The sequence below is a fragment of the Hydrogenovibrio sp. 3SP14C1 genome, assembly GCF_029625905.1.
Taxonomy (GTDB): Bacteria; Pseudomonadota; Gammaproteobacteria; order Thiomicrospirales; family Thiomicrospiraceae; genus Hydrogenovibrio.
This window is the reverse complement of sequence record NZ_JARTLM010000004.1, coordinates 115344-173014: the sequence shown is the minus strand read 5'-3', so window position 1 is coordinate 173014 and position 57671 is coordinate 115344. Positions and strand designations below refer to the sequence as shown.

Sequence of the window (57671 nt, the reverse complement as noted above, 5' to 3'; positions counted from 1 at the left end):
CGAAAGTTTTGCTAAAAAAATGCGTGGAGAGGCTTTACATAAAAATTTTTCAATTGGCTCCACGGATGATTTTTGGATGCGTGATGGTGAACGTTATATTCATGTTGGGCGAGTGATTTCAGACACGCAGTTTTATGATGTAACGATTTATACGCTGGATAAGGGACAATTGTCAGAACAAACACATGCTAATACCGCTCGATATTCAGAAAAAGAAGGTCATTGGGTTTTATATACTTTGAATCGAAAAGTTCTGGGGTGGGAAAAAATGCCAGCGTTTACGCCAGATAGGTCAAGCTGGAAAAAGCTACACTTTAACCAATATGATGAAATCCAAGATTCGGTTGATTTACCATTGTCCCCCTCTTTATTAAAGAGACTACATGTTGACACCCGCTATATGGGGATAACCGACCTTTTTAGTTATATTTCATTTTTAGAAGAAAACGGGTTGGATGCAGAACCCTATAAGCTTGCTTTTTGGCGAAAATTGGCGATGCCGTTTGTGATATTGGGGATGATTGCGCTGGTTTTTCCATTGATTTTTGGTTCACAACGGCAAGTCAGTATCGGTCAGAGAATTTTCGTGGGGATTATGATTGGAATGAGTTTCCACTTGCTCAACCAAATTTTTGGAAACTTAAGTGTCGTCTATCAGCTACCCGCGATTATGGGCGCTTTCTTGCCTTCCCTTGTATTGGTGTTTGCCGCCTTTTTACTAATGAGGCGGCTTCGTTAAAGACTTAAGCGCCAGTGATTTTGTTTAGTCTTTAAGTTCGATTTCAATCTGTTTTAATACTTGCTCGACAGTAATCGCATCCATGCAGGCGGGGTCTGTGCACGGCGTTTTACGATGGTTGGCTGCACTGACACAAGGGGAGCATGCTAAGCCAGCAAAAAGAGAGGTACTGTTGCCTAATGAACCATATAGTTTAGGGGTTTCAGGGCCAAATAAGACAAACGTTTTTAATGGCGTGATAGAAGAGAAATGGCCTGGCCCAGAGTCATTGGTGACCATTAAGCGTGAGATGGTATATAAAATTGGCATTTCCAGTAATTTCAATTGTCCTGCAAAGTTCACGCAACGATCATGCCCTACCTTGAGTCGAAGCGCTTCCGCTTCTTCCTTTTCATTGGGGGCGCCTGTAATTAGGATAATGGCATTTTCATAACGCTCTAACACGGATTGCATCAACGCAATAAAATTCTCTTTGGGCCAGCGACGTTGTGGCAATAAGTCACTTGCATTCGGGTTCATTAAAATCAATTGGTGTTGGTCTTGTTCAAATGCTGGAAAACACTTTTTGACTTTGTCAAAAACAAAAGCCTTTTCTTCTTTGTTGAAGTTGACTTGGTCAAGCTGCACATCCTGATCGGTAATCAAAATTTTTGAAAATGGAATTTCTGCTGTTTTAGCTTCTAAGGCGTGAATTAAAGCGATAAAGTTTTTGGCGATATGGATATGAGGGTTGTAGCTGACTTTATGGGTCAGCATTTCGCCACGATAGAGGCCTTCACCATGAAAGTTATGATAGCCAACGCGATTGTTTGCCCCGCTGAATCCAGTTAATAGTGCCGATACACGAGAAAAAAGCTCTAAATCGATTGCGGTATCGATTTTGTGTTTTCGGCACCAGAAAAGATAACGAACAGCATCGCGCATTAAAGTGAATAAGTTGTCTTCGCACAACGTGAAAATGTTTTCCTGAGGAATAGTATTCAATAGATCAAGGCTGGGTTTGTTTTTACTGAAGATGACGAAAAATAAGTTAGCATTGAATTGCTTCTGTGCTCTTTTCATGGCCGGGTCAGCGATGATGGTGCTTCCCATTTCTGAGAGCTCGACAAATAGAATGTTTTTGGGTGTCGTTGTTTTTTTGCGAGTGATCCAGTGAGACACTTTTAACAAATAAGTGCTCACAAAGGTCAAGGGAATGCCTAAGTGATGATCGATTTTTCGCATTAAATCAACGTTCATGAATGTGTCCTAAAAGTATATATTGACCAAACCATTATAGATATTTATGTTGGCTGGTGAGATAGAAGAATAATCCGGGTAAAGCACTTAGGATTAAAATAATGCCATATAATAAAGACATTGCCAATACGAGATGTTCATCAACGCCAATCATCATAAACAGTGCTATTAATGCGCCTTCTCGAACCCCCCAACCTGCAAATGAGATAGGAAGGATGGTTAATAGGATTGCGGGCGGAATAACGACAAGATAAGTAATTAACGGTTCGTTAATGCCTAAGCTGTGACCAATACCAAAGATGGCAACCATGGATAGTAAATGAATCAAGATAGATAGTCCAAGCTGTTGGCTGATACGTTTTGGGGTTTTATAAATAAAGCGGAAACGTTCTGAGAGTTCATAAAATAATCGAGTGAGCTTGTAGCGTTTAAAATAAGGAAACTTGTGAATCGCCATTAACACAAACAGGCCGAATAATGCGGTAACCAAAATAATGTTGATGGTCATAAACACTTCATAAGGCATAAGATTAAATTCAAACGAATTGGCAAATAAATTCAACAGCAGTAAGCCAACCAGTCCGACGATACGATCAATAAAAACACCATAAAAAGCTTCCTTAATCAGTCCGCCGTGTGCCGATACTTCAGCGATTCGGTAGGCATCCCCGCCAATACTGGTAGGCAGAACCTGATTGAATAGACTGCCTTTAAAGTAACTTCGGAAATAAAACCTGAACGGGTGTTTGAATTGGAGGGCGTCCATAATGAGAGACCAGCGATAAGCTGCAACGGTTTGGCTAAGAATCTGAACAATCAGTGCAGCGGCTAAAAGCCCTAAGCTGGCATTTAACATCGTATCCCAGACGGCGACAATATCAAATTTATATAGAATGAACCCAATAATAAAAACTGATAAAGCGAGTTTAATAAGGTTGCCCAAACGAAATCCTTTAAAGGTTGGTCAAAATAATTGGCTGCTATTATCGCAAAACTGGCAGCAAACTGCGAGTTAAGTTAATTGTGTTTAGGGGGTTAGTGGTTTTTGGGTGGGGTCAAGCGTTTTAACCCAGCCTTGATAAGAAACCGCTTGGAAGTTTTCACAAAAATAGAAGTGATACGTTACGATGGTTATTCCTCGCTTGATAATCGGCAGTTGCTTGAGGGCGGTACATGTTTCAAAGTGACCTGAAGAACCCGTTTTTGGTGGGATGTCTTCATAAGAAGGCACAATCATCAAGCCATTTGAACCTTTTGCGGGGTTCCCGAACCAAAGATCGAACTGATCGAAACGGTTATCTGTGATGTACACTGGCTGAGGGTATGCATACCAGCCAATACGACTGGCTTGTGACCAGTTTGATGCAAATAAAGGAGCGTTGTGATATTCGGGTTGTAAGTCCTTAGCTTGCTGAATCGCTTCAGGCCAACCATGCAGATCTCTCACGATATTTTCATTGTCAGGTAATGGCATCCAAGGGGTTGCCAGTTGACTATTTAGAATCAAAGAAGCAGAAAGCGTAATGATGCTACTGATATAGACAAAGGCTCTCACGGTTTTAAATTGCCAGTGTTTCCAACACCAGTAAACCACTGCTGGACTGATCAATAACCAGGCAAGCTGTGTCCAGTGTGGTAAGCTCATTTCATAGCCCGAATTCATGGCAAATAAAAGCACGATTGGCAATGCGAAAGCGGCTAATAGTCTAGCGACTTCGGCTTGTTTTTGGTGCCAAGTCGAGAGCATTAACCACCAGCCGAGACCAAATAATAATAAAGAATAGACGCCAGCTTGTGCCAGTTGAGTATTCAATACCCGGTGCCAGTCCCAATTGTCATTGTGGGTGCCGTGTTTAAGCTGATACAAGATAGATATCCAGTCATGTGTACTGTTCCAATACAAAATAGGCGAGATGATTACTGCCGCAATGACTATTGCCAGCCACAGCCCTTTGTCCTTTAACCAATAAAAACGTTTTTCGATCAGCATCACAATGAGCAAAGAAAGGACTAAGGTAATCGCGGTATATTTTGATAGCCCTGCAACCCCTAGCCAGAAACCAAGCCATATCCAAATTTTTAAAGAGTGTTTAGTATTGCTAGGCGATTCGCGTAAATTCAGAAAGGTCCAAAAAACCATTAAACTGGCCAGTATTAATGGGGTGTCCGGCAGCATGGAAATACTCAACAATTGAAACATGAGTGCGCTGTTAATGAGTGCGAGTGTCCAGAAACCTATCCAATGGAAACTTGGGTAAAGCCGAACGGATATATGATATAGCACCAAGTTGGATGCGGCGAAAAATAAAGCCGGAATAACGCGTAAAGCGGTATCAGAATGTGAGATCGGAACAATTAACGCGTTGAGCCAACCGACCATAGGGGGATGGTCAAAATAACTCCAGTCTAGCTTTAACCCATAAAGTGCATAATGCGCTTCATCTACACTCAAGTTGACCTGGCCAGCTAACATTAAATGCCATAACGCCAACGAGACTATTAAGATCAAGCTATAACGGTAAGGGGCGGGTTGTGGTTGCGTTAAAGTAGGTTGTCTCATCATGTTGTTGGCTTTATGCCTTGGCTGCTAGGGTCTGTTAAAAGGGTTTTATAAGGTTCGCCTGCAATTTCTTCGACGAAACGTGGTACCAGGTATCCGGGCAGTGTCTGGCGCATTTGTTCAAATATTGCCCAGGCCTGAGCATTTTTGATTTCAAAATGGCCTGCGCCAGAAACCTTATCCAATAAATGACAATAATAAGGCAAAATGCCTTGCGAGAATAATTTTTTGCTCAAAGCAATCAATGCATTTGCAGAGTCATTAATATCCTTGAGAAGGACGGTTTGGTTTAATAACAAAACGTCGGATTGACGAAATTGCTGCATCAACTCGGCGGACTCTGATGTAAGTTCATTGGCATGATTACAGTGCACCACCAATACTTTTTGTAAGCGTGATTGCTGCAGTGTTTTTAAAAGCTGCGGGCGATTTGCTTTGTGCGGTGCGACAATGGGGGTGCGGCTGTGAATTCGTAAAGTATCAACGTGAGGGATGGCTTCAATGTCATTAATTAACGCAATCAGAGCGTTTTCCGATAAGCTCATCGGATCGCCACCACTTAGAATGACTTCTTTAATTGAAGGGTCTTGCGCAATACTTTCCAAAGCGGCTTGCCAGTGTTGTTGTTTGGCTTGTTCATAAGGAAAGTGCCGACGAAAGCAGTAACGACAATGGATATCGCAGCGAGGGCTGGCAATCAACAGTGCGCGTCCGTGATACTTGTGAATTAAACTGGGGTGTGGGTTGGCGGCTAAATCGCCCACCGGGTCAGGAGAAAATCCGGGGTATATTTCATTTTCCGCCAGGCCTGGCAAAATTTGTTTTAACAAGGGATCGTTTGGGTTACCTTTTTCGATTTGGTTTGCAAAGTGTTTTGGCACTTTAAAAGGAAAATCAGTATCAAAAGCGATGGGCAAATCATCAGGCGAGAGCTCAACTAAGTCACACAGTTGTTCTATCGATTGGATCATTTTGCCTCACTTCATAGACGTCCAGCCTTGAGTTTTGCTTTGTTTAACAAGAAACTACCTTAGGCGACCGAGTTGCGTTAAAATATGCGGCTTATTTTACATGAAACACATTTGAAAAGAATTTTTAAAAGGTGAGGCGCTTAATTTCAAGCGTGAATCGTAAGGGCAGAATTTATGGCAACAGTCAGCACAAGTGAATTTAAAAACGGTTTGAAATTTTTAATGGATGGGCAACCTTGTACCATTGTTGATAATCAACTCGTACAACCGGGGAAAGGCCAAGCATTTAACCGAGTTAAGTTTCGTAACTTAATCACTGGGCGCGTTTTGGAAAACACATTCAAATCAGGTGAAAAAGTAGAAGCGGCTGATGTCATGGATACCGAGTTACAATATTTATATAGCGACGGTGACTTTTGGCACTTTATGGATCCAGCAACTTTTGAACAATATCAGGCTGGAGAAGCGGCAGTTGCTGATGTGCAAAAATGGTTGATCGAACAGGATATCTGCACAGTAACACTTTGGAACGGTGACCCTATTTCAGTTTTACCGCCAAAACAAGTGATACTGGAAGTGACTGAAACCGACCCAGGTCTAAAAGGGGATACCGCTGGAACCGGTGGTAAACCAGCGACCTTATCGACTGGTGCCGTCGTTCAAGTGCCTTTATTTATTCAAATTGGTGAGAAAGTGATTTGTAATACCCAGACTGGGGAATACGTTTCACGTGCTAAGTAAGTTGGCTTGTTGTTAACATGACTTGGCAGCCAACCGCATCCATAGAACAATTAAAAAAGCGCTCGCAGTGGTTAAAAGACCTGCGGGCGTTTTTTTATGCTCGCTCGGTGATGGAGGTGGATACCCCTATTCTGTCGAGTGCGGCGACGCCCGATCTTCATCTGCGTTCGCTCAAAACCTCGGTGCAAGTTCCAGGCATCAAAGACAAACAACCTTACTTTTTACATACCTCTCCTGAATACCCTATGAAACGTCTATTGTGTGCTGGCAGTGGCGATATCTTTTACTTAGGTAAAGTGTTCCGAGATGGTGATTTGAGCGCTCGACACCAAGTCGAATTCACGTTGTTGGAATGGTATCGTTTAGGGTTTGATTTAACAGAAATAATGGCTGAAACGGCGACTTTAATTCAACTCGTTATCGGGCCAAAACCAACGCAAATGTTGAGTTATGAACAAGCCTTTCGGCAGTACGCCGGGGTGTCATCTATTCACGTCGCGACCGCTGAAGAATGTCGACAATGCCTTGCCCGTCATCAAATCCCAGAAGTGATTGGGGTTGATAAGGATGACAAGGTTCTTTGGGAACAACTTATTTTAACGGAAGTTATAGAACCTTTATTAGGTCAGAATGCCATCACGTATTTGTTTCATTATCCAGCACGAGACGCAGCCTTGGCCGAGATTTCAAAAGAAAACCCACAGGTCGCATTACGTTTTGAAGTCTTTGTCGAGGGCATGGAATTGGCAAATGGATATCAAGAACTTCAAGATTCAGATGGTTATCGTGATCGGTTTGAAGCCAGTTTGTCGGATCGGATAGCGCATGGCGCTGAACCCGTTCCTGTAGACAATTATTTGTTGGATGCCTTAAAAGAAAAAGGACTGCCGGAATGCTCCGGAGTGGCATTAGGGGTTGATCGTTTGTTTATGTTGGCCGCCAAACATAAAAACATTGAGTCGGTGATCCCTTTTGGGTTAGGTAATGCCTAGCTTCAGGGTTATTGAGGGCTTGACATGGCGTGTATAATAATTTAGTAACCCCTTGTTTTTAAATTAACCAGGGTTGGCGTGAAAAACTTTGCTGGGTTGTTTGCTATAAAGTTTTTATGCGCCATGATTATCGTAAAACTTGATTAACCCAATAACAACAGTTTTGATGACTTAACGACCTCCAGGAGAACTCCATGTCAGATTTGCCTATTACGCAAAGATCCGTGATGACCTTATTTTCAGATTCAAAAAGCCCAAGTTCGCATCGAGTGAGATTGATGGCACAAGAAAAAGACATTCCTCTGGAAATTATTGAAGTTGATACCTCGGAAGGCATGCCAGAAGATTTACTGGAACTGAACCCTTATGGTACCTTACCAACACTGGTGGACCGTGATTTGGTACTTTACGATCCTCAAGTGATTGTTGAATATTTAGATGAGCGTTTTCCGCACCCGCCTTTATTATCGGTTGACCCTATCTCGAAAGCACGTTCGCGCCAGATGCTTCGTCAAATTGAACAAGAATGGTATGCTTTGGTGGATACTATTACACAGAGTGATGACGAAAAAGCAGTCAAAACAGCCCGTCGTGATTTGCAAGAACGTTTGATTCAAATGATTCCTGTTTTTGAGCATCAACCTTTCTTTATGAATGAAGAATATTCTTTGGTTGACGTGAGTTTGGCGGTATTGATGTGGCGTTTACCTTATTTGGGAATTGAATTACCTAAATCAGCTAAAGCGGTTAAAGATTATTCAGATAAGGTTTTATCACGAGAAGTGTTTGCTGAAAGTTTGTCTGATGATGAACTTGATATGCGAGAAGTCATCTAATTCTAAATTGTTTTATTAATACAATAAATGGTACTGGAGTAACGGACGTAATATGATCTCGAATCGCCCTTATATGATCAGAGCGCTATTTGATTGGATTGTGGATAATGAATGGACACCACATTTGCAAGTGGATGCCAACTATCCTGGGATTCAAGTTCCTATGGAATTTGCTCAAGATGGTGTGATTGTGTTAAATGTGCATCCTGATGCGGTCAGAGAGTTGCAGTTGGCAAACGACTGGTTCTTTTTTAAAGCGCGTTTTCAAGGAATTGAAAGAGAAATTGGATTTCCGCCTGAAGCTGTGTTGGCTATTTTTGCCCGTGAAAATGGGCAAGGTATGCCTTTTCCGCCGGAACCGTATCCAGAAGAAACCAGTTCAATGGAAGACAAACCTTCTTTATCAGCAGTCGATTCGACTGAGTCCTCTACACCTGAAAGCGATTCTGAAAGCGCTAAAACCGATAAGCCAAAAAAACGCTCACATCTGTCGGTTGTCAAATAACGCATAAGCCTTTGTGGTTTTGAGGTGAAAGGGGTTTTTAATGCTTTTGACTGATTGACGCCAAAGTATGAACCAGGTTTTTGATTAAGCCTGTTCATTCTATCCTTGGTTACAAGCATCGTTATTTTTAATTCAGTTTAGCCCTTTTATTTTTCACTCGTCAGAAAAGGGGTGAATCACTTTAACCGATGGAAAGTGATCTTGAATAGTCTGTGTGTCTTGTCGTAAGAAAAGCAGTTTCAAATTCGGCCCTGCATCCATTGTGAAATACACCTCACATCCTTCGCTACGAAGTTGCCATATTTGATGCATTGCTGCCACCGACTCAGGTTGCCAATATAGAATTGGAGGCCAGGTTGCGATCATGGTGGCATGCATGGCAAGCGCATTGTTTTCTGATGTTTGTCCAAGCTGTTGAAAATCTTTACGTTCAATAGCTTGGTGAATTTTCTGTAAATCTGCTTCGGCTTTATCAGGCCAAGCGGCATACAATTCACAATGATTTACTGTATTTTGCATCCCCTGGGTCGAGCTGATGGGTTTTTCTGAAACATCAATTTCCAGTAATCCAATACATAATTCTGGCCAGGCCTGGTCAATTTTTTCGGCGTAACTGTCCATTCCATTATCTAATTGCCCTTTATGCCACAAGGCAAATCCATTATATAAAGATCGGCTGGCACTGCCACTTCCAAGTCGAGCCAATAAAGAAAGGCGTTTTAAAGGCAAATCCCATTGAAAGCAGTCATTCAGGGCAAGCGCTAAAGCAGCATAGCCAGATGCAGAAGATGCTAGCCCAGCTGCCGTTGGTACGCTATTGATGGTGTTGACAACAAAGCCGCCTTGCGTGTTCGGTCGGAATAAATCTAAAAACAAGCTGGTTCTTTGGGCAAAAGCATTGTCTGATTTTAAGAGTGTTTTATTTAAGTAAATTTCATCCGATTGATTTTCCATCCATTCAAGGTGTGTTTCCGTCCCCAACCCAGGAAGGCTGACGGATAAGCTACTGTTAGTGGGTAGGTTTAAATCCACATTTCGTTTTCCCCAGTACTTACTGAGAGCAATATTGACAGGCGCTTGCCCAATTCCTTTTTGTTTAGGGGTTCGGTGAGGAATGATTTGGTCAACAAAATGGCGTTGTGTATTTTTCATAAAGAGGCTCTTTTGGGGATCAATTAGGCGTTACATTTAAACCGTGTGTTGAGATGTGAACTATAATTCTTTCATAATTGGGTAACGTTTGAGGTTGCATGATGCCAAAACCGATGACACAGTCACCAAGTCCGGAACCGGAAATTTTACTGGCATGGATTTCTCGATCATGGCGAAGTTGATAGACTAGATGAGATAAGGTGGCATCATTGACGCCTAGTGCATCCATTAGCCCTTGATATGTATTGGCAAGTCGATAAAACGCATTGATATCATAATGTCTCAAACTTTGGTAGGCGGCTTCGGTGGTTTGCCCCATCATTTGATAAAGGTGCTGTAATAATGCTGGTTGATCCTGCCAGTCGGTCGCGACCTTTTCAAGCACTTTTGCGGTTGGGGTTTTGTAGCCACAATACACTAATGAAATCGGAAAATCAGATGTCAGCTTTTGGATTGATTGGTTTTGAGGGTCAAATAGAATAATCCCGCCATGTAAGCTAGCGGCTAAGTCTGTGCCCGACCCGCGACCTTGGATGCTATGAATGAGGTTAAGCCCGATATCAAATAGCGTTTCCAGTGATGCATTTTGCTGGGTAAAGTGATTCAGGCCTCCGAGAGTGGCGGCAAGCACTGCAGCTGAACTGCCTAACCCAACCGTTGAGCTAAAATCGCTTTCAATTTGAATGTTGAGGCCGCTTGTTAACTGGGGTTGATAATGCTGTAAGCAGGCCATAACCCATTTTAAACTCGGGTGCTCCGCCAATGTCTCAGTGTCTGTGCAATGATTTCCTAACGTTGAATAAATACGGATTTGATTATCGTCTCGCGTTGACCAATCGATTGAAATACGATGGTTAAGAGAGCATGCGATGGCTTTGTGTCCATACACCACGCTGTGCTCTCCCATTAGCATTAAATTGGCTGGCGCGCTAGAGGTCCATTTCACATTGACTTCCTTTTTCGCTGAATTTAAGGGGGTAATACTCATAGCCATATTCTTGGCAAAGGGTTTCGGGGGGGTGTTGTGAAATGCACAACACGATGCCTGCCTTTTCCCCGGAGACACTTCCTGCGCCACAGAGTTTAGCTGCACTTTCAGAAGATTGATTCAAGGTGTGAATGAATCGTTGCACGGTGGGTGGCACCACGCCGATCGTTTCCAAAAGCTGCTGGTTGTGTTTGATGGCATCTCTTAACTGTTCGGCATCAGACGTTTGCCAAGCTTGCTCAATCAAATGAGCAACCTTTTTGAATTCTATCCAAATAGCGTGTTGATGATTAAACGCTCGGTGAACCTGATTGACCGCTTGGCCAGTTGTGCTTTCAGGCGCACCTGTATCAATAATCCAGCCATGAAAGTTCTGAGACTGCAGTTGTTGCAGTGGGCTGCCTTGTTGATAACGCAACAAGCCACCTTTTAGAACGGTTGTGGGGTCTAGCCCGCTGGAAGAGCCATGTTGGTGAGACTCAACTTGTTGAGCCATGCTAAGTAATTCAACTTCCGTCAGGGGAAGTTCATGCTGAAAGAATAAGCTTTGCAAAATACTGATGATGACGGATGCGGAGCTTCCGAGTCCTTTCCCAGAGAGAGGGTGAGATTGGATTTTAATCTGCCAATGTCCTGGTCTTAAACGATAGGTGTTATGAAACTGTTGCAGGGTTAATAAGATTAAATCAACCGGCTGTTGTAAAACTGACTGAATGGATAAAGCATGTTTTTCATAGAGTGCATATCGCGTTTCAATTTGAATGACTCGTTCTTGCCAGGCGGAGAGAGGGTACTTTAATTTTTGATTGAAATCGCTGAGCTCAATCTCTAAACAGGTCTGGTCTTGCGGAGAGGTGTGCGGCGTGAATGTCATGTGACACTGGGTCGGTAGGTCAATAGCCATGCTCAATGCTGGCGCGCCAAACAAGACGGCATGCTCTCCGGTCAGAATTAATTTTGCAGGCGTGTGACAAAGCGTTTTCATAGGCATTTCTTTAAGCTGTTTGTATGATTATACCGAATCCACTGAATGAACGTAAAACCCCAACCCAGTTTGTTTTAAAAAGTCGATAAAAATAAAAGAGAATCATTGTTTTCATATTCTTTTCACAATTAAAAATGGAAAAGGTTTTACCCTTGATGGGGTAATCAAAGGCTGTTGGGTGTTGAATTCAATCTCTATTTTTTAACGATTTTTTAGAGATTGATTCGTCACTGGATTTAAAGTTAAATAAACTTGAATCGTACAGCAATTAACATAGACGGATGGTTTTAATCAAGCACGAAGATTGAGATCAACCGGGTAGCAAAACAGTTTAACCCTTGTTATTAAGTTATGTAAAAGGATGGTGAGTATGAATAAGATAAAGCAAATTGCATTGGCTGCATTAATGGGGGCAACGGTAGCCGCTCCAGTACAAGCAGAGGATATGGCGGTGAATGTCAGTCGTATTACCATGGATGTCGCTAACCGAATTGCGGTCGCTTCAATTGAAGCCTGTCGTAAAGAAGGGATTCCAATCAGTGTCACCGTGGTCGACCGTAATGGCATTCCTCAAGCACAATTAAGAGATACAATGGCGCCGCCAGTGTCTTGGAACATCAGTCAAAAGAAAGCCTATACGGCCGTGATGTTCAATGCGAAAGGCTCTCAGCTTAAAGGTCGCTCGCAAAGCCCACTGCAAACAATAGGAGAAGGGTTAGCCTTTATGGCCGGTTCCGTTCCGATTCAAGCTGGCGGTAAGCTTTATGGTGCCATTGGTGTCAGTGGCGCGCCAGACGGGATGGTGGATGAAAAATGCGCCGCGGCCGGTTTGGATGAAGTGAAAATGGATTTGGAAATGATGTGATTTTCGGATTCAAACATCAGGCCAAAATAACCAGGCCTGGTTATTTTTTGATTAAAAGCCGACTTTTCAGTCGGTTTTTTTGTGTCTGAACGCCAATCAAATAAGTAAATCATTTTATTATTATTTTCTTATATTACTGCGTTTTATTGTGTGATAAGTTTTACTATTTTCTTTTAAAACAAGGTGTTAGGTATGTTTTTTGTGTTGTGTAGAAGCTAAGTAAAATTATTTATCGAAACATTAAAAGATTTACTTATAAAAACGTATTAAATAAATTGATTGTTGTCTTCTATAACGTTTAAATAGCGCCTGTCAGTTGCATGGCAACTCTGTTAAATAACATTGGAGAATCAAAATGTTAAATGAAAAAAAATTACACCAAATGATTGAAATGCAAAAAACAGAACAAAAGCTTAAAAAGCAAAAAGGCGCCAGCTTGATTGAGTATGCTTTGATTTTAGCAGCCGTTGTTGGAATTGGTACGGTCTATTTTGGGGATTCAGGATCGATTACGAGCGCGATTAATACAAAATTGGATGCTGTGTCGACAAAAATTAGCGGAACAGGCACCTAACTAATTACATGGTTCCTGAAATGCTTGAAAAGCAAAAAGGTGCAGTCATGCTAGAGGCAGCCTATGTGTTGCCTCTGGTGTTGATTGTCGCGTTATTGTCGGTTGAAGCCGTGAATTATGCTTCTGATTGTTATTCGGCTAATGATGTTTTGGCGAATGTTAACGAAGCAGTATTGCTTGAAGCCAGTGCGGTTTCTTCAGGAGTGACAAATAATTCACCTCTGGTGAACTGCCAGGATCATAAAGTTGTTCCAAATCAAGCGGCAATACAAACCTTGCTGAATACAAATATTCAAAACAGCCAAGTTGGGGGTGCCGGTAATATACCCGATGGGTTTGATTTGAACTGGACAGAGCAAACCGTCTCAGGCTTGTTGGTCTATGTGGTGAACATTTCTTTTCCATCTAAAACCTTGGTGTTGCCTGAGGCAATGGCACAATCCTTTCCAGTAAAGTCCAATACGATTGTCACGCTCGGGTTTAGTTGTTAAGACGCCCTACCCTTTTTTCTCTGAGGAAAAATATGAAACTTAAAACCAGTGATTGGGTGGTTTACGGCATTGCTGCGCTTTCAGCAATTCTGGCCATTGTACTTGTGTACGGCTATGTACAAAATCGAGTTGCAGAAGCCGAAGCCAATGCCGGCACCAAAACCATTACCGTTGTTGAAAAACCGGAATTACATTCCATTGTCGTCGCCAGTCGAGATATCTATCGAGGAGAGCAAATAGAAGCTGATGATGTGAAAGTGCTCAATGTACCAATGGAAGGGTTGGTTGTGAAGGGGGTGATTGTTAACCCTCAAAATGCAGTCGGTCATGTCGCCCATCAAAATATTTATGCGGGTGAATGGATTTTGGCTAAAAAGCTGAAATCAGAGTCACAAAGTCGTGCCCAGAGTGTTGAGGCATTGTTGGATGAAAAGCGGCGTGCCATTCGTTTGCCGATTGATCCGGGGACTGGGTTGTTAGGGATTATCAGTCCAGGAGACCATGTTGATATTATCAGCGTGTTTGAAAGTGCCGACAGCAAACGTATGGTCAGTCGAACCATCCTACAAAATATTTCGGTCCTTTCTATCGGAATTGAGAATCAGATGCGAGGTAACGCGTCGGAATCTGATGACAGTGATAATACATTTTCAAAATCAAACAGGAATCAAAAATCCATGATAGCGCTGGATGTCGATACCAATCAGGCTGAAAAGCTCGCTTTGGCGATGAATGTCGGCGCGATTCACTTGCTGCTAAGAAATTCGGCAGATACCGAGCTGGTTGAAACCAAAGGAGCCAACTTGAAAGTCATGGAAAAAGGTCAACGAAGACCCCCTAAATATAAACCCAAGAAAAAGCGTGACGTAATCGAACTCATGCAAGGCGGTAATGTACAAGAGGTAATTACGCGATGAAACTTTCTCATAAAATTTTAATTCGGTTCATTATCCTGAGTGTACTGATATTCCCTGGCTTTTTAAAAGCCGCTCCGTTACCGGTTTATCATTTAATGGCAACTGAAAGTCAGATCGTAAAGTTTGATTATCCGATTAAAAGAGCGTTGGTAGCAAATCCTGACTTGGCAAGCCTAAAGGTTTTAAATAGTAAAGAGCTTTTAGTCAGCGGGAAACAGGCAGGTAAAACTGAATTAATTATTTGGTATAAACGGGCGCCGAATCAGGTTGGGCGTCATATTGTTTTAAAGGTGGCGCCAGATGCCTCACGACGTGAAGAAATTGAGCAAACCGTTGCCACGCTCATTCGTCAACTAGATCCAGATAAGAAAGTCAGCTTTGTGTTAAAGAATATTTGGATTGAATCCGGTTCTTCTGTGCGTCGAGAGCTGGATAATGTGGGTAATCAAATTGACAATGACTCTACTATCAAGGCGAAAGGTAACGCTAAAGATATCCAACAGGAAACCCAAAAAGCAGGCAGTTTAAATATTAAACCGGTGGCTGGAAACTATATGGTTTTACTGACCGGAGAAGTGCCAAATAAAGCACGCAAAAAGCGGATTCAATCGGTGATTTCAGCTTTAGGGTTGAGCGTGGTCAATATGATTGATGTCACCGGGAAAAGTCAGATTAAACTGTCAGTCAGAGTCGCTGAAGTGGTCAAAGGCAATCCGTTTAAAAGCGGGGTGGCGATTCGGGATAAAAAAGATCGTTTCGGTATTTTCCCCCCGGGAAACCTAGGAACTCAAGCATTATTTAGCTTAAATAATAATCCTGGAGCGGGGAGTATGACTACCAATGCTGATGGTTCGGTAACCACAACAAGTAATGTCACCGCAGGGATAGCTTTTCCTCATCCTGATGCTTTTCAACTCGGATTTAATCCGGAAAACGGTAGTATTTTTGGGGTGTTGTCCTTGTTGGAAGGGCATAACCTAGCGCGCGTGTTAGCCAAGCCAGAGCTGATTGTTCAGTCTGGTGAAACGGCTACCTTTCTAGTCGGGGGCGAAGTTGCTATTCCAGTTTCTCAAAATGAAAATACTATCACAGTGTCCTATAAAGAATATGGCGTTAGACTCCGTTTCAGTCCCATTGTGACCGAATCGGGCGATATTCAGATGACGGTGGAACCGGAAGTGAGTGATATTGATACCGCGAATGGAACGCAAAGCGGCAGCATCGTTATTCCCAGTTTCCGTACACGTAAAACCGCCACCACTGTTACATTGGCACCTGGACAAAGTTTTATTATTGGGGGGTTATTACAAGACAGTATTCGCTCGCAAATCAGTAAGGTTCCAGTATTGGGAGACATTCCTATTTTAGGTGCTTTGTTCCGTTCTTCTTCTTATGTACATGACAAATCCGAGCTGGCGATTATGGTCACTCCGACCTTTGTGTCGCCTGTTGAGGCCGGTAAAAAAGTGACTTTGCCAGGTGAAAACTTAAAAAGACCGAGCAATATGGATGCATTTTTCTTAGGAAAAGTGGCAGAAGTCTTACCTGAAGGTCAAAGTGCGTTGCCAGAATCGAATGTTAAAATTGGCTTGGAGACCGTTGAATGAACCAGCAGATTAATTCAGCATCAATGGCTTTAAAGCATGCAGTCTATATAGGTCAAGATCAAGATTTACTGGAAGCAGTCAGAGTTTCGGTCGTTTCTAAATATGAACTTGAAGAAATGAATGAGATTCCACATATTTGGCCGGATGACATTGACTTGGTGCTAATGGAATTTGATGGCGAAGTTAACCAAACTCTGGAACAGATCAATCAGATCCTTACCTTGTCGAAAGGTGTGAACCTGTATGTGTTGTTAAAAAAGAAAGATGCCGACTTTATTATCGAAGCTAACCATCAAGGGGTTCAAGGATTTATTGAATGCCCCAATGAAGTGTTTCATATTTTGTCGATCTTGCATATGCAGGATCGACGCCGAAAAGGAAAAAACGGCAATGTCTCTTCCTTTTTCAGTTTAAAAGGCGGCGTTGGCTGTACCGCTCTGGCCACTAATATTGCTTCTGAGCTTTCAGACATGACAGAAAACAGAACGGTGCTGGTTGATTTGAATATGCCGTTAGGCGACACTTCTTTGTACTTGAACATGGAAGGAGAACGTTTATATACCTTGACGGATTTTGTGTATAACTTGAACCGTTTTGATGAGAACTTGATTTATAAATCGTTATCACAGCATCAATCGGGGTTGTATTTACTGTCGTTACCGTCTGAAATGGGAGAACTGGACAACCTGAACGCTGACCTAATCAAAACCATTATTCAATCGCTTAGAAAGTACTTTGACCATGTGGTGATTGATTGTTCGTCAGATTTGTCGGATGTGACCTTAAGCTGTTTGGATGAATCGGATAATATTGTTTTGGTGGCAGAACCTTCTTTGTCGTCTTTAAGAGCGGTTAACACTGTGATTAAACTCACTCAACGGCTGGGGTATTTAAAAGAATCGTTGAAGTTGATTATTAACCGAGATCACTCCAACCAGGATGAAATGATGGAAGAAGTCATTGGTGTCATGGATGTCGATCGAACCGTTCGTGTTTATAACGATTATCAAAGTTTTAATGGTTCTTTGAAAGAAGGTCAATTGTTGAAAGCCTTTTCGCCGGATGCCAAAGTGAATCAACAACTGAATGCCATTGCCAATATGCTGCATAATGGCAGCTTTCAAATAGAGCCTGTTTCGACGCAACCTCAAAAACCCGCTTTTCAGTTTATACACGAGTGTCAAAGAGTTCTGGCTAAGTTACTCAAAAAAGTGAAGCCAACAGAGGCAAAAACCGCTTAAATAAGGTAGATAGGTCATGGGAATTCGAGAGCGACTTAGAAAAGTTGAACAGCAACGACATGTTGCTGAAAAAATTGAAAAAAAACAGCAGGCTTCAGAAAAATCAACGGTCGAAGTGGAGACCAAGCCAGCGCAAAACACTTCTTTTTTAGAGATTAAAAACCGTTGTCAGAAGAAAGCGGCTGAAGACGATGCTTTTTACGAAGCCGACAGCCAAGAAACTCGAAAAGAACTGCGTCCAAGGTTGGAAGAGCTGGTACGTGAAGTGGCAGGCGATATAGGGTATCCATTAACGGATATTGAAGTTCGACAACTTAGTTTAGAACTATTGGATGAAATTTATGGTCTGGGACCGATAGAGCCTTTAATGGCGGATCCGAGTGTCTCAGATATTTTGATTAATGGCTATCATCAAATTTATGTTGAACGTCAAGGAAAGCTTGAGCTGACCGATGTCTCTTTTATCAGTGAAGAACACTTACGTAATAAAGTCGATCGTATGCTTTACAGCACGGGACGCCGTGTTGATGAATCGTCTCCATTAGTCGATGCCCGGCTACCTGATGGTTCTCGAATTAACATTATTATTCCCCCTTTAGCGGTGGATGGCATTAGTGTTTCCATTCGACGTTTTCCCGAGCAGCACCTGCGTCCGAAAGATATGATTGCCTATGGTTCGATGACCGAGCAAATGTATGAATTTTTGAATTATGGCGTGAAATCCGGATTGAATATCTTGGTGTGTGGCGGTACCGGTTCCGGGAAAACCACCACATTGAATATGCTCTCGGGGTTGATCCCGGAAGATGAACGTGTGGTCACGATTGAAGACAGTGCCGAGTTGAGAATGCAACAGTCGCATGTGGTTAGGCTTGAAACCCGGCCTGCCAATGCGGAAGGGCAAGGCGAATTGACGCAGCGCGAACTGTTAAAAAATGCACTCAGAATGCGCCCAGACAGAATTATTCTGGGGGAAGTCCGTGGCGGAGAAGTATTAGATATGCTTCAAGCGATGAATACCGGGCATGACGGCTCCTTAGCCACGTTGCATGCCAACAGCCCAAGAGACTGTATTTCGCGTTTAGAATTGATGATTAATTTATCCGGGGTCGATATCCCAGCCGCGTCGATTCGAAAACAAATTGCCAGTGCGATTGACATTATTATTTACGTAAACCGTGGTCGAGAGGGTAAAAGACGCGTTGAATCCATTACTGAAGTGGTCGGTATTGAAGAAGAAAATGTGGTACTGCAGGAAATTTATCGGTTTGATAATAAGGTGGATGTAGCCACAGGGCGTCAATATGGCGTTTTCAAATCATCAGGCTTAAGACCAAGTTGCGGTAAAAAATGCGAGTCAGCAGGCATGGTGTTACCAGAAGATTTGTTTAACTTTGAAAAAGAGGTTTCTTAACGTGTTGGATGGTGGCTTTTTGATTGTGATGCTGGCGATTATTATGCCTTTCATTGTATTGGCGGTGGGGTTTTACCTCAAAGAAAATCGACATAAGAAAGAAGTCTTGGAAAGTTTAATGCAGCGTGTGGGGATTGAAGCAAGCCAAAAACAAAATTTCCGAGCGGCACACCGTGCAACCCAGCAAAAAGATTCCTTACTTCGTTGGGCGGCGTCTCTGCTCAAAAAAGCGGGCTTACAGGATACCAAGATCGTGATTCGTCTTTTAGCGGTGCAGTCCTTGTTACTCTTTTTCAGTGCATATTTACTCTCCACCCGCTTTAATCAACTTGACAGTAAAACGGCTTTCATTGCCATGATATTGCCGTTGCTGCCAATGCTTTTTGTTCTGTTTAAAAAGAAACAGCGACAAAATCGATTACGGCAACAGTTTCCTGAGATGTTGGATGCAATTGTGCGTGCACTTCAATCAGGGTATGGGATTGATGGTGCCTTGAGTATGATTGCAGAAGAATTCAGAGCGCCTTTAGGGAAAGAAGTGAAAGAAGTGAATCGACAATTAACATTGGGAATCAGCATGAGAGATATTTTGCGTGATTTTCAGACCCGAATTGAAATTCAAGAAGCACAATTTTTTGTCGTGACATTAATTATCCAACGGGAAACGGGTGGGCAATTGGCACCGATTTTGGAAGAGCTTTCCCGCTTGATGCGTCGGCGTGAAATGTTTCAAGCAAAGTTAAAAACGTTGACCGCAGAATCAAGATTTACCGCGATTTTTTTGGGGCTAGCCCCTCTAGGATATTTAGGCTATAAGTACTTTTTTGATCCTGATTCGATGGCTTTTTTCTTAAATGATCCCACGGGGCAGAATATTTTGATTATTTCGCTTGGTTTAATGATTTCCGGTGCGTTTATTTTGAAATCAATGTTAAGGATAAAATTTTAATGGTGTGGGTGTTATTCTCCGTCGCGATTTTGTTTTTTACGTCCACGTTATTGGTGGTGAAAACGTTTAAAAAAAGCCAGCAAGCACAAGAAGATATCGAATATCTTAAACTGCGGGTCGGGCTTGTCAATCAATATCAAGCCAGTGTGAATCGTCAGAAAACGTGTCACTGGTGTGCCTTGGGTGCTTTTATTGGGCCTAAAAATGAAAAAGAGATTAACGCAAACCGCCAATTTTTAATGAATGCCGGCTTTCGAGAAGAGCATCATCTCGGCGCCTACTTTTTTATCAAATACGCATTGGTGTTGAGTTCTTTAGTTGTGATGCTGATGCTGTGGAGCTGGTTTCAAATCAGCCCTTTGGCTGCCATTCTGGTGCCTCTGGCATTTTTGCTTTTGCCGGAACGTATTTTGATTTTTTGGGGAAATCACCGATTGAATAAAGTGAATATTGCGTTGCCTGATTTTCTGGATATGGCGAATATTTGTATGAGTGCCGGACTCAGTTACTTAGAGGCTATAAAACGTGTCTCAAAGGAACTGGAAAGTACGTTTCCTGAAATTTGTTATGAATTTAATTTTTTGATAGAACAAATTAAAATCGGTGTGCCGCGGCATGAAGCGTTAAAACAGTTTGCTTTGCGTAATCCTTCAAAAGACATTCAAGATTTGGTGCAAATGCTGATTCAAAACGAAAAATTGGGGAGCCCGATTTCAACGGCGCTGAATGAATTTTCCCGGCGAATGTATAAAAAACGCGAGAATGTGATGGAGGAGAAAGCAGCGAAAGCATCTGCTAAGATGGCAATCGTAATTTTACCCTTTTTAATGCTCCCGTATTTTATGTTGATGCTGGGAGAGCAAATTGTGATGCTTGGAAGAAATTTTTGATGAACAAATATTTGATACTAATGGCTGCATTTTTGTTTTTGTTGAGTGGCTGCTCTTCAGAGCCAAAAAAACTGTCAGGTAAGCCGAAATCGTCTGTGCCGATGGAAGAAGTGAAGCCTTTGGCCAAGGATTTAACAGAAGAAGATGAGTATGAATTTGCATTAGATCTTGCACGAATGAAGATTGAACAAGAACATTATGCAAAAGCCTATTCTTTATTGAAAAAACTGAAGCAATTTAAGCCTGAAGACATTCGAATCTATCGATTATTAAGTACCTATTATGAGAAACAGGGAAACTTGGAAATGGCTTTTATTTCAAGTCAGCAGACCCTTAAAAATCCTTATAAAACCATACAGGATGAGCAAAAATATGCTCGATATGCTTTGTTGAACGAAAACTATGTGGAGGCCGATAAAATTTACCAGGCCTGGCTGGATAGAACAGGTTCTCAGACCGTCACAGTGATTGCGTTAAATAACTTGGGGTTTAGTGCTTTATTACAAAAGGATTTTGACAAAGCACAAAGCTATTTTTTAAGAGCGCTTAAGTTAGATCCTTTGAATGAAAAAGCGCGGAATAATTTGAAATTGATTCAATCAATTCAAACAGATCAGACAAACTAAGGAGTCAGGTATGTCGTTGGGTGTTCGTGAAAAACAAAGGGGGTCCATTACGTTAATGGGGGCGATGGCGATGGTCGCCAGTTTCAGTGCCTTTTATTTGGTGATGGAAATGGGTAATAAGATGATTGAGGATCGTAACTTTACCAATTACGCTAAGTCTCTTGCCCCCATTGCGCTTCGAACAGAACTGGCGATTACGCGTACGATGGTCGAACAAGGGGCTGCCAAAACCTCACAGGATGTCGTCAAAGAATATCTTTCTCAACTCGGTTTAACAACAGGCGGTAGCTTTAGTTTTAAATTAACGTTTGGAAACATGAAATCTTCTGGTAATGGAGAACCGGATATCTTTAATGCTCTTCCAGAAAATGCCGAGAGCCCTAAAATGTCAACGGCATCGGGTGAAGAACCGCCTGTGTTCAGTGCGATCAAAGTGGTACTTGAAGACACAGGGGGAGCGTTAAACTTTCATCCAAAAGGCACCGCAGTCTATGGCTTGAGTTCGGATGCTCAAGAGAGTGGTAATGTAGCGTCTTGCTATTGTGATGTGCGCTATGAAAGCTGCTTGCTAGAAGAGTCAGGTGCTGATGCGGGCTTGATGGGAAGTATAGGGTCTGACCAACGAAAATCTTATTGTGAAACAGGGTATGCGCCCGTTAAAAAGAAGTTCACGATGTTTCCTCCCTTCATTGTTGAGTCTGCCAAATATAGCAGTGTGAACTTATCACCGCAATGGGTCGGAAAACCCTATCAAAATGAAGTAAATGGCAATGCAACTGATGAATCTTCCAATGCTTGGCAAAGAGTGCAAGCCAGTAAACCCATTGAGATCAATAATGGGGTAAATGTTTTTCCGCTAGCCAGTTGGAATGCAGCCGCTACCAGTTGGATCACACCGGCAGACACTTTACGTTCTAATAGTGGTAGTTCAGTCAATGGTTCTTTTTATGTCGGGCGCTCTGCAACTTGCGCACACCCTAGTGGCGGGTGGTTCTTTTTTAATATGTTCTCCAGCATGATGGACTGGTTTTCTGGTGGAGGCACCGATGACTGTCTGGTTTATACAGGGGACTTGAATTACACGCGGGATTATCCCACGGTCATGAAAGCGTTTTTAGACATGGTGGCTTCTTCGACCGATAGCAATGAGTATCTGTACAGTTGTCGCGATTTTGTGGGCATTAAAGAAGCCCGTGGTGGATTCATACAGTGGTTTACCCGATTATGGACCAGCCCATTTGTTGATTGGACCCAGTCTTATGGTGAAACAGGCTGTGTTTCACGTAAGATGCGTTGGTTTGGCCCAGAGAGTTATGGCAATTAAAACATCAATTCAGCAAGATCTAAATAACACAGAGTTTTACGAATAGAGAATTAGAGGAAAAATGAAAATGAATAAGCAATGGTTTGGGATGTTGTTGATGGTTTCAGCTAACAGTATGGCGTCAAGTATGGTTTCTGATCCAGAAGGGTATGATTTTCATGGTTATTATGGTCTAGGGTATGAGCACAATGATGTTTCGATACCGGGTCTGAAATCGGATGTCATTCCAGGGTTGACCGTCATTGCAGGAAATCATTATCGTCAATGGTTAGATTTAGAATTCAGACTTTCAACCGCTTTGGATACCCCAAAGTTCAAATCTAACCGTATCACGACAATGGATACAAAGATTAGCTATGATTATCGAGTCACTGGGTTACTAAAGTTTAAGTGGTCTCCGGTTCAAGCATTAGATTTGAGTCTTTCTACCGGATACAGTTATATGGATTATCGCCTATCATCACCCACCACTGAAAAGCGAGATTATCAAGGTGGTTTGGTGTTTGGCGGCGGTATCGGCGTAAATCTTTCTAAGCGTTATTCACTGAATCTGGATTATTTGAGTTATCAACGAGATAATGGAATGAATTCTTCAGATCAAACTTGGCAAAGTGGTACCCTTTCTGTGCAGTATCACTATTAAACAGAAAGAAGGATAGTTTTTCTTTAATCCCCCGGTAAAAATCGGTATAATCCTGACTTCTTTCGGATAGCTGTCTGAGCGGTTGAAGGAGCACGCCTGGAAAGCGTGTATAGGTTAATAGCCTATCGAGGGTTCGAATCCCTCGCTATCCGCCATCCATTAAAATTTCTGAACTTCAAATATCTTTCTAAGCCCTGTGTTTACTAGCTTTAAACAGAATTTTTTGTCTGTTAAAAAAAGTTGGTTCTGGACGATTCTACTCATACGAATGAGTAAGAATTGAGTATAAAACTATCCCAGAATGAGTAGACATTATGCTAACCATTTCAAAAATCAATCGATTCAAAAGATCATCAAAACTACAACGTCATCTTGATGCTGATGGACTTTATTTAGAAGTTTCTCCAGTAGGTTCAAAGAAGTGGCGATACCGTTACAAAAACTTTGAAGGCAACTGGACAATGAAATCCCTCGGACCATACCCAGAAACTAGTCTTGAAAGAGCTAGAGAGCTTCGTGATGAGTTTAAAATTGTAAAAGACTATCAAGAGATAACTTTTGAAAAAACGGCTCTAGAATGGCTTGATTATAAAGACTATTCAAGTGAAAAAAATAAACAGATCATTCAACGCAGAATAGAGAATTACTTGCTTCCTCAACTAGGTGCCCAAGTTCTCAGTCATATTCGTCCAAAGGACATTCTACCCATACTCAAACAACTTGAAGCCAGAGGCTATCTTGAACTAGCGAGAAGAGTTCAAAACATCACCAGTCAGATATTCAAATACGGTGTTCAAAACCTCTACTGTGAATCCAACCCAGCAGAACCCTTGCAAGGTTGCACGAAGAAGCCAACCGTTAAACATATGTCAGCCATTGTCGAACACGAAGCATTTGCTGATCTAGTTTGTCGTATTGAACTAACAGAGCATCTTATGCCAAGTGTTAAGCTTTGTCTGCAAATAGCTCCATATGTTTTCCTGAGAAGTGAATCTATCCGTATGGCAAAACCAGAGCACCTAGATTTCAAAAACAAGCTATGGATTATTCCCAAAGACAAGATGGGAAGAGAGCATTGGATTCCGTTGACTGATTCAATGATTCAACTTCTTCAACTAGCAGTCCAACAATCAGATGGAGACTTCTTATTCAATGGTTCAAGACCCAAAAGACCCTTGAGTGAGAATACTCTCAATCTCGCTCTCAGATCTATAGGGATAGATAAAAACATTCATGTTTTTCATGGTTTTAGATCTAGTTTTTCTACCCTTGCTAGAGAAGCACTGAGGCTTGATGGTGAGTTGATTGAACTTCAGCTTGGTCATGTTAAGGGCGATGCTGTTAGAGTTGCTTATGATAGGTCTCAGAGGCTTGAGGAGCGTAGAGAAATGATGCAGGCATGGTCGGATTATTTGGATGGATTAAAGGGTGCTAGGTATCAATGATTTCATTAATCTAAGTTTTTTTATTATTTATGGAGAAATGAAACAATCCTAGCTAAGATGTTTACTTTGAAATGTTAACTAGGATATTTGTGTGTATAGAGACTTTGATGATTTTCAGGATGAGCATGAGTACTATCGATTAAAGCACATTGAGCGTCTGGGTATCGAACCATATGGAGAGGACTACTTTTGGTATGACTGTGATCTTTTGTCACTCATTAAAAATGCTTCAGTAAAAGACCCTGCGGATGATCCCTATGACTTGGATTCTCTGTCATTGAAAGATGCTAAATTACTCTTTCAAGCATTGGGAGAATTAGCACTCTATAAAGGGTTTGATATAAAAGATAATCCTGAGTCACTATATCACCCTAATAACAAGACATTGTTGAATACCTCAACCATGCCTGATGTACCTGTTTGTCCTCAGGCTTTTTCTGCGAAGGTGCAAACAGAGCTAGCAGAAAATGGAGTTTTGATCTCTCAGGATATGCCTGCTCTTATTGAAAGCATGTGTAGGCTATTCAACTTCTCTATTTCGCCTAATCAGAAATTACCCCAATCAATAAGTAGTTTAGTTTTTCCAGCTCAAACAGGTATTGGTAAATCAGTCTCGCTTCAAGTATATGTATCTATGCTTGCTGAGCATTCTTCAGTGATAGTTGTATCAAAGGTTGAGGAGGCAATTGGTTATTGTGAGTATATCAATAGGCTTAAAGGTGACGAAAATTATGCTCGTTGCTATTACGCTTTAACTGATAAGAATAAGAATTCACCAATGAGAGTTGAGGTTTCTAAGCTAGAAGATCATATGTGTATTGTTATCACTCATAATATGTTTAGAAGAATGAATGGTTTTGATGAAATTGATAGCTTTCGACAATATCAAGGTAAGAGTAGAGATTTTATTGCTATTGATGAAAAGCTTACATTCTATGAGCAGTATAAAATCAGTTATAAAGAACTTGATCAGTTACTCGATAATTTAGATGAGGCACTTAGGTGTTCTGATGAACTAGCTAGCTTTATTAGTTCTCATGAGGCTATGGATACTATCCGTAAATTTAAAGAGTTCTTGAAGTATAAAGATGAGTTAATTATTTCAGATGATAAAAGTATTGTTATTCAAGAGCACCTAGGAATAGATTTAGACGCAGACTTTGAATTGATGAATGAAAAGTTAAAGTTTTCAGACAAAAGAACAGGGTTTCCAAAGAAGATTGTCGGTATAAAAAATAAGGGCTCTGTGAGCCAGGCACTACATTTTCTAGGTATTAAAATGCAGAGGAAACGCAGAAATGTAATAGGAGTAGGATTTACAGAACTAGCTCATCATTTCCATGACTACATGAGGGAAATAGATAGTTATTATTGCGATAAGCTTGATCCTTCATTAGGTAATTGTATAAATCAAGTGGATGAACAAAAGGGCATTACCGCTAATACTATCGAGGTCGATAAGCTTATGCAAATGCTTGATGATGAAAACCCGCAAACAGTAGTTTATGAGGAGCCTTTAACTATGGCATTTATTATTGCTGAAATTATCTTAAAAGAACAATTAGAAAGCTTGATAAAGGGGATAGAGAATCTAGGAGGTATCAAAAACCCTATTTATAAGAGGGCGACAATAAATAAGATTGAAGAGCTGATTGAGAATTTAAAATACTTTTCGAATAATCACTTTCTTATCTATAAGACAAACTATGAAAAAGCAATCCTAGCAACTACAAATATGGTCAACCAACTGGGGCTTAGTGTTGTACTTGATGCAACTTCTCAGTTCAATGAGTACTATCAGTTAGCAAATCGATTTTTAGGTCATGTTGGGTTCGTGGATGCTCCGCAAATCCGAAAATACGAGAATCTAGTTATTCATAAAGCTAAAGACTTTAATCAGTCAGCATCAGCACTTTTTAAAAATAAAACCAATGAAGAAAAGGTAGAAACTGCAAAACAATATATATCCTTTGCAATAAGTGAATTGACGGATAAAGATGACAGAATGCTGATTATTGGTCATAAAGGATTTGTTCCAGCCTTGAAGAAGGAATGTACTGATCAGCGCATTGAATTTACTCATTGGGGAAACCATGTAGGAAGAAATAATTGGTCTCATTGCAATAAGGTTATGTTAGTGGGCTGGTATTATTTAAACCCTATAGAGTATGTATCAACAATCAATTCCGCTTTAGATTCTATTCTTCTAACTAGTCGGCACCTAGATGATGAATTAATTGAGAAATTTGCAATATCACAACTAGCTGATGATATGGTTCAAGGATTAATGCGATCTCAAGCTAGAGTAATAGCTTCCAATAATTCGGACTGTAAGCCTTCGGAATTCTATATCTTTTATAAGGACGATGAAAAAAGCGAAAAAGTATTGGAACTAGTAGAATCACAGTTCCCTCAAGCATCCATTAAGGATTGGAAGCCTCTAGGTATTCAGCTCAAGAAAAAAAGGTCTAAGCAGGATGAGAAGGCTGATGAAGCTATTGCTATACTAGTTGAAAAAGCAAAAAGCCATCAGACCTATTTATTAAGTGATCTTATTAGTGAGCTTAGCTTTAGTGCTTCAACTATGACCCGCATTCTTCGGAATGAATATATCCATGTGCAACTAAAGCTTCATGGATTCAGTTACAAATCTAAAGATGGCAAATCTAAATATTTTATATTGAACTAGGTTAATTTCATTTCATAGTTATTTAGTATTTCTATATATATGGAAAAATGAAATGATTTTCTTTCTTAATCTCCAACATTTCCTATTCAGTGGTCAGAACTTTCCCGTGTCGTTGTGTTGAATGGGTGAGAGGTGTAGCGTAGCGAAACCTCCTCATTCATTCACAAACAAAAGACTAAGGGTAAGAGCTGATGAAGCCTCGTCAGAGGCTGAGAACGTCAAAACAAAGAGCTTTGTGTTTATTTTTTAACTCTCAATGATGATAGCTCTACATCAAGAAGTTTTCGCTTCTGCGAAGCTCATCATCTCTCACACTTAGCCTTATAGCTCATTGCTCTCATTCATTCACTTCGTGCTTCGCACTACGTTCATGCTTTCGTTTATAGCTAACGGCACATGGTCGAGATGACCACCAAAGAATGAATGAGAGAGGGAGGCCTAGTTTGCTATGACAAGCTTGTATGGCAATCTAGAGGGAGTACTCCTAGTTTTCATAGCAAGTTGAAAAGGTTCAAAAACATATAAATCACCAAACATACATAAACATACACTCAAGCTCATGTGTGAAATGTTCTAATTTTGTTTAAGCCTAGTTTAACTTTCAGTACTTTTTTGAACTAGGCAATACCCCCCGTATGGTTTGAGTCTAGGTTGCTTTTTTATCTAGATGAGATTGTTTCATTTCAGGTAATTATTTTTATATTTTATGAGAGTTTGCAACAGTTTTGAAAGTTAACTTTACCTACATTTGATTTGTGAAATTTCTGAAAAATAACATACATGAACATACACTCCAATTCAATTAAGTTTTGGTGAATCGAACTGACGCCCTTCGGTTGTCGGATAGCTCGCAAAAGTAAACTTAACTCACTCTCTAGAGTGAAGTTTATGAAAAATATAACATACATGAAAAGATACATTAACACCCTATTCTTTGTCGTGTAATAAGAAGTTGCTTTGTGTACAAAATAAGACTTTTTTAGTACTCTTTAAATATGGATAATTTTTAAGAGTTGCTTGAACAACCTTTTGAGTCTTGTTTTTTGCCAGAAGTGGATTGTTTGGCTTTAAATTAAAATAAAATATGGATTAGAAATGAAAAAAATTATTATTATGTGTTTTGCTTTGTTGTCAATTTCAGCGCTTTATGGTTGTAGTGCTACGCAGAATGTTCGGGTAGCAGATGTAAATGCCAAGATTCCAGATGGAAAGGCTATTGTTGTTTTATACAGAGAGTCTTCAATGGTTGGTGGGTTAAGAGGGGCGAATATTTACGACAATGGTAAATTGATTGGAGACATTAAGAGTGGTACTAAGCTCGTTTGGGAGAGGGATGCCAATAAAATAATGTGTTTGAATAAAGAGCAAACTTTAGAAAAGTATATGGGTAATCCTTTGCTTACCGCTATGATTGATTCTTCCGAAAAACCTAATTGTTTTAAAACTGTTGCAGGAAAAGTTAATCAGTTTCAATACGATTATTTAAAAGGAATGTTTTTTACAAAAGAGCAATGGGAAAAACTGCAAGAAGAAAATCAGAAGAATTAAAAATACTTTAATTTATTTATCAGTTAATCTGTAAGTAATGTGGTTACAGATTCTAATATCGTCAGAAAGTTAGTTTTGTTAGCGAAGTGTTTTTTTGACAACGATGAGTAGAACTATGAGTAGAGTGCTATAATCTACTCATACACAGAGCATAGAATTATGTTCTTGAAATTCATTGGTCAGCTTCAATAAACCTTCGGATAGCTGTCTGAGCGGTTGAAGGAGCACGCCTGGAAAGCGTGTATAGGTTAATAGCCTATCGAGGGTTCGAATCCCTCGCTATCCGCCATTATTTTGTATTTCTGTCTTATCTAAACTCTTTTATCTTAATATTCCTAACATAAATAGAATCGTCATAGCACTGGCTAGGGTCGTAATGTAGACCAATCTTGATGCTAAATGGGCGTCACAGCCATACCTTTTTGCTAAAACGACACTGAGCATAGCGGATGGCATGGCGGATTCAAGCAGAATGACTTCCATTTGCCATTGTTGCAAAGGAAGAGCAAGCGTAGGCAGCCATACTAGAATGGGGCTGATAATGAGTTTTAATATAATCGCCACGACGGCTAGCACCAGAATATGTTTGAAGCCACTGAATTCAAGCATGACACCGATAGTCAATACGACGAAGAAAGTGTTGGCTTGCGCGATCAGGTGGACTGCATTGAATATCTCTGTAAAGAAAATACCGTCTAAAGGAAGCTGTAATTGTCCATACAGGATGCCCAGTACAATAGAAATAAAAATAGGCGATTTAGTGAACGTCAGTAAACTTTGTAAGGCGGTTATCTTTGACTGTGTTTGATGCCCCCCAAAATAAATCGCCACGAGTGTACCAACCGTGAATAAGCCAACACCAACCCCCAGTTCTGAAATAAATACGGCTTCTGAGATAGCATTCAAGTCTGTCGGAAAAACTTGTTCAACAATGGCATAGCCTAGTAGGGCAGAACTACCAAAAGCGGATACCAGCATTAGACTTCCTAGTTTCGGTTTAGGAAGCTTTAATTGGCGTCCAATCCACCAAGCAAACGCTAATAAGATAACCTCAGTTCCTAAGATAAATAATACGACTAAGGCATAGTCCCATTGTAGGTCTTGGGCGTGAGAGAGGGCATAGAAAATAGTTGCGGGTAAAGTTAGATGCGTTACGATCTGGGCAAAAAGAGCACCGTTCTCTTGCTTCACTATCCCAATTTTTCGTACCAACACAACGAGTGAAATAAGCGCGATTAAGATTAAAATGGAAGGAATGGCACTGAGAGATGACATTTAAAGCCTTTTGAAATTATAAGGTTCTTTAAATGAATTGTAGCAAGGTGCGAGCTGTCTGTTAGAAAAAATGATGCTTGTCTATGGAAAGCAATTTTGCAGATTAACTAAACTGTGCATCCGACTCATATAAGCGTATATGGTCACGGATGGCTTTTAATCTGAACTGACCTTTGTTGTATGTTGGGAAGGTGATGTTGTCGGCATCGGCATCAGATTGATGATAAAAAGTCAGATATTCTTTATAACTCAGTGCTTGACGGCTTTGAATTTGTTTTTGGTGGCTTTCAGTCATGAGGTGTTGTTTATACCCCGGTTGAATAATGCCGCTGAAAAATTCTGCGACGCAGCCTGATCCATAGCTAAAGAACCCAAAGCGCTTGTTGCTTAAGTCTTGTGTGGCGTTATCTAGAAATGAGCAGAACCCAATAAAGAGTGAAGCACTATAACTGTTCCCAACAACTCGGTTATAGGTTTGCCCAGCTAAGGTTTGTTCTTTAAATGTTTCATCAGAAATATCGGCTTTCACTTTTTTAACTAAAGTTTTATGCGCTTTTTCTGTCATTCGAGAAAACGGAATGTGATAACAGAATGCATCGATATCCTCGAAGTGACGACCTGTTTCTTCAACGAAATGTTCCCAGGCCTGCTTGAGACTATTTAAATAGACTTTGGTTGAGTATTTACCATCCACTAAAGCCGTAGTTCGGTAGTTGGGGCGCCAAAAATCCATGACATCATCGGTGTAATACCCGGATCCCGGTTCAATATTTAAAATACGCGGGTTTTCTTTAACCAGCATTGCAACAGCACCACACCCTTGAGTCGCTTCTCCGGAGGAGTCAACATCGTATTTGGCAATGTCAGCTGCAATGACAAGAATCTTTTCCTTAGGGTTTGCTTTAACCATGGTGTTTGCCATTTGCAGAGCCGCTGTGCCGGCATAACAGGCATGTTTGAATTCGACAACACGGCAACGCTTTGATAAATTCAGTAAACCGTGTAGGAATGCGCCCGCAGATTTGGATTGGTCGACGCCTGATTCGGTTGCGAATAAGACCGCTGTGATTTTTTGCTTATCAATTTTAGCTAAAATGGGCGCCGCCGCTTTGGCTGAAAGCGTCACGATGTCTTCATCAGGTGGGGCAATTGACATTTGTTCTTGCCCGATGCCGATAAGGTATTTGTTTAAATCGGCCCCTTTTTCTTCGGCAAACGTATCCAACCCCAAAAAGTAATCTGAGGTCGCAAAGTGAATTAAGTCAATACCAACTTTCATGAGTTAAATAGGGTCTTCCGTTACGGCACTATAAGTGAATCGTTTAAAAATAAATCTGCCAATTTTGGCATCCCCAGCAAGAATTGCGCAGTACGGAATTCTTGCTGTAATTGTTCTATGGTTTCAATCGTAACATTTGTTGAAGTCATGGCGGGCTTTAACAGCGGTGCAGCGACCCCACAAATTTGGGCGCCCATTATAACCGATTTAACCATGTCGATGCCATTGCGAATCCCCCCACTGGCAATAAATTGTGCATGAGATTGAAAAGGGCGGACTTGTTTCAGTGCTTGAGGCGTTGTTAACCCCCAATCTTGAAAGGTTTTACCCAAATCAGCCTGTTGGGTATTATCCGCCCGGTGTGCTTCAATTCGGCTCCAGGAAGTTCCACCTCGGCCTGCCAGGTCAAACCAGTCAATCCCGGCATCCAAGCCTAATTGAATGTCTTTACTGGATAACCCGCAGCCGACTTCTTTTAAGATAATGGGGACTGAAAGTTGTTGTTTCAAGTGTGCGATTTTTTCAGCCAGCTTGGCAAAGTTGGTGTCACCTTCCGGTTGAATCACTTCCTGCAGGGGGTTAAGGTGCAAGTACAGTGCGTCTGCTTCAAGTGTCTCAACCATTTTTTGGGCTTCATCATAACCAAATCCATAGTTCAGTTGAATCGCGCCCATGTTGGCAATCAACGGTACTGTGGGAGCAAATTGTCGTAGCTGGAAACTTTGTTCTGCTTTATTATCAAGAATCATGGTTCGCTGAGAACCAACCGCCATCGCCACCTGGCAATGCTCTGCTGCTCTGGCCAGGTTTTCGTTGATGGTGTTTAAGTTATTAGATGCGCCACCCGTCATTGAGGAAATCAGTAACGGGAAGTTAAGCGTATAGTCTAAAAAAGCAGCACTTGAATCTATTTGCGCATAATCGCACTCTGGTAATCCGCGATGAGTCAATTGGATTTGATCGAAGCCAGATTGTCGACGTTCTATTTTCTCGTCTTGCAATAACCAGTCTATGTGGTCTTGCTTACGTTGTGTAATGGGTGAATCAGACATATAAGTTTAAGAAGGATCGTTCTGGCGTTCAAGCTTCAAATGGGCGGACATAAGCTCTCCCGGACTGGTTTGTGCGGCCAATAAAGAAAGCTCACCACATAGGGCGGTTGCACCTGCAATACAAGCCAGTCGTCGAGCGTTTTTTCCAGGCCTTGCGGTTTTATCTGCACACCCGAGTTGCTCTAAATTTTCGAGTACGAAGTCGAGTCCTTTTCCGTTGCCCACCGTGCCGACAATCAAGTTAGGTAAGGTCGTTGAGAAGTATAAATCGCCATCAGGCGTGACTTCGACATGGTTAATGGCTTGAGAGCCTTCGACAATGTTAGCTGCATCTTGTCCTGTCGCCAAATAAAACCCGAGCAACATATTTGCGACATGGGCATTGGCTGTTCTGAGCCCACCGGAAACAATGCTGCCAATTAAGTCTTTTTTGATATGGAGGTCGACAATTGCTTCTGGTGTGGTTTTTAAAAAACGTTGGCACAGTTTTCTTGGAACGGTTGTTTCGCAAACCACATTTTTGCCGCGCCCTAAAATGCCGTTCACGGCAGAGACTTTTTTATCGGTACAGTAATTTGCCGAAATTGAAACATAACTTAAATCAGGATAAGTTTCCAAAATCCAAGGAATTAATTTATCGGCCGCATTCGTTACCATATTGTGACCAGACGCATCGCCGGTACTGAATTCGAGCCTTAGGTAAATTAAATTTCCGACAATTTGAGCGTTTAAATCTAATAATTTAGCATATTGACTTGATTGAGAAACGACCGCTTGCAAAGCTACTGGGTCTGCTTTCAACGCTTGAAAGCGCTGTAGTGCAATGCTGGCATTCGGGGCTTCCAATAAGACTGAGCGCGTCATGCGCTCATCAATGACGGTGACACGAATGCCACCAGCATGGTGTGTGACACGTGCACCACGCGCTACAGAAGGCCAAAGCGGCGTTTCATATGTCGCCATCGGAACCATCAAGTCATCTGTTTCCACCTCTCCAATCAGTTTGAAAGGGCCGACAGACTGCATAGGAATATGCGCAAAGTTTCTAAGTGATTCGTTTTTCATATTCGGGTATTATATGACAACTTAGTGTTAGATTGATTGAAAAGTTATGACTCGGAAGTCATAAGAAAGTTACAAGGAAAAGAAATGGCGTTAGCAACTGCAAGACATATTTTAGTAGAGACAGAAGAAAAAGCATTAGACCTTAAAAAACAAATTGAAGAGGGCGTGGATTTTGCCGATGTCGCAAAAGCAAACTCATCTTGTCCTTCCAGCCGAAGTGGTGGAGATTTAGGTCAATTTGGTCCAGGCATGATGGTGCCAGAATTTGATAAAGTTTGTTTTTCTGCCGATGTCGGGTCTTTACAAGGACCTATTAAAACGCAGTTTGGTTATCACCTCGTGGAGGTAACAGATAGAACAGAATAATTTGTTCATCTATCCTGCTGAAAAGAAGCCCGTAAAATTAGCCAGGCCTGGTTGGTTTTACGGGCTTTTTTGTTTTATTAAATCGGACAAATATTTATATAACCTACAGGTAATTGCACGTGCTTACGATTGAATGATTTTTTTACTCTGAAAGTATTCTCGATATAATGAGGAACATTACTTATAGATTTGATCGAATTGAACTGCCATAGGAAAGCTTATGCGAATAGCCCTTCATTGCTTTGTGTTACTGATTTCTTTTTTCTTTGTATCTTCTTCTTTCGCTGTCCAACCAAACTCAAACGCCCAAGCAGCTGTTGCTATGCCGGACTCGTACAGTGCGGAAGTTGCACGTAAAATTTTATTATCAGGTGGTAATGCGGTGGATGCTTCAGTTGCCGCGGCATTTGTATTAGCAGTGACTTATCCAGAAGCCGGTAACTTAGGCGGTGGCGGCTTTATGACACTTTATGCCAATACGGATACATCACAAAAAAAGCAGGCTTATTTTCTAGATTACCGAGAAAAAGCGCCCAAAGCGGCATATCGGGATATGTATTTAAATGCAAAAAAAGACGTGGTTCCCTATAAGTCATTGATTGGTTATCAAGCTTCTGGCGTCCCAGGGACGGTAATGGGAATGTGGGTCGCCCATCAACGATTTGGAAAATTGCCCTGGGGGGCTTTGCTCCAACCGGCAATCGTTCTGGCTGAAAAGGGGTTTGTGGTGCCTAAAGCCTTGGAAGAGGTTGCACATTGGTATCAAAACTGGATAGCGAATAAATCGAAAGTGCCTTTAAATTTTAAGCATTATTTCGGCGGACTGAAATCGGGCGTGCTTTTTAAACAACCTGAGTTGGCTACGACCTTAAAACGAATCGCACAAAAAGGGCCGTATGATTTTTATTTTGGGCAGACCGCTCAGTTGATTGTCGAGCAAATGCAGTCGCAGGATGGACTGATTACATTGGACGATTTGGCGCACTATCAAACCAAATGGCGTCAACCCATTCAAGCAGATTGGAAAGGGCATCAAGTCATTTCAGCACCGCCACCGAGTTCAGGCGGGGTTGCCATTGTTCAGTTATTGAAAATGAAAGAAATATTGGAAAATCAATATCAAGATGCGTTGTTATCCATGGACAAAGCGGGCATTCCGCCGCAGGCGACTCGTGCCCATTTTTATGCCGAATTATCGAAGCGGGTGTACGCAGATCGAGCTCAATATCTAGGCGACCCAGATTTTATTACGGTTCCGACAAAAAAACTTATTTCCAATCGCTATCTTCGAAAAAGAGCGGCTGGCGTGTTAATGGATGAGATTTCCGAGACCGAACAAATAAAACCCGGGTTGGCGGAATCAACTGATACGACGCATTTTTCGGTAATTGACGCACAAGGGAATGCCGTTTCAAATACGTATACGTTGAATATGCCATTTGGCAGTGGGGTGGTGATTTCAAAAGCTGGCTTTTTAATGAACGATGAGATGGATGACTTCAGTACCAAGCCAGGCGTGGCAAATGTGTTTGGTGTTGTCGGTGGCAAGGCGAATGAAATTGCACCGGAAAAACGTATGCTGTCTTCTATGTCTCCGACGATTTTAGTAAAAGACGGACAAGTTGAAATGGTGGTCGGTACTCCCGGTGGCTCCTCGATTATTACCTCGGTGTTTCAAACGATTGTTAACGTCATTGATCGTCATCTTTCGCCACAAATGGCGGTTGATGCGCCGCGTGTGCACCATCAACTTTTACCGAAAGACGTGATTATGTATCACCCTGATTTGAGTACAGAAACCAAGCAAGCGTTGCGTTTAATGGGGTATCAGTTAAAGCGAAACAACTATCTAGGGGATGTGCAATTAGTTATTCGCCAGCAGGGACGCTTGCAAGCCGCTTCTGACATCAGAGGTCGAGGGGTTTCGAAGGTGTTTATGGTTCTAGATTAAGATTTCTTCGAGTCGAGAGTCACCGCCATGACATCGCATTGCGCTTGGTGTAAAACGCTGTCCGTGGTCGAGCCGATGAGTTTATCTAAAAAAGACATTCCGTGTCGTCCCATCACAATTAAATCAGCCTGAATCTGATTGGCGTAATCAATAATCTGCATTTTAGGAAACCCCGTCAAAAGGTGACAATCAGCTGTTGGAATTTGGTTAGTTTCAGCTAAATGATGCAGTTTTTGTGTGGATGCTTTTTGAAGGGCATCTAACACCTCTGGAAACCAAGCGCCCGGTGATGTGGTTAAAGTGACGTCGTCGAAAACCGGGTACATAGGCTCTTCAATGACATGTAATAAATGAAGTTCAGCCTCATACATTGCAGCCAGTTGTTTGGCTCTGGCAATGGCTTTTTCGCTGTGTTGAGAAAAATCGACCGCGACTAAAACCGTTTGATAATGATGCATGTTCATCTCCAAAAGACAGTGAAAAAGAAAATCCGTTACAGGTTACTGTATGCGACCGGACAATTTTAAGCAACTCAACTCAGCAATATCGCCAGGCCTGGCGTTTTTTTCATGATTATTGCGCTCTGACGGAAAAGGTATCCGTTGCTTTAAGTTTAATCATCTCTGGGTTCGGTGTGTTATTTTCAATTAACCAAGCAATTTCTTCTTGTTGCTGACTGGCTTCAAAAACTTTCTGCCAGACACGCTCAGCCGGTTGCCAACGATAACCGCGTTGCTTTAAGTCATCTTTTAAATCAAAAGGCGCACCGGTGGCTTTAATCAATACCTTTTGCTGGCGTACGGATGAAAGTAAAAAGTGAAAAGCCGGTAACGCAGCGTCTGAAATCGGGAAAGTGAGTAGATGGGTTAAAGCCTGCACATCATCCAATGCTCGGTGAGCGTCATAAAAGAATTGACCAATTTTCCAGCAAAGAAATTCCTGACTGCGAGAACCGATCTTCGCTAAATGAAACCAATCAATCTGAGCAACTGAACAGCCCCACACTTTATCCACAAAACACTCGCTATAACGTTCAACGACCGGCCGGTCGAATGCTGCATTATGGGCGACACACAGTTGCACGTCAGCCATGTCGGCTTCCACTTCTGCCCAGGGGATTTGGTGACCCTTAACATCGTCCAGCGTCAGCCCGGTTACTTGAGTGACTTCGGCCGAAATCTCTCCCTCAGGTTCATTCAAAAAGTTTTTCGCCGTTAATATCTGATAAAAGTTGCCTTGCGAGTCAAATTCAACGATCTGATACCCCAGCTCAATGATTTCACAAGCGCGGGTATCCAGCCCAGTGGTTTCGGTATCAATAATACACACCTTGTGCAAAGGTTGACCTTCTGGTACTCGATAACCGGGGATGGGTTTGAAGCGCCGTAAAACTTGATAGTCGTCTGATTGATCAAGCTGTTGAGCGAAGGATTCTAAATCGTTTTGCGGGGTCATAGGTCGTTTAACTCTTGGGTAATGAGAAAGGTTATTCTTGCAGAAGCGTTAAGGGAATTCAAAAAATCTTTATCTTTATGAATGCCAATGCATTTGGAGTCTTTGCCAAAAAGTGAGTCGAGTGGTGATGCGGACATAAAGATATAAGCGCTGATACTGGCGGTAGCAAGTTTCAAGTTGGCAAGCGGTAATATATTGATGCTTGAGTAACTGGTTTATTCGTTTAGCTTCAGATCTTGGGAGATATCCCAATAAGTGAGTTTGATCAATCGGAACGGTTACCCAAACCTGAATGGCATTGGCATCGTATTCATTATCCGGTTCTGGGCATAATTGTAACGGCATGTTAATAGAGAGTTGGCCAGTCGCATCGATACGGTCGGCATCATAATAATAACTTCCCTTAATCAATAAGACTTGGTCTTGTTGACGCGGTTGAGTGAAGAAGGAAAAAAACGCTTTTATCTTTGGCATTCATGCCCCCTTAATTAACTCTGAGAGATTGGCGGGTCTAAATCGTCAGGCAGTGCATCGTTATAACTTTGATGTTGGCGGCAAATTTTTTGACATTCCATGTTTAGCTTACGAAGTGCTTTTAACAGGCTTTCAATTTCAGGTTGCTGGTTTTTATCTAAAAGGTAGCTGTAAAAACAACTATGTACTTGCACCATTTCATGCATCAGTTTCCAGGCATCTGATTCGCTCATTAAATAATGCGCATGCGTTAAAGCGTTCACGGGATGAATATAATCATGATAAGGAATTTCCCATGGCGGAATTTCTGGCAGTGAAATTGTTTTTATCGAGTCTTGTATTAAAGCCTGTTCCGATAAAAACTGCGGACAAAACTGTTCAAAAACCTTTGCCGCTATGAGATTGTGATGAGTGTGTAAAGTGTGACAAAAGGTTTCACAGTGATAAATACTTTCTTCAATCATTTCATTGATTGCAGCCAATACCCATGCCATATTTTGATGCGTTTTTTTGAGATGAGGGTGTGCATTGGAGGTCGTATTCATGGCGTTCATACGTTTAACTCCTTTTCAATTTCCGCTAAAACGTCAGCTGGATTTTCACAGGGTGTGTTGGTCGGTTCGTATACCGGTAAATCTGCTTGATAAAAGATGCCTGTGTCAAAACCGTCACTGCTGTAGATGCTTTTTGCGGCTTCAGCAGGGTTGGAAGAAGGGGACACATTTAAAGAGCGCATGGATTTTTGCCAGGCTTTTTCTTCTGGACGAAAGGTCACGCAAGGGCTTTTGATTTCAATCAGCGAAAATCCTTTGTGTTGAATCGCTTCGGTCATCAGTTTAGTGAGTCCGTTTGGATCTCCGGAAAACCCTCTCGCAATAAAACTGGCACCAGCGGCTAACGCAATTCCCATTGGGTTAAAACGTGCAACGCCTGTTCCCTGAGGGGTGAGTTTACTTTGCCATTCAGCAGGTGTTGTTGGAGAGGGTTGGCCTTTGGTCATGCCGTAGACTTCATTGTCCATCACGATATAGGTGATATCCATATTACGGCGGCAAGCATGGATAAAATGGTTTCCACCGATCGAATAACCGTCGCCATCACCGCCTGCCACTAAAACGGTTAAGTCCGGTCGATTGGCTTTTAGCCCACTGGCTAATGCCAAAGCACGACCATGCACGCCATGAAATCCGTAGACATTTAAGTAGGCTGGCAACCGTGAAGAGCAACCGATGCCTGACACCAACCCGATTTGTTCTTTTGGCAATTTTAGCCAAGCCAGCGCTTTGGTGAGTGCTCGCAGAATAAAGAAATGACCACACCCCGGACACCAGACCGGATGGACGTTAGATAGATATTCGGTTGGCTTGACGGTTTTTACCGTGATTTTCTCAAGTGGTGTCTGTGAAGCGTGTGTCATTTGAGACCCTCCAGACAGTGAATTAAGGCGGTTTGAACCGTTGAAGGCTTAAATAAAATTGGGCCGGCTTCTGCAATGCTTTGACTGTTTCGAGGGATCGCATTGTCGGAGAGTAAGTAGTGAAAGAGTTGCCCAGAAGCATTTTGTTCAATAACGATGACGGTCTTATCCTTGGCAACAGCTTGAATTTGTTCGGTCTGCAAAGGCATTAACAAACGTAACCCTAATAAGCTGATGTCCGCCCCTTGTTGATTTAAAGCTTCAACGGCAATGCGAACAGCTTCATAGCTTGACCCCCAGGTGATAACGAGAACAGTAGCATTTAATGTCTCAGTCACTTTTGCCCAGTGTTCTCCGTAGTTGTGCTGGGTGATTTTCTGAGCCCGTTTTGTCAGTTGTTGCTGGTGCTCTTTTGCCATGGAGGATGGTTTTCCGGTTTCGGTGTGCTCCAGACCATCGGCGGTATATTGGGTATCCGGTGTGCCTGGCCAAGCGATGGGAGAAACCGCTTCCTGCGTTAACTCATAGCGTTGGTAGTCGGATGTTGTGGCGGGTGGTCGTAATCGTTTTAAGTTGAAGTCAACGGGCGGAATTGGATCGATAATCACGCGTGATTGCCCTAAATGTTGGTCAGACACTTCGACAACCAAAGTTTGTAGCGCTTCTGCCAGACCTAATGACCATTGTGAGATGGTGACCATTTCTTGAACATTCAGCGGAGCAATCACCACGTGCGGGGCTTCTCCATGAAATCCGTAAAGCACCTGGTTTAAATCTGTTTGCTCCGATTTTGTGGGAATGCCGGTAGAAGGGCCGCCACGCATGACGGTGACCACAAGGGCAGGGGTTTCACTGGCGATGGCTAACCCCATCGCTTCTGTCATCAAAGAGAACCCTGGGCCGGAGGTTGCCGTCATGCTGGGTAGTCCACCAAAGGAACCGCCAATCACCATATTCATCGCAGCCAATTCATCTTCAGCGATTAAGACTCGGCCCCCTAATTTTTCAATGCGCGGGGCTAGATATTCCACAATGTCGGTGGCGGGTGTAATCGGATAGGCGGCAGCCAATTTTAAGCCTCCTCGTAATGCCCCTAATCCACATGCTTCATTACCACTGATGTTCCAGCGGGGTTTTTGAGTGGGGTGCCAGTGGGAGAGTTTTTCATAATGACTGTCTGGAATCATGCGCATGCCAGCTTGAATGGCTTCTAAAGAGGTTGAAATGACGTCGTCCCCTTTTTTTCCAAGTGTTCTTTTTAATGCGGCTTCAATGAAGGTAAGGTCTAGGCCGATTTGTTGAGTCAGTATCCCCAGCGCAAACATATTCATGCGACTGCCTTTTATGGTTTTGACAGCATTTTGTAACCCTATCCCGATCAGTTTCGCACCGGAATTTTCCACCAGGCCTGGCGGTTTTTCACGACTATTGTCATAAATGACCAAACTGTCTTGCGTTAAAGGAATCTCATCGGAAAATCGCTCAAATTTGAGCCAATCCAACGCTAAGTGAATATGGGAGAATTCTGCTAATGTTTCGATAGGATGATCTGAAAGGTTCAGCATCACTGCCGATTCGCCACCTCGAATCTGCGGGCCAAAAGAGCGGGTCATTACCCCATAAAATCCCGCTTTTGCAATGGCTTCGAGTAAAATAAGTCCAACGGTGACCGCCCCTGTTCCGCCTGATCCCGATACTGAAATCGCTAGGTTGTCTTGGGTTGCTGAAACCGGCTGAATCATGATTTTCCTCTAAGCTTTTTAGGCGCTAAATGGATTGAAACGATAATGTCTTTATTCTAGAACAATCAAAACTAGGATACACTGTGAATCTGTCAATATAACGTGGTTTTTTAAGTAAAAAAGGTAATCAGCATGAAAAAAATTTGGAGCAGTGTCTTGTTGTTGGGGTTTTTGAGCGTTTATGGGTGTAGCTCAACGGAAGAAAGAGCGTATGAAAAAGAATACCAAAAAGACGCGGCGGAGAAATCTCATCAAGAATTGAGCAGGGAAGCGGATAAGCTTGATTAAATCGAGACACTTGGCTGGAGGTTGTCAGGTAATTGAAACCGTTGTTCAATGGTACCTTGCGGGGATAAAAAGGTAATTTCGACAGCGGTCAGTTGCAAGTCGGGATCACCTTCTTGCGCATCGCCATATAATCGGTCCCCGATAATTGGGAAGCCAGCATTTGAAAGATGGACTCTGATTTGATGCTTCCGCCCAGTAGCAATGTTGACTTGAACCAAACTACATTGATTGTCCGCATCGTAAAAGAGTTGGCGGGCAAAGCTTAAAGCGGGCTTGCCATCCACTTCCTGGTCAAATGAGCGTTCTTGCTCGCTAAACTGTCCTTTTACCCAGGCCTGGTAAGTTTTACCGATTTGGTGTGTCTCGAAGCGATGTGCCAAGCGTTGAGCCGATTTTTTACTATGAGCAATCAGCATCAAACCGTCCGTCGCTTTATCCAGCCGATGGATAATCCAGCAAGGCCTTTTTTCAGGGGGTGTTTCAAAAGCGTATTGCGTTTCTATCCAACGATTGAGCGTGGTATGGTCTCCCCATTTCGATCCTTGCGACAACACCCCTTTCGGTTTGTACCAAACACTAAAATCACCACAGTCTTCTATTAAAACAGGGGGTGAAATTTCTGTATTTAAGACGGCTTCATTGAAGTAAAAAGACACCTCAGCCCCTTCTTTTAGCACTTTTTTTGCGCGGCGAACACGCGTTTTTTTAGAGTGTTTCTGGGGTTGGTTTAAAGGTTCAGAAACCCAAACAGCGCCTTGCTGGCAAAAACGTTTCAGCTGTTGGTTAGAGAAATGAACATTGCTCGGTAACTGTTCAGAAAGCGCCTCTAAAAGTGTTTTTTCACTCTGTTGTACGGTGAAATGAAGTTCGAAGGGGGCGATGTTTGAAGTGACTGTCATGGGAATATTTTAATCTAAAATTGTCGTTAAGAAATGAAAATACAGACGTCTTTTACAGTACAATCTTGTGAACTTAAGCAGAATGGTTTGTTAAATGGCGCAAGTATTACAGCTCGATAACGAAACGATTGAAGTCGTAAAAACGTCACGACGAGGGTCGATTGGATTGAAGGTAGAACCGGATCGAATCGCATTAATGGTTCCGAAACAATTTTCTGATTTAACGATTGAGTCACTCGTTGCAAATGAAAAAGAATGGTTGCTGGACCAAATTCGTAAACACCAAGCAGAAATGCCGAAAAAACTGGTGTTAAAATCAGGGCATGAACTGCTCTTGTTTGGCGAAAAAATTCTGTATAAAGAAGACCATAAAACAGCAGTTAAATCCCTTAAAGTTGAGTTGGATGGCGCTTGTTTAACCGCTTATATGAATACGGCACGTGCTTTAAAGGCACCTGAGGCCACAGCCAGAAAGAAGGTAGTGACTTTTTTAACCCGTCAACTACAGGCTTATTTGATGGAAAAGGTTCCTGTGTTCGCTGAGCAGATAGCGGTTTCGCCCACTGAAGTGACCGTGCGCAATTATAAGTCCCGCTGGGGCAGTTGTTATCCGGATGGTCGTATTCAATTTAACTGGCGTTTGGCGATGGCACCAAAAGCGGTGATTGATTATGTGATTCAACATGAGTTATGCCACTTGGTACATGCCAATCATTCGTCCCAATACTGGCAGTTAGTTGCTGAGCATAACCCAGAGTACGAAATGCATAAGCAGTGGCTAAAAGAAAACGGAACGGCATTAATTCATTTTTAATTGAAAAACCTAAGAGAAGGATTTTAATTTATGGAAAATAAAACACCGGCTTCTGACGAAGTGATGACTGACAATGCCGCTCAAGCGGCAGCCACAGAAGAAACTCTTTCTGAGATAAAGCAACCCTATGCCGGGTTTTGGAAGCGCGCTGTTGCTTATCTAATTGACGCAATTTTATTGACCTTCGTTCTGGTGTTGTTAGGGTTTATTTTTGCGATGTTTGGGGTGATCGATTTTAATGCAGAAGGCGAAATGACTCGTAATGGCAACTTTATGGATTTGCTTTCTATCTTAGTGAGCTGGGCGTATTTTTCTTTGATGGAGTCGTCGAGCAAACAAGCGACATTCGGCAAAATGGCATTTGGCATTCAGGTGACCGATTATGCCAATCAACGCATTTCTTGGGTGCGTGCGACGGTGCGCTTTTTCTCAAAATACCTTTCGGCCATTCTGTTGTTGATTGGCTTTATTATGATTGCTTTCACCGCGCGTAAACAAGGGTTGCACGATTTTATCGCCAGTACATTAGTGGTGAACAAATCTTAAGGGGTTCCAACCAGCTCAAATGACTTTTCAGCCATTGGCTGACCATTGATCATTAAGGTCAGCCAGTGTTCGCCCGGATAATAATGCCGGGTGGATAGCGGTTTGAAAGGGAAAGCTTTTTCGATGTTTTTTTGCTGACCATAATCCCCTTCCGCTATTTTAAACAGCTTGCGAGACAGTTGCCCGTTAGCTCGACGGTAATGTAAGGCAATCTCTATACGAACCTTTCCCAGTATTGCTTGTTGTGCTTGTATCTCAATAATTAAATTCAGGTTGGAACCTATCCTTACTTTCTCAGGCACAGTAAAGGTTAATAGCTTGATATGATCTGGCTTGGCATAGCCAAATAAGGCAAGGACTTCAGGGTGTCCTTGTTTGAGCAATGTTCGACAGCCATGTTTTAAAATCCAGTCAGTATGAGGGTGTTGCCCAAGCCAATTTTGTGCGGTTTGCAGAATAAGGTCAGGGTGGTCTTTGGAGATGTCATTTAAATTATTTGCGACGCTTTTACGTACGTAGCGACTATCGTCTTGTTTTAGCGCTTTTAGAATAGGAAAAATAGGGCTAGGATCTTGTTGAAAGCTCTTCAAGGTTTTCGCCCAGGGAAGGCGTGGACGACAGCCTTCGCTGGCCAGACGTCGCACGTGTTCGTTTTCTGACTGCGCCCATTGTAATAGTTGCGCCATCATTTTTTGCGGATAACGTTCAATCAAAGGACGCACAGCAAATTCGGCAGAAGAATAAGACGTCATGGCTTCTAAGGCCTGAACGGAAATGTCATAGTAATCTTGCCCGAACTGCTCGATATAATCCGGAAAGAAAATATATTCAAATCCTTTAAAGTGTTGAGCCGTTTGTGTCAGTATCTGTGCGGCTTGGGCAAAGTCTTTTGGCAGGAACCGATTCAGGGTTAGGCTGATTGTTTGAATGCGTTGCTTTAGCTCAAGCGTTTGCCATTCGTTATTCAGAACGGCTTTTTGAAATGCATCACAATTAAAATTAGGCTCATAAAGCGAAATGGTCTCTGCCAGCGCTTGAATGAGATTCGCATTGTAAAAGTCTTTTAAAGGATTCATGGCATTTAGTTTAGCGCGTTTATGATGAATTCAAAACGTTTGTTGTATCTCATGAAGGGATGAATTTCTCCCAGGCCTGTCATTTTTCCAGTTGCATACTATGGAAATAATTGCGTAAACGGTGACTTTTTGAGTTTAAACATTTATGATGATTTTCTTATATAAAATGCTAGAAGAGACTTTATGCGCTTTTTAACTTTATGTTGTTATTTGTTGGCTTGGCACACGCCTTCCGTTTTTGCGAGCGACGCTTCCTCTGAATCTCGTTGGGTGGAAGCCGTTCATGTGGCAACTCCTTCTCCCGACCGTTGGCAATTGACCGGAACCCTTCAGCCACGTTATCAATTTACATTGAGTTTTCGAGTTGCAGGGCAGGTCAAACAGCGTTCGGTTGAGTTAGGAGAATTGGTTAAAAAGGGGCAGGTGTTAGCAACACTTGATCAGGCTGACTTAAAGTTGTCAGTAGAACAAGCGAAAGCCAACCTAGCGTCTGCGCGATCCAATATGGAAAATGCCGCCCGAGAAAGTCAACGGCTTGCCAAGCTTTATCGTGATAAGTTGATTAGCTTACAGCAACTACAACGCGCTGAAACCTATGAAACAGAAAGTCGTCAATCAATGATTGCGGCTCAAGCGGCGTTGAAGTTGGCGCAAAACCAACTGGATTACAGTGTTTTGAAATCGCCGGTAACTGGTACGGTCAGTCAGGTCTCTGTAGAAGCCGGGCAAATGGTGCCGGCCGGACAGCCTGTTTTCCAGGTCGTGAGTGAGCTGGCTGAAGCAGAAGTGTCTTTACCGGCTAACCGAATTACAAGTGACATTCAATCCGCTTCGTTAACCGGGGTCGATCACCCGGGGCACTGTCAGGTATCAATGCGCGTCAAAAACCCGCTCAATTCCGTTTCGGGGTTACAGTATCAAGCACGTTATCAATTACTTCATTGTTCACGCTCTTTGCCGTTAGGCAGCGTGGTGCAACTTCACTTTCAAACCGTTTTTAAGCACAAACAGCAATTACCGATCACCGCTGTGTTTAATAAAGGAGAGCACAGTTATGTTTGGTTGATAGAAGACCAACATGTCACGGCTAAACCGGTTACCGTCACGCAGATGACGAATGAATTCGCTATCATCGAAGCTGACTTAGAAGAACAGGCGCAAGTCGTCAAACAAGGCACTCATGCGTTGGTTGAAGGCCAATCTGTGAGTGTGCGTCCATGATGCAGCGTTTTAACTTGTCAGAATTAGCGGTTAAGCACAAAGCGATTACGTTGTACTTTATTTTGTTGTCTATTCTGGTGGGAACAGTTTCGTTTATTAATCTGGGGCGTGCCGAAGATCCGAACTTTACTATTAAAGTGATGGTGGTGTCTGCCAACTGGCCAGGTGCCACGGCAGAACAAATGCAAAATCAGGTCGCCGACCCGATTGAGAAAAAACTACAACAAGTGGCGTATTTCGACTTTGTGGAAACTACCGCTCGCCCCGGTGAAGTGACGATGCTGGTGACCTTTAAGGAATATACGCCTCCCGAAGCTGTTGAAGATCAGTTTTATCAAGTCCGTAAGCGCATGTTGGATTTGAAAGGCGCTTTGCCTCAAGGGGTGCAAGGGCCCTTTGTGAATGACGATTTTGCCGATGTTTATTTTACACTTTACTCGTTAACTCAGGGCGATCTCAATTATGCAGATTGGTTGCAGACAGCGGAAAAAACACGGGATGCGCTGTTGCGTGTGAACGGGGTGCAAAAGGTCAATTTACTGGGAGAACAGACGCAGCAGATTCAAATCACCTTTAATGCCGCCAAAATGAAAGCATTGGGGGTGACGCAACAGCAACTTTTGCAAAATCTAAATGCTTATCAAGCTATTGCGCCATCTGGATTTGTGGAAACCATTGGACCTCGAGTCTATCTACGTCAAACCGCAGAGCGCAATTCGCTTGATGAAATTCGTCAGGTTCCAATTGCAGTGAAAGGGCAGGTGATGCACCTGTCAGATTTCGCTACGATTACGCGTGGGTTTGAAAAACCGAGCAAATTTAAAATTCGCAATCAGGGACAAGATGCATTGTTACTGGGCGTGGTCATGCAAAAAGGCCATAACGGCTTGGCATTATCAGACCGTTTATCGACCTTTACTCAAAACTGGCAACCTAACTTACCGCAAGGCGTGACCTTAGAGAAAGTCACCAACCAAGGGGATGCCATTGAGTTGGCGGTAAATGCCTTTCAGTTAAAATTTTTAATGGCGGTGTTGGTTGTGCTGGCAGTGAGCTTCTTAGCATTAGGTTGGCGCGCAGGGGTTGTGGTGGCGTTGGCAATTCCGCTGACATTGGCCTTAACCTTTTTCTTAATGCAATTGACCGATAAGAACCTCGACCGGATTACCCTAGGGGCTTTGATTCTATCTTTAGGGTTACTGGTCGATGATGCCATTATCTCCATTGAAATGATGCTGGTGAAAATGGAAGAAGGGTTTGAAAGAACCAAAGCAGCAGCTTACGCATGGACTGTGACGGCTTCACCAATGTTGTTTGGAACCTTGGTGACGGTGGTCGGTTTTGTGCCAATTGGATTTGCGGCCTCCAATGTTGGGGAATATGCCGGTAATATTTTCTGGATTCTAGCGTTCGCGTTGTTGCTATCTTGGCTGGTCGCGGTTACTTTCACGCCGTATCTTGGTTTTAAATTTCTGCCTGATGTGGAAAAACAAGCCGTTCATGAAAGTGGTGCGCCTGATAATCGATTAACACGCTTTTTATCGACATGGATTTATCGTTGTGTGCGCTACCGTAAAACCGTGGTGGGTGTGACATTAGGGATCTTTTTAGTGTCGGTCTTTGGGATGGCGAAGCTGGTCGAAAAACAATTTTTCCCGAGTTCTGACCGTCCGGAACTGATGGTGGATATTTATTTGCCGGAAGGGTCTAGCCAGCAGGTCACAGATGATTTAGCGCATCAAGTTGAAGCGTATGTGCGACAGCAGCCCGAGGTCAAAACCTTAAGCAGTTACATCGGGCAAGGGGCGCCGCGTTTTTTCTTGGCCTTGAATCCAGAATTGCCGAATCCTGCATTTGCCAAATTGATTATTGTCACTTCGGATGCTGAAGCACGGAATCAACTCAAAACACGGTTGCAGAATTATATCGCAGAGGGGCATTTTGATGCCGCCCGTGTCCGAGTGCATGCCTTGTTGTATGGTCCACCAGTGGTTTGGCCAGTAACCTTCCGGGTGATGGGCGATGACTTGGACGTATTGCGCGATGTGGGAGAACAAGTGCGCAAAAAAATGGCGGAGAATGAGCATATCTATGATCCGCATCTGGAGTGGAGTGAAAAGAGCCCAGCGATTGAGCTGAACTATGATTTAGATCGTCTTGCCTTATTAGGAGTAACACCATTAAGTTTGTCGCAACAGTTACAACAAGCTTTAAGAGGTCGGACGCAAGCCGAGTTGCGAGAGAATACTCGGCGGATTTTATTAACGAGCTTTACCCATTTTTCATGCGGCGAAGAGCTTAAACAGCTGGAAAGTTTGCCGATTGAAACTCAAGAGGGCGCAAAAGTGCCGTTGCAGCAATTGGCCGGTTTGAAAGTGGTGTTTAATAACCCTGTTCTGAAGCGCCGCAATCGTACCCCTTATATTAATATCAATGCCGAAGTGGAAGGCGCGCAGCCGCCCGATGTCACGATGGCGATATGGAACAATATGGCAGAATTACGCGAAAATCTGCCGAATGGCGTTCGTTTAGAAATTGGCGGTTCAGTGGAACAATCCGGCAAGGCACAAGCATCCATTCAGACCTTGATGCCCGTTATGGTGTTGTTGATGGTGACCTTGGTCATGCTGAATATGCAAAGTTTTTTAGGCACCTTTATGGTATTGGTAACGGCTCCGTTGGGGTTGATTGGTGCCGTGGCGGCATTGTTGCTGTTTTCACAGCCGTTTGGGTTTGTCGCCACTTTAGGGTTGATCGGATTGGCGGGCATTTTAATGCGAAATACGCTGATTTTGGTGGGGCAGATCAATGATAACCAAAAGCAAAATATGGCGCCGAAAGAGGCGTTGATTGATGCCACATTGCGTCGAGCAAGACCCGTTTTATTAACGGCATTGGCCGCGATTTTGGCGTTTATTCCACTCACCACCAATACGTTTTGGGGGCCTTTGGCGTATGTGTTGATTGGAGGCATTGGGGTGGGAACCTTGTTGACCTTGCTTTTCTTACCTGCCTTATATGCATTGTGGTTCCGTATTCCTCAGGTGAAGTAGTTTATTAATAGGTTCAAAAGCACCCAGGCCTGGGTGTTTTTCTTTGATTTAAAAATGTTATAAATCGGTTGAAAAATTCAGCTCATTAAAATAATTGATTGGAATTAGAATGAATGTTCTAGAATAATGATTCTAGTTCAGGTTTAAAGGGGATATGATGGCAAATTTTTTTGAAGAAGCAGATATCAGTGCGTCGAAAAAAAGAATCTTAAACAGTGCTTTGGTTTTGTTTGTTGAGAAAGGGTTTTTTAATACGTCGATCCCTGATTTAGTGGCGCACTCAGGCGTAAGTACGGGGTCGATTTATCATGCGTTTAAAGACAAAGAACAATTGGCCACGACCTTGATGGATTTACTGCTCGATAAAGTGGAAGCTGACCAAGCGGGGTTGCTCTCTACTCACTCTGGTTGTTGGCAACGATATTATCATTTAGCTAAGTGGCTGTTCGAAATGACGGAAGATTTTCCGCATGTGATGCAGTTTATTTTGTATGCGCGGCATCGGGAATTTATGCCGACCATTCAACCGTTGTGCTCTTCCAAACCCTTTATGACGCTGAGAAGTGTATTAGAGCAAGGTCAACAAGCTGGAGAACTTCGAACAATGGATCTGATGGTGGCTTCATCCATTGCATACGGCAGTATTCTGCGCTTGATTCAACTGCATCTGGATGGGGTGGCGCCAGAGCCTTTAAAAGAACATTTAGATGAATTAACCAGCGCCGCATGGCGCGCAATTAAATAAGATTGAAAAAGGAGTCAATATGGTATTGAAAATGGATTTAGTCTGGTGGTATTGGGCCATCACGGATGTGTTGTTAATTACCGGTGTGGCTGGAATGCCTTATGGTATTGAAGCAGCAATTGTTTTTAATGGGATTCAAGTGGTGCATTTTTATACACGAACCCCTTCTGTTTCTGCCTTTCCTGTTCAGGTTCGTTTAGCCTATTTAGCGTTGCTTGTTATCGCATTATATCCGCCATTGTTCTTTTTGTATTATCTAATCATTTTAGGGACTTCTGCGATGGTGTTTTTTGATTACTGTTTTTTAGCGCGCTTTATGTCATTAATGCCTTGGAATCATACTCAAAAGTTCAGTATTGGATTGTTAATAGATACTTTTTTCACCAAGCCGGTAGACGGCAGTGTGCAAAAAATACATTAGGAGTCATTAAAATGAATGAACTAGAAGGTAAACGACCCCAGATGAGATTGATATTTTTAGCGTTGATTGTTTTTTCATTGATTTTAGCCGCATCGCCAATGATTTATGCTTCGTCGCAAAAAGAATTATCCGACCCTTATTTAAGAGGCTTTTCAGCCTATGCCAAAGAAATCGGGTCGACCAGTAGCGGACAAAATGTGTATGAAAATTACGTTGAAGAAGTGGCAAAAGTAGAACGAAAAGCCGGTTATATTGGCCCCATTTTGCCATTACCGAAACCGGTAAAAGTGATGAACGGCGTCTATACGGTGGTTGGAAGTTTGATTTGGCACAATCCTTCCAATTATGGTTTGAATAATAATTTGACCTTTATGGTGTTTGACGATGGCGTGTTTGTTTTTAACACTGGGCCGAATCCAGCGGTAGCCGCCTCTTTTCATCGCCAGATTCAAACGATTACTCACAAACCGGTCAAATGGGTGGCGGTTGAAAACAGCCAGGGGCATGCTTACTTGGGTGCCAGTTACTGGGTGGATGTCGGCGTTAAGAAACTGTATTCTCACCAGCGAGCTAATGAGGATTTTCATCAAGGATTTGATGCCATTAAATCGCATTGGGCAACGCGTGTAGGCAAAGTCCTAACGCACACCGCGCGTGACGTGTCAGACCAATTTATAACGTTTGACGATAAAATGACCGTGGATGTTGGCGGAGGAGAAACGGTGGAAATCCTCAACTTCGGTCCAGGGCATACGCCCGGCTCGACCTTGTTGTATGTGCCGTCACGAAAATTATTACTGACGGGCGATTTAGCCTATAACAGTCGTATGCTGGCGTTGTTTTCCTATACCAATACGTTAGATTGGGTGGACTCGTTCGAACGGATGATGGCCTCCATTCCTAATGATGTTAGCGTCATCCCAGGGCATGGTGCACCGACTGATATGGCGACCATTAAACGAGACACTTATGATTATCTCAAATACATGCACTCAGAGGTTCAAAAAATTATTGAGCAAGATGGCACGGAAGAAGAGGCTCTGCTGATTGACCAATCCCAGTATCAACATCGGCCGGTGTATGAACAAACCCATCAGAATAATGCCAGCCATATTTACCGTGAAATGACGGGAGGCGATTTAGGCCAAAACTTTGAATAACAGAGTTAATTTTTATTCATTAAAGCCTCTTAAACGAGGCTTTTTTTATGTCTTATTTAAACCTGACATTTTTGTGTCAACTTGATGCGGTAAACTCTCTTTTTTGATATGAGTTTGTGATAATGACGGTTTCTACCTGGACTATCTTTATTCAGTTTTTCAAGTTGGGGTGTACCTCTTTTGGTGGGCCCGTCGCACATATTGGCTTTTTTCGAGAGGCCTTTGTGGTGCGACAGTGCTGGTTTGATGAGACGCAGTTTGCACGGTGGGTCGCTTTGTGTCATTTCTTGCCCGGCCCTTCCAGCTCTCAACTTGGCTTTTTAATCGGCTATCAACAAGCCGGTTGGGCGGGTGCAATAGCGGCTTTTGTGGGCTTTACCTTGCCCTCAGCCATGATTATGGCTTTGTTGGCTTATGGCTGGGTCGTGCTGGATGATAGCTGGCGGGTGCTCTTACAAGCTTTGATCATTGTTGCCGCGACTGTGGTATTGCAGGCTATCTGGAAAATGAGCCAGACGTTTTGTCAGTCATGGACACTTAAAGGCGTGATGCTCTTAAGTGTTGTGCCTTTGTTTCTGGTGCCAACCGTTTGGACGCCGATCTTGTGGCTGACAATGCTGGCCGTAATAGGCCCTTTTCTTTCGGTTTCGAATGATACGGATGCCTCTTCTTTTAAGCAAAGAATGCCTAGTGTTTGGCAAGGCGTTTTTTTAATCAGTAGTGCTGCCATCTTGTTGGTGATGATTCCTGTCATTAGTCAATATTCTTCGCATATTTTGTGGCAAATTGTAGAAGGGTTTTATCGTGCCGGAGCCATGGTGTTTGGCGGAGGACATGTGGTGTTGCCTTTTTTAGAATTGGAATGGGTACAGACACAGCAAATTTCGGAAGAGGCTTTTTTAGCCGGGTATGGTTTGGCACAAGCATTACCGGGTCCTTTATTTACGTTTGCCGCTTATTTAGGCGTTTTATTGGGCGGCGTGCCGGGTGCGGTTTTGGCTACCTTCAGTATTTTTCTCGCGGGTTTTTTGCTGGTAATTGGCGTTTTGCCCTTCTATGAAAAAGTGACGCAGTCAAAGCCTCTGCAAAAAAGCTTGATTGTCATTCAGGCTGGTGTGGTGGGCTTTTTACTGTTTGCCTTTATCAGTATGATTTTGCCTCATGCCATCATTAACTGGCAAAGCGGAGTGATGTTATTGCTGAACGTGCTGCTGTTATTTCGGTTTCATTGGTCTGTACCGAGTTTGATGTTGGTCAATGTGATGACCTCTTTCGCAATGATTCAGTTTCTTTGATCGGGATGTTAGTGGCTCATTAAAAACGCCCAGGCCTGGGCATTTTTTCAACGTTAAAGCGGTTAAGAACCAGATAAAATTTACGTTTTTTGGTATGCTTTTAAGCTTTAAAGGTTCAGGTTTTTGCTTATATGAAGAATGTGGTTCACATCACGGCAAACAGTCGTCTCACCCGGTTTTTGAAACAACAGTTGCTGGCAGGTCAGTGGCAGGATCAGACCGTTGTGAGAACCCCGGAAGTAATGACTTGGTCACAGTGGTGGGCGCAATGGATGCAAGCTGCCTTACTCCGTGGTGACTTGCCGCTTGAAACATTACCGCATAAAACCTTATCGGCGTTTGAAGCGCAACTAATCTGGGAAACATTGTTAGACGAGAAAATTCAGCAGCAACCTGAACTGGCATTATTGAATCAAACCGCGACCGCAAAACAGCTATATCAGGCCTGGTGTTTTTTTGCGGAATATTTTCCTGCCCCGTTGTTTGACGAAGCCTACATCACCGAAGAAGTCCGCTTGTTTCTGGATTTGAAAGAAACGTATTTGGCGACATTGGAAAAACATCACTGGGCGGATGCCGTCTTGCAGCAACAGCAGCAATTAAAATACCTAAAAACGATTGGATCCTTGCCCGAAGCATTTCACCTTCATGGGTTTGATGAAATACCGCCATTCATGAGGCAATGGATTGAGATAGTTCAGGCCGGCGGAACAGAGGTCAAGCAAGTGGATGAAATGAACTTGTCGACAGCAAACCAACAATGGCTTTATACCGCTTTAAATCCACAAGATGAAATTCAGCAGATTGTATTGTGGTGTGCAGAACAACTCAAACAACAGTATAAAATAAAGCCCTTGCATGCAATTCGGATTGCCGTGGTGGCGCCGAATTTAGCGGATATTCAGCACGCTTTGAGTTGGGCATTAGATGAGGTGTTGTATCAGCAATTTGGGCAGGCTTTGCCCTTAAAGTCGGCTCGGCAGCCGCTTTATAATATGTCATTAGGGACACCCCTTTCACAAACCCCCATTGTCAAAAATGCATTACAGACGCTGGCATTAGCGATGATGCCGGACAAAACGCTGGCATATGCCGACTGGTCCAGTTGGTTGACGTCTCCTTATACGCTTGGAAGCATCGTTCAGCGCCAAAAAGCCGATGTTCGTTGTCGTCGGTTGCAATGGGCCAGCTTCAAATGGCCGAATTTGTTAAACGCCATACAGCAGAAAGAAACCGAAAAAGCACAGACTTGGTTACCCAAATCATTAATAAATTTGTTAGACACTGTCTCGGATGCCCCGCGCCTAAAGACATTGAGTCTTTCTCAATTTATTGCGCAGGCGGAAAAAAGCTTGCAGCAATTTAGATGGGCAGACTCTTCTAAGGAGCGTTCTTTGAGTAGCATTGAAATGCAACAAAAAGAAACCTTTCTGGAAGCACTTGCCAGCTTTGCTCAGTTGAATATGATGCAACCAAAACAGTCGGTTTCAGGCTGGCTCGGATTGCTTAAACGCTATCTTAATGAAAAAGTGCATCAACCTCAAACGCAGGGGATTGTTCCTATTCAAATTATGGGAACGCTGGAAGCCGGAGGGCAAGCATTCGATAGCCTTTGGGTGATGGGATTAATTGATGAGGCTTGGCCAAGACCCCCGAACCCTAATCCATTTTTACCAATGGCTTTGCAACGGATGCATGGACTGCCTCGGTCTGATGCCTTGAGAGAGTTGGAGTATGCCAAGCAGGTCACTATGAGATTGGCAAAATCAAGTCCCGAAATTGTGTGGTCTTATCCTCAGCAGTTAGAAGATCGGGTGGCCTTGCCGAGTCCTTTATTAAATCTGGCTGAATTACAGAATGCCCAAGCCTATGACCCTATTTCATATCAAAGCCTGGCAAGGCGGTTATGGGAACGTGGAAAGCCTTTGGAATGGGTTGAAGACACGCGAGGGCCAGAAGTACCTCTGGGCAGTCGAGTGCCCGGTGGCTCAGGGATTTTGACCGCACAAAATAAATGCCCGTTAATGGCGTTTATGGATTTCCGCTTAGGCGCGCGTCAGCAACTGGAAGAAGTTGAAGAAGGAATGCGTTCCAATCATCTTGGAACATTGGTTCATGCGGTTTTGGAAGCCTTTTGGCGTCAAGTACAGGATCAACAGTCCTTATTGCAGATGGCAGATGAGTCGGTCAGTGACTTGGTTCTGCAATTGTTGGAAGAAGCCATGATGCCTTTAAAAAATCAGTTTGATGAGCATTATTTGTCGTTAGAGCAAAACCGTATTCAGCAATTGATTTTAGATTGGCTGGCGTTGGAAAAAGCACGGCCGAATTTCAAGGTCGTCGCTTTTGAAGAAAATCATACCCCAACCATTGGGGGGATTGAGTTCAATCTTAAAATAGACCGTGTGGATGACGTGTTTGATGCGGAAACAGGTGCACTCAGTCGCTTGATATTGGACTACAAAACCGGCAAAGCCTCGGTGGGGGATTTGTTGAAAGAGCCGATTGAAGCGCCTCAGCTGGCGGTGTATCTGCATGCGTATCATAAAGCAGTCGCAGGGTTGGGTTATGGCATCTTGCACAGTGATGACGGCGTGAAATTTAATACGTTGATTTCCAACGAGGGGGTGATGTTAAAAGATCGCTCTCAAATGATTTTTGCAAAATTAGCGGCGAAAGAGGGCGGCGATTTTGAGGGCATGAGCTGGTCGGATTTTTTGCAAGCGCTTCGGGATGAAGTCTCTGCGTTGGCCACCCAAATTCAGCAGGGACAGGCTGAAATGACATTTCGAAAAGAAACCGATTTAACTTATGCTGCCAGTTTATTGGCATTGCGATTGCCTGAGGTTACTGCGCAAATGGGAGAACAGATGTTGGCCGAAGAGGAGGAAACGGAGTGAATTTAGACCTCGATTTTGGAACCGATGATGCCAGTTCTAAGGAAAAAGCGATTGATCCGTTAAAGCACTTGATTCTGGACGAAGCATTACCGGATGGCAATGCCCGTTTTCAAGCGATTCATCCACAGCATTCTTTTATTGTTCAAGCGCCAGCCGGATCGGGTAAAACTGCACTTCTAACGCAGCGCTTTTTGGCACTATTATCTCAAGTCGAAACACCAGAACAGGTGGTGGCGATGACCTTTACCAAAAAGGCCGCTGCCGAAATGCGAGAGCGTATTTTAGAAGCCTTGCAGTTCGGGTTAACCGAGCTGGACGGAGACTCCTCGATTTATGACCAAAACACTTGGCATTTAGCGCAAGCTGCTTTACAGAATAATCAACAACGGCAGTGGCATTTGTTGGACAATCCAAACCGGTTACGAATTCGAACCATTGACTCCATGAACGGTTATTTGGTTCAGCAAATGCCTTTGTTGTCACGCTTAGGTGCGCAGCCTCAAGTGGCGAGTATGAATGACGCCTTGTATCTGAAAGCGGTGCGCTTGGCGTTAAAAGACGCTGACACGACGGAAGCCTCTGCCAGCTTGTTGAGACTGGTGAATGGTAACTATCGCAGCGCAGAAAATTTGTTGGTAACGATGCTGAAAAAGCGCGATCAGTGGATGGGGGGGTTACTGGCATATGGTAAAGAAGCAGAAGCGCAAGAGCGAATCGAGCTGGAAAAAGCACTGGCTTTATTGGTAACACAGGAAAAAACGCAAGCGATAGAAACGCTTTATCCTGTCATGCCTTTATTGCAGCAGATTGCCGAGTTTGCTGGATTTGCGATGCCAAATGAACAACCGCAATTGAAACCATTGGTTGATTCAGCTTTAACGGAGGAATCCGCATTGTCGGCTTGGCAGGCACTGGGTAGTTGGATTCTCTCCGCCAAAGGTGAGTTCTTAAAAACGGTGACAGTGAAGAAAGGCTTTCCAGCCGGTAAAGGGGAAAACAAAGAACAAAAAGACGCTTTCGTCGCTTTATTGGCAGAGCTGAATGTGGCCGATGTTCGAGGGCAATATGCCCAAGCGTTGGTTGTGCTAAGTCAGTTGCCAGATGGCAGCTACTCGGATGAACAATGGCAAAACCTTCGTCATTTAATTCAGTTGTTGCGACGTACGGTTGCACACTTGAAGCTGTGTTTTCAAACCGAAGGCGAAGCGGACTTTATTGAAGTGGCGCAAGCCGCTTCTCAAGCTTTGGGGCATGAACTGGAGCCGACGGACTTGGCGCAACAGTTGGATTACACCTTAAAGCATCTCTTAATAGATGAATTTCAAGACACCAGTGTCGCGCAATATGATTTAGTGAAAAAATTAGTGGCTGGTTGGTCGTCGGAGGATTCTCATAGTCTGTTTATCGTTGGGGATCCGATGCAGTCGATTTATCGTTTTCGAGAAGCCGAAGTGGGCAACTTTTTGCAAGCCTGGCAAGGTCGGTTGGGCGAAGTGCCTTTAACGCCATTGAGTTTGGATGTGAATTTCCGCTCTTCAAAAGGGGTGGTGGATTGGGTCAATCAAACTTTTGCCAAGGTGTTTCCTAAAAAGAGTTTGATTGAACAAGGCGCAGTTAGTTATGCCCCTGCAGTGGCCTTTTCTAAAGAAGAATCGCCTGCGGTTTATCCTCACTGGGCATTGGAACAGTCTGCCTCGGATGAAGCCAGTCGTATTTTGGATTTGATTCAAGAACGACTCCCTGACTTGAAAGCGGGCGATTCCATTGGAATATTAGGCCGAAGTCGATCGCATTTAATGGGCGTGGCGACTCAGCTCAAGCAGTCAGGTATTGCTTTTCGCGCGGTGGAATTGGAAGGTTTGAAAGATCGACAGGAGATTCAAGATTGCGAAGCGTTGACTCGAGCGTTACTTCATTTGGGAGATCGGCCTGCTTGGATCGCTTTATTACGATCGCCTTTAGTGGGCTTGTCGTTAACGGACTTGTATCGTTTATTGGGCGAGAATGAAGATTATTTTCAGACACCAGTATGGGAAACTTTGCAGGATAAAAACCACCCGGGCTGGCAACAGTTATCAGACGCTGGACATAGGCAATTAGAGAGTGCTTATCCCGTTCTTGAAAAAGCGCTGAATGCTATGGGCTCTTATGCATTGGAAGTGTTATTGCGTGAAACTTGGCTGGCGTTAGACGGCCCGCAAACGGTTGAGTCAGCCGTGGCATTGCAGAATGTAGATGCTTTTTGG

Annotated in this window: 52 protein-coding genes and 2 tRNA genes (2 of these 54 cut by a window edge); 35 read left to right on the top strand and 19 right to left on the bottom strand. The window is 42.9% G+C overall.

Going from position 1 to position 57671, the window contains the following annotated elements:
* Positions 1-739, top strand: the 3' portion of a protein-coding gene (gene lptG, locus P8629_RS04785; RefSeq protein WP_278164965.1) for an LPS export ABC transporter permease LptG. 374 nt of this gene lie to the left of the window's left edge; 739 of the gene's 1113 nt are visible here — the last part of the coding sequence; its start codon lies beyond the left edge, outside the window; it ends in the stop codon at positions 737-739.
* A 24-nt stretch (positions 740-763) separates the two neighbouring features.
* Here the strand turns inward: lptG and P8629_RS04780 are convergent, their stop codons facing one another.
* The 4 genes from P8629_RS04780 to epmB all read right to left on the bottom strand — a co-directional run bounded on the left by P8629_RS04780 (position 764) and on the right by epmB (position 5509).
* Positions 764-1978: a glycosyltransferase family 9 protein gene (locus P8629_RS04780; protein ID WP_278164963.1), complete on the bottom strand. Its 1215-nt coding sequence runs from the start codon at positions 1976-1978 to the stop codon at positions 764-766.
* 34 nt (positions 1979-2012) lie between these two features.
* Positions 2013-2921, bottom strand: a complete 909-nt coding sequence (locus P8629_RS04775) for a lysylphosphatidylglycerol synthase transmembrane domain-containing protein (protein WP_278164961.1) — start codon at positions 2919-2921, stop codon at positions 2013-2015.
* 84 nt (positions 2922-3005) lie between these two features.
* Positions 3006-4541, bottom strand: a complete 1536-nt coding sequence (locus P8629_RS04770) for an ArnT family glycosyltransferase (protein WP_278164959.1) — start codon at positions 4539-4541, stop codon at positions 3006-3008.
* On the bottom strand, positions 4538-5509 hold the full coding sequence (epmB, locus tag P8629_RS04765; protein WP_278164957.1) for an EF-P beta-lysylation protein EpmB: 972 nt from the start codon (positions 5507-5509) through the stop codon (positions 4538-4540). The genes P8629_RS04770 and epmB overlap by 4 nt, the downstream gene beginning before the upstream one ends.
* A 174-nt stretch (positions 5510-5683) precedes the next feature.
* Here epmB and efp point away from each other — a divergent pair, with 174 nt between their 5' ends.
* From efp to P8629_RS04745, 4 genes are all read left to right on the top strand, one after another.
* Positions 5684-6250: an elongation factor P gene (efp, locus tag P8629_RS04760; RefSeq protein WP_278164955.1), complete on the top strand. Its 567-nt coding sequence runs from the start codon at positions 5684-5686 to the stop codon at positions 6248-6250.
* Positions 6251-6267: 17 nt separating this feature from the next.
* On the top strand, positions 6268-7242 hold the full coding sequence (gene epmA, locus P8629_RS04755) for an EF-P lysine aminoacylase EpmA (protein ID WP_278164953.1): 975 nt from the start codon (positions 6268-6270) through the stop codon (positions 7240-7242).
* Between the two features lie 194 nt (positions 7243-7436).
* On the top strand, positions 7437-8078 hold the full coding sequence (locus P8629_RS04750) for a glutathione S-transferase N-terminal domain-containing protein (protein WP_278164951.1): 642 nt from the start codon (positions 7437-7439) through the stop codon (positions 8076-8078).
* A 52-nt stretch (positions 8079-8130) separates the two neighbouring features.
* Positions 8131-8583, top strand: coding sequence for a ClpXP protease specificity-enhancing factor (locus tag P8629_RS04745; protein ID WP_278164949.1), 453 nt, complete (start codon positions 8131-8133; stop codon positions 8581-8583).
* A 153-nt stretch (positions 8584-8736) separates the two neighbouring features.
* Here P8629_RS04745 and mvaD read toward each other — a convergent pair whose 3' ends face one another.
* Genes mvaD through P8629_RS04730 form a run of 3 tightly spaced genes read right to left on the bottom strand, consistent with a single transcriptional unit; the run spans position 8737 to position 11708 of the window.
* Positions 8737-9735, bottom strand: coding sequence for a diphosphomevalonate decarboxylase (mvaD, locus tag P8629_RS04740; protein ID WP_278164947.1), 999 nt, complete (start codon positions 9733-9735; stop codon positions 8737-8739).
* A gap of 19 nt (positions 9736-9754) precedes the next feature.
* Positions 9755-10681 carry a mevalonate kinase family protein gene (locus tag P8629_RS04735; RefSeq protein ID WP_278164945.1) on the bottom strand — a complete coding sequence of 309 codons (927 nt, stop codon included), beginning with the start codon at positions 10679-10681 and terminating at the stop codon, positions 9755-9757.
* A complete protein-coding gene (locus P8629_RS04730) occupies positions 10665-11708 on the bottom strand; it encodes a mevalonate kinase family protein (protein WP_278164944.1) in 1044 nt (347 codons plus the stop codon). Before P8629_RS04730 ends, P8629_RS04735 begins: the two co-directional genes overlap by 17 nt.
* 370 nt (positions 11709-12078) lie before the next feature.
* Between P8629_RS04730 and P8629_RS04725 the strand changes: the two genes are divergently transcribed.
* The 17 genes from P8629_RS04725 (at position 12079) to P8629_RS04645 (ending at position 29220) form a co-directional block, all read left to right on the top strand.
* Positions 12079-12573, top strand: coding sequence for a GlcG/HbpS family heme-binding protein (locus tag P8629_RS04725; protein ID WP_278164942.1), 495 nt, complete (start codon positions 12079-12081; stop codon positions 12571-12573).
* 355 nt (positions 12574-12928) lie between these two features.
* Positions 12929-13147, top strand: coding sequence for a Flp family type IVb pilin (locus P8629_RS04720; RefSeq protein ID WP_278164940.1), 219 nt, complete (start codon positions 12929-12931; stop codon positions 13145-13147).
* Between the two features lie 20 nt (positions 13148-13167).
* Positions 13168-13638, top strand: a complete 471-nt coding sequence (locus P8629_RS04715) for a hypothetical protein (RefSeq protein WP_278164939.1) — start codon at positions 13168-13170, stop codon at positions 13636-13638.
* Positions 13639-13670: 32 nt separating this feature from the next.
* On the top strand, positions 13671-14555 hold the full coding sequence (gene cpaB / locus P8629_RS04710; protein ID WP_278164938.1) for a Flp pilus assembly protein CpaB: 885 nt from the start codon (positions 13671-13673) through the stop codon (positions 14553-14555).
* A complete protein-coding gene (locus P8629_RS04705; protein WP_278164937.1) occupies positions 14552-16162 on the top strand; it encodes a type II and III secretion system protein family protein in 1611 nt (536 codons plus the stop codon). Before cpaB ends, P8629_RS04705 begins: the two co-directional genes overlap by 4 nt.
* Complete coding sequence (locus tag P8629_RS04700; protein WP_278164936.1) at positions 16159-17403, top strand: AAA family ATPase; 1245 nt, start codon at positions 16159-16161, stop codon at positions 17401-17403. The genes P8629_RS04705 and P8629_RS04700 overlap by 4 nt, the downstream gene beginning before the upstream one ends.
* Before the next feature lie 16 nt (positions 17404-17419).
* Positions 17420-18817 carry a CpaF family protein gene (locus tag P8629_RS04695; RefSeq protein ID WP_278164934.1) on the top strand — a complete coding sequence of 466 codons (1398 nt, stop codon included), beginning with the start codon at positions 17420-17422 and terminating at the stop codon, positions 18815-18817.
* Complete coding sequence (locus P8629_RS04690; protein ID WP_278164932.1) at positions 18798-19766, top strand: type II secretion system F family protein; 969 nt, start codon at positions 18798-18800, stop codon at positions 19764-19766. Before P8629_RS04695 ends, P8629_RS04690 begins: the two co-directional genes overlap by 20 nt.
* Complete coding sequence (locus P8629_RS04685; RefSeq protein WP_278164930.1) at positions 19766-20656, top strand: type II secretion system F family protein; 891 nt, start codon at positions 19766-19768, stop codon at positions 20654-20656. Before P8629_RS04690 ends, P8629_RS04685 begins: the two co-directional genes overlap by 1 nt.
* The gene (locus P8629_RS04680; RefSeq protein WP_278164928.1) at positions 20656-21282 is read left to right on the top strand and encodes a tetratricopeptide repeat protein; all 627 of its coding nucleotides are present in this window, start codon (positions 20656-20658) and stop codon (positions 21280-21282) included. The genes P8629_RS04685 and P8629_RS04680 overlap by 1 nt, the downstream gene beginning before the upstream one ends.
* Before the next feature lie 10 nt (positions 21283-21292).
* The gene (locus tag P8629_RS04675) at positions 21293-22606 is read left to right on the top strand and encodes a hypothetical protein (protein ID WP_278164926.1); all 1314 of its coding nucleotides are present in this window, start codon (positions 21293-21295) and stop codon (positions 22604-22606) included.
* Between the two features lie 67 nt (positions 22607-22673).
* The gene (locus P8629_RS04670) at positions 22674-23249 is read left to right on the top strand and encodes an outer membrane beta-barrel protein (protein ID WP_278164925.1); all 576 of its coding nucleotides are present in this window, start codon (positions 22674-22676) and stop codon (positions 23247-23249) included.
* Between the two features lie 64 nt (positions 23250-23313).
* Positions 23314-23404 (top strand) — tRNA-Ser (locus P8629_RS04665).
* Between the two features lie 159 nt (positions 23405-23563).
* A complete protein-coding gene (locus P8629_RS04660) occupies positions 23564-24694 on the top strand; it encodes a tyrosine-type recombinase/integrase (protein ID WP_278164923.1) in 1131 nt (376 codons plus the stop codon).
* Positions 24695-24785: 91 nt separating this feature from the next.
* Positions 24786-27383, top strand: coding sequence for a hypothetical protein (locus tag P8629_RS04655; protein ID WP_278164921.1), 2598 nt, complete (start codon positions 24786-24788; stop codon positions 27381-27383).
* A gap of 1095 nt (positions 27384-28478) precedes the next feature.
* A complete protein-coding gene (locus P8629_RS04650; protein ID WP_278164919.1) occupies positions 28479-28931 on the top strand; it encodes a hypothetical protein in 453 nt (150 codons plus the stop codon).
* A gap of 198 nt (positions 28932-29129) precedes the next feature.
* A tRNA-Ser gene (locus tag P8629_RS04645) sits at positions 29130-29220 on the top strand.
* Positions 29221-29252: 32 nt separating this feature from the next.
* On the opposite strand, the gene P8629_RS04640 is transcribed toward P8629_RS04645, so the two are convergent.
* The 4 genes from P8629_RS04640 to P8629_RS04625 all read right to left on the bottom strand — a co-directional run bounded on the left by P8629_RS04640 (position 29253) and on the right by P8629_RS04625 (position 33602).
* Positions 29253-30206 carry an AEC family transporter gene (locus P8629_RS04640; RefSeq protein WP_278164917.1) on the bottom strand — a complete coding sequence of 318 codons (954 nt, stop codon included), beginning with the start codon at positions 30204-30206 and terminating at the stop codon, positions 29253-29255.
* 103 nt (positions 30207-30309) lie between these two features.
* Complete coding sequence (locus P8629_RS04635) at positions 30310-31485, bottom strand: hydroxymethylglutaryl-CoA synthase (RefSeq protein ID WP_278164915.1); 1176 nt, start codon at positions 31483-31485, stop codon at positions 30310-30312.
* Between the two features lie 20 nt (positions 31486-31505).
* Positions 31506-32537 (bottom strand): type 2 isopentenyl-diphosphate Delta-isomerase, encoded by a 1032-nt coding sequence (gene fni, locus P8629_RS04630; protein WP_278164914.1) that lies wholly within the window; start codon positions 32535-32537, stop codon positions 31506-31508.
* A gap of 6 nt (positions 32538-32543) precedes the next feature.
* On the bottom strand, positions 32544-33602 hold the full coding sequence (locus P8629_RS04625; protein ID WP_278164912.1) for a hydroxymethylglutaryl-CoA reductase: 1059 nt from the start codon (positions 33600-33602) through the stop codon (positions 32544-32546).
* A gap of 84 nt (positions 33603-33686) precedes the next feature.
* On the opposite strand from P8629_RS04625, the gene P8629_RS04620 reads away from it, so the two are divergent.
* Complete coding sequence (locus P8629_RS04620; RefSeq protein WP_336618918.1) at positions 33687-33968, top strand: peptidylprolyl isomerase; 282 nt, start codon at positions 33687-33689, stop codon at positions 33966-33968.
* A 220-nt stretch (positions 33969-34188) separates the two neighbouring features.
* Positions 34189-35919 (top strand): gamma-glutamyltransferase, encoded by a 1731-nt coding sequence (ggt, locus tag P8629_RS04615; RefSeq protein WP_278164910.1) that lies wholly within the window; start codon positions 34189-34191, stop codon positions 35917-35919.
* Here ggt and P8629_RS04610 read toward each other — a convergent pair.
* From P8629_RS04610 to P8629_RS04585, 6 genes are all read right to left on the bottom strand, one after another.
* Positions 35916-36377 (bottom strand): universal stress protein, encoded by a 462-nt coding sequence (locus tag P8629_RS04610; protein ID WP_278164908.1) that lies wholly within the window; start codon positions 36375-36377, stop codon positions 35916-35918. The two genes, ggt and P8629_RS04610, sit on opposite strands and share 4 nt — an antisense overlap.
* A gap of 115 nt (positions 36378-36492) precedes the next feature.
* The gene (locus tag P8629_RS04605; RefSeq protein ID WP_278164906.1) at positions 36493-37374 is read right to left on the bottom strand and encodes a 3'-5' exonuclease; all 882 of its coding nucleotides are present in this window, start codon (positions 37372-37374) and stop codon (positions 36493-36495) included.
* Between the two features lie 75 nt (positions 37375-37449).
* Positions 37450-37848 (bottom strand): HIRAN domain-containing protein, encoded by a 399-nt coding sequence (locus P8629_RS04600; protein WP_278164904.1) that lies wholly within the window; start codon positions 37846-37848, stop codon positions 37450-37452.
* A 14-nt stretch (positions 37849-37862) separates the two neighbouring features.
* Positions 37863-38402 (bottom strand): hypothetical protein, encoded by a 540-nt coding sequence (locus P8629_RS04595; RefSeq protein WP_278164902.1) that lies wholly within the window; start codon positions 38400-38402, stop codon positions 37863-37865.
* Positions 38399-39265: a 2-oxoacid:ferredoxin oxidoreductase subunit beta gene (locus tag P8629_RS04590; protein ID WP_278164900.1), complete on the bottom strand. Its 867-nt coding sequence runs from the start codon at positions 39263-39265 to the stop codon at positions 38399-38401. Before P8629_RS04590 ends, P8629_RS04595 begins: the two co-directional genes overlap by 4 nt.
* A complete protein-coding gene (locus P8629_RS04585; protein ID WP_278164898.1) occupies positions 39262-41007 on the bottom strand; it encodes a 2-oxoacid:acceptor oxidoreductase subunit alpha in 1746 nt (581 codons plus the stop codon). Before P8629_RS04585 ends, P8629_RS04590 begins: the two co-directional genes overlap by 4 nt.
* Positions 41008-41139: 132 nt before the next feature.
* Here P8629_RS04585 and P8629_RS04580 point away from each other — a divergent pair, with 132 nt between their 5' ends.
* Positions 41140-41295: a hypothetical protein gene (locus tag P8629_RS04580; RefSeq protein ID WP_278164896.1), complete on the top strand. Its 156-nt coding sequence runs from the start codon at positions 41140-41142 to the stop codon at positions 41293-41295.
* On the opposite strand, the gene P8629_RS04575 is transcribed toward P8629_RS04580, so the two are convergent.
* A complete protein-coding gene (locus tag P8629_RS04575) occupies positions 41292-42194 on the bottom strand; it encodes an RluA family pseudouridine synthase (protein ID WP_278164894.1) in 903 nt (300 codons plus the stop codon). The two genes, P8629_RS04580 and P8629_RS04575, sit on opposite strands and share 4 nt — an antisense overlap.
* A gap of 94 nt (positions 42195-42288) precedes the next feature.
* Here P8629_RS04575 and P8629_RS04570 point away from each other — a divergent pair, with 94 nt between their 5' ends.
* Entirely contained in the window at positions 42289-43008 is a 720-nt protein-coding gene (locus P8629_RS04570) for a M48 family metallopeptidase (RefSeq protein ID WP_278164893.1), read from the top strand.
* Between the two features lie 30 nt (positions 43009-43038).
* Positions 43039-43554 carry an RDD family protein gene (locus P8629_RS04565; RefSeq protein ID WP_278164891.1) on the top strand — a complete coding sequence of 172 codons (516 nt, stop codon included), beginning with the start codon at positions 43039-43041 and terminating at the stop codon, positions 43552-43554.
* Here the strand turns inward: P8629_RS04565 and P8629_RS04560 are convergent.
* Complete coding sequence (locus tag P8629_RS04560; protein ID WP_278164890.1) at positions 43551-44630, bottom strand: DNA alkylation repair protein; 1080 nt, start codon at positions 44628-44630, stop codon at positions 43551-43553. The genes P8629_RS04565 and P8629_RS04560 overlap by 4 nt on opposite strands.
* A 183-nt stretch (positions 44631-44813) precedes the next feature.
* Between P8629_RS04560 and P8629_RS04555 the strand changes: the two genes are divergently transcribed.
* The 8 genes from P8629_RS04555 to P8629_RS04520 form a co-directional block, all read left to right on the top strand.
* Positions 44814-45851, top strand: coding sequence for an efflux RND transporter periplasmic adaptor subunit (locus P8629_RS04555; RefSeq protein ID WP_278164888.1), 1038 nt, complete (start codon positions 44814-44816; stop codon positions 45849-45851).
* A complete protein-coding gene (locus P8629_RS04550; RefSeq protein WP_278164886.1) occupies positions 45848-48904 on the top strand; it encodes an efflux RND transporter permease subunit in 3057 nt (1018 codons plus the stop codon). Before P8629_RS04555 ends, P8629_RS04550 begins: the two co-directional genes overlap by 4 nt.
* A 157-nt stretch (positions 48905-49061) precedes the next feature.
* The gene (locus P8629_RS04545; protein ID WP_278164884.1) at positions 49062-49649 is read left to right on the top strand and encodes a TetR/AcrR family transcriptional regulator; all 588 of its coding nucleotides are present in this window, start codon (positions 49062-49064) and stop codon (positions 49647-49649) included.
* Positions 49650-49668: 19 nt separating this feature from the next.
* Positions 49669-50070: a hypothetical protein gene (locus P8629_RS04540; protein WP_278164882.1), complete on the top strand. Its 402-nt coding sequence runs from the start codon at positions 49669-49671 to the stop codon at positions 50068-50070.
* Between the two features lie 11 nt (positions 50071-50081).
* The gene (locus P8629_RS04535; RefSeq protein ID WP_278164880.1) at positions 50082-51230 is read left to right on the top strand and encodes an MBL fold metallo-hydrolase; all 1149 of its coding nucleotides are present in this window, start codon (positions 50082-50084) and stop codon (positions 51228-51230) included.
* Between the two features lie 122 nt (positions 51231-51352).
* Entirely contained in the window at positions 51353-52525 is a 1173-nt protein-coding gene (gene chrA / locus P8629_RS04530; RefSeq protein WP_278164878.1) for a chromate efflux transporter, read from the top strand.
* Between the two features lie 131 nt (positions 52526-52656).
* Entirely contained in the window at positions 52657-55425 is a 2769-nt protein-coding gene (locus P8629_RS04525) for a PD-(D/E)XK nuclease family protein (protein ID WP_278164876.1), read from the top strand.
* Positions 55422-57671, top strand: the 5' portion of a protein-coding gene (locus P8629_RS04520; protein WP_278164874.1) for a UvrD-helicase domain-containing protein. The gene runs 1293 nt beyond the window's last position; the window shows 2250 of its 3543 coding nt (coding positions 1-2250); it begins with the start codon at positions 55422-55424; its stop codon lies off the right edge, out of view. The genes P8629_RS04525 and P8629_RS04520 overlap by 4 nt, the downstream gene beginning before the upstream one ends.

Bases quoted from the DNA above. Each gene is read 5' to 3' on its own strand.
- P8629_RS04780 (WP_278164963.1), bottom strand. From the start codon at position 1,978: ATGAACGTTGATTTAATGCGAAAAATCGATCATCACTTAGGCATTCCC.
- P8629_RS04770 (WP_278164959.1), bottom strand. From the start codon at position 4,541: ATGATGAGACAACCTACTTTAACGCAACCACAACCCGCCCCTTACCGT.
- epmB (WP_278164957.1), bottom strand. From the start codon at position 5,509: ATGATCCAATCGATAGAACAACTGTGTGACTTAGTTGAGCTCTCGCCT.
- efp (WP_278164955.1), top strand. From the start codon at position 5,684: ATGGCAACAGTCAGCACAAGTGAATTTAAAAACGGTTTGAAATTTTTA.
- epmA (WP_278164953.1), top strand. From the start codon at position 6,268: ATGACTTGGCAGCCAACCGCATCCATAGAACAATTAAAAAAGCGCTCG.
- P8629_RS04750 (WP_278164951.1), top strand. From the start codon at position 7,437: ATGTCAGATTTGCCTATTACGCAAAGATCCGTGATGACCTTATTTTCA.
- P8629_RS04745 (WP_278164949.1), top strand. From the start codon at position 8,131: ATGATCTCGAATCGCCCTTATATGATCAGAGCGCTATTTGATTGGATT.
- mvaD (WP_278164947.1), bottom strand. From the start codon at position 9,735: ATGAAAAATACACAACGCCATTTTGTTGACCAAATCATTCCTCACCGA.
- P8629_RS04730 (WP_278164944.1), bottom strand. From the start codon at position 11,708: ATGAAAACGCTTTGTCACACGCCTGCAAAATTAATTCTGACCGGAGAG.
- P8629_RS04725 (WP_278164942.1), top strand. From the start codon at position 12,079: ATGAATAAGATAAAGCAAATTGCATTGGCTGCATTAATGGGGGCAACG.
- P8629_RS04720 (WP_278164940.1), top strand. From the start codon at position 12,929: ATGTTAAATGAAAAAAAATTACACCAAATGATTGAAATGCAAAAAACA.
- P8629_RS04715 (WP_278164939.1), top strand. From the start codon at position 13,168: ATGCTTGAAAAGCAAAAAGGTGCAGTCATGCTAGAGGCAGCCTATGTG.
- cpaB (WP_278164938.1), top strand. From the start codon at position 13,671: ATGAAACTTAAAACCAGTGATTGGGTGGTTTACGGCATTGCTGCGCTT.
- P8629_RS04705 (WP_278164937.1), top strand. From the start codon at position 14,552: ATGAAACTTTCTCATAAAATTTTAATTCGGTTCATTATCCTGAGTGTA.
- P8629_RS04700 (WP_278164936.1), top strand. From the start codon at position 16,159: ATGAACCAGCAGATTAATTCAGCATCAATGGCTTTAAAGCATGCAGTC.
- P8629_RS04695 (WP_278164934.1), top strand. From the start codon at position 17,420: ATGGGAATTCGAGAGCGACTTAGAAAAGTTGAACAGCAACGACATGTT.
- P8629_RS04685 (WP_278164930.1), top strand. From the start codon at position 19,766: ATGGTGTGGGTGTTATTCTCCGTCGCGATTTTGTTTTTTACGTCCACG.
- P8629_RS04680 (WP_278164928.1), top strand. From the start codon at position 20,656: ATGAACAAATATTTGATACTAATGGCTGCATTTTTGTTTTTGTTGAGT.
- P8629_RS04675 (WP_278164926.1), top strand. From the start codon at position 21,293: ATGTCGTTGGGTGTTCGTGAAAAACAAAGGGGGTCCATTACGTTAATG.
- P8629_RS04670 (WP_278164925.1), top strand. From the start codon at position 22,674: ATGAATAAGCAATGGTTTGGGATGTTGTTGATGGTTTCAGCTAACAGT.
- P8629_RS04660 (WP_278164923.1), top strand. From the start codon at position 23,564: ATGCTAACCATTTCAAAAATCAATCGATTCAAAAGATCATCAAAACTA.
- P8629_RS04650 (WP_278164919.1), top strand. From the start codon at position 28,479: ATGAAAAAAATTATTATTATGTGTTTTGCTTTGTTGTCAATTTCAGCG.
- P8629_RS04640 (WP_278164917.1), bottom strand. From the start codon at position 30,206: ATGTCATCTCTCAGTGCCATTCCTTCCATTTTAATCTTAATCGCGCTT.
- P8629_RS04635 (WP_278164915.1), bottom strand. From the start codon at position 31,485: ATGAAAGTTGGTATTGACTTAATTCACTTTGCGACCTCAGATTACTTT.
- fni (WP_278164914.1), bottom strand. From the start codon at position 32,537: ATGTCTGATTCACCCATTACACAACGTAAGCAAGACCACATAGACTGG.
- P8629_RS04625 (WP_278164912.1), bottom strand. From the start codon at position 33,602: ATGAAAAACGAATCACTTAGAAACTTTGCGCATATTCCTATGCAGTCT.
- P8629_RS04620 (WP_336618918.1), top strand. From the start codon at position 33,687: ATGGCGTTAGCAACTGCAAGACATATTTTAGTAGAGACAGAAGAAAAA.
- ggt (WP_278164910.1), top strand. From the start codon at position 34,189: ATGCGAATAGCCCTTCATTGCTTTGTGTTACTGATTTCTTTTTTCTTT.
- P8629_RS04610 (WP_278164908.1), bottom strand. From the start codon at position 36,377: ATGCATCATTATCAAACGGTTTTAGTCGCGGTCGATTTTTCTCAACAC.
- P8629_RS04605 (WP_278164906.1), bottom strand. From the start codon at position 37,374: ATGACCCCGCAAAACGATTTAGAATCCTTCGCTCAACAGCTTGATCAA.
- P8629_RS04600 (WP_278164904.1), bottom strand. From the start codon at position 37,848: ATGCCAAAGATAAAAGCGTTTTTTTCCTTCTTCACTCAACCGCGTCAA.
- P8629_RS04595 (WP_278164902.1), bottom strand. From the start codon at position 38,402: ATGAACGCCATGAATACGACCTCCAATGCACACCCTCATCTCAAAAAA.
- P8629_RS04590 (WP_278164900.1), bottom strand. From the start codon at position 39,265: ATGACACACGCTTCACAGACACCACTTGAGAAAATCACGGTAAAAACC.
- P8629_RS04585 (WP_278164898.1), bottom strand. From the start codon at position 41,007: ATGATTCAGCCGGTTTCAGCAACCCAAGACAACCTAGCGATTTCAGTA.
- P8629_RS04580 (WP_278164896.1), top strand. From the start codon at position 41,140: ATGAAAAAAATTTGGAGCAGTGTCTTGTTGTTGGGGTTTTTGAGCGTT.
- P8629_RS04575 (WP_278164894.1), bottom strand. From the start codon at position 42,194: ATGACAGTCACTTCAAACATCGCCCCCTTCGAACTTCATTTCACCGTA.
- P8629_RS04570 (WP_278164893.1), top strand. From the start codon at position 42,289: ATGGCGCAAGTATTACAGCTCGATAACGAAACGATTGAAGTCGTAAAA.
- P8629_RS04565 (WP_278164891.1), top strand. From the start codon at position 43,039: ATGGAAAATAAAACACCGGCTTCTGACGAAGTGATGACTGACAATGCC.
- P8629_RS04560 (WP_278164890.1), bottom strand. From the start codon at position 44,630: ATGAATCCTTTAAAAGACTTTTACAATGCGAATCTCATTCAAGCGCTG.
- P8629_RS04555 (WP_278164888.1), top strand. From the start codon at position 44,814: ATGCGCTTTTTAACTTTATGTTGTTATTTGTTGGCTTGGCACACGCCT.
- P8629_RS04550 (WP_278164886.1), top strand. From the start codon at position 45,848: ATGATGCAGCGTTTTAACTTGTCAGAATTAGCGGTTAAGCACAAAGCG.
- P8629_RS04545 (WP_278164884.1), top strand. From the start codon at position 49,062: ATGGCAAATTTTTTTGAAGAAGCAGATATCAGTGCGTCGAAAAAAAGA.
- P8629_RS04540 (WP_278164882.1), top strand. From the start codon at position 49,669: ATGGTATTGAAAATGGATTTAGTCTGGTGGTATTGGGCCATCACGGAT.
- P8629_RS04535 (WP_278164880.1), top strand. From the start codon at position 50,082: ATGAATGAACTAGAAGGTAAACGACCCCAGATGAGATTGATATTTTTA.
- chrA (WP_278164878.1), top strand. From the start codon at position 51,353: ATGACGGTTTCTACCTGGACTATCTTTATTCAGTTTTTCAAGTTGGGG.
- P8629_RS04525 (WP_278164876.1), top strand. From the start codon at position 52,657: ATGAAGAATGTGGTTCACATCACGGCAAACAGTCGTCTCACCCGGTTT.